Source organism: Bacillus sp. BF2-3 (assembly GCF_008368795.1).
In the GTDB taxonomy this organism is placed as follows: Bacteria; Bacillota; Bacilli; order Bacillales; family Bacillaceae_G; genus Bacillus_A; species Bacillus_A cereus.
Window position 1 is genome coordinate 94,355 of the sequence record NZ_QOSA01000049.1, and the last position, 57,671, is coordinate 152,025.

Sequence of the window (57,671 nt, forward strand, 5' to 3'; positions counted from 1 at the left end):
GAACAAAAAGGGTGAAAATCCTGGGAAAGAAGTACCAAATGGGGATCAACTTACGAAAGAAGCATCTGATTTTTTAAAGAAAGTGAAAGATGCGAAAGCAGACACGAAAGAAAAATTAGATAACCCTGCAACAGGAACACCTGCAGCGACAGGCCCAGTTAAAGGCGGTCTAAATGGTAAAGTACCAACTTCTCCAGCGAAACAAAAAGACTATAACGGTGATGTACGTAAAGATAAAGTACTCGTTTTACTTGTAGAGTACGCTGACTTTAAACATAATAATATCGACAAAGAGCCTGGATATATGTATTCTAACGATTTTAATAAAGAACATTATGAAAAAATGTTATTCGGCAACGAGCCGTTTACATTAGATGATGGAAGTAAAATTGAAACGTTTAAACAATATTACGAAGAGCAATCTGGTGGTAGTTACACAGTGGACGGAACAGTTACAAAATGGTTAACAGTTCCTGGTAAAGCTGCTGATTACGGTGCAGATGCTGCTAGCGGCGGTCATGATAATAAAGGACCAAAAGGCCCACGTGATTTAGTAAAAGATGCATTAAAAGCAGCTGTAGATAGCGGTCTTGATCTATCAGAGTTTGATCAATTTGATCAATATGATGTAAATGGTGATGGAAATAAAAATCAACCGGATGGTTTAATTGATCACTTAATGATTATTCATGCAGGTGTTGGACAAGAAGCAGGTGGTGGTAAATTAGGTGATGATGCAATTTGGTCACATCGCTGGACAGTTGGACCAAAACCATTCGCAATTGAAGGTACACAAGCGAAAGTTCCATATTGGGGTGGAAAGATGGCAGCGTTCGACTACACAATTGAACCAGAAGATGGAGCAGTTGGTGTATTCGCGCATGAATATGGTCATGATTTAGGTTTACCAGATGAGTATGATACACAATATAGCGGTGCTGGTGAGCCAATTCAAGCTTGGTCTATCATGAGTGGCGGAAGCTGGGCTGGTAAAATTGCAGGTACAACACCAACGAGCTTATCACCACAAAATAAAGAGTTTTTCCAAAAAACAATCGGTGGTAACTGGGCAAATATCGTAGAAGTAGATTACGAGAAATTAAATAAAGGTATCGGCCTAGCAACATATTTAGACCAAAGTGTTACGAAATCTAACCGTCCAGGTATGATTCGTGTTAACTTACCAGACAAAGATATAAAAACAATTGAGCCGGCATTCGGAAAACAGTATTACTACAGCACAAAAGGTGATGATCTTCATACGAAGATGGAAACACCACTGTTCGATTTAACAAATGCAACGACTGCAAAATTTGACTTCAAATCATTATATGAAATTGAAGCAGAGTATGATTTCCTTGAAGTACACGCTGTAACGGAAGATGGTCAACAAACGTTAATTGAAAGACTTGGTGAGAAAGCAAATAGTGGAAATGCAGATTCGACAAATGGAAAATGGATTGACAAATCATATGATTTAAGCCAGTTCAAAGGTAAGAAAGTAAAATTAACATTTGATTACATTACTGATGGTGGTTTAGCATTAAATGGTTTCTTACTTGATAATGCTTCATTAACAGTAGATGATAAAGTAGTATTCTCTGATGACGCAGAAGGTACGCCACAATTCAAATTAGATGGTTTTGCTGTTTCTAACGGAACAGAGAAGAAAAGCCATAACTACTATGTTGAGTGGAGAAACTATGCTGGTTCAGATAACGCGTTAAAATTTGCACGTGGTCCAGTATATAACGCTGGTATGGTTGTATGGTATGCAGATTCAGCTTACACAGATAACTGGGTAGGTGTACATCCAGGACACGGTTTCCTAGGTGTAGTTGATTCTCATCCAGAAGCAATTGTAGGAACTTTAAATGGTAAACCGACAGTGGAAAGTAGTACGCGATTCCAAATCGCAGATGCGGCGTTCTCATTCGATAAAACGCCAGCTTGGAAAGTTGTATCTCCAACGCGTGGAACGTATACGTATGATGGTTTAGCAGGTGTACCGAAGTTTGATGATTCTAAAACGTATATTAATCAACAGATTCCAGATGCAGGACGTATTTTACCGAAGCTTGGTCTGAAGTTTGAAGTAGTAGGACAAGCTGATGATAATTCTGCAGGTGCTGTTCGTTTATATCGTTAATACTGTAAAACTACCGAGAGATTTTCTTTCGGTAGTTTTTTTGTGAGCAATGAATTTTATATAGCTGAAAAAGTCATATATAATGTAACCTTAAGAATAGAAATTTGTTATATATGAAGTCTATATAAATAATGAAAGAATTGGATAAAAATAGTGGGAGAAGGTGAGTGAATGAGTATTTCCTCTATTGTAAGTAGGCAAAAGGAATATTTTTTAAAAGGGCATACGAGAAGCATCGAAATGCGAAAGAATAATTTGAAGAAGCTTTATGAAGGCATTCAGCATTTTGAAGAAGAAATATTTCAGGCATTGAAATTAGATTTAAATAAGTCAGTTCACGAGTCGTTTACAACGGAAGTTGGATATGTATTAAAAGAAATTTCCTTTCAATTGAAACATATGTCATCGTGGAGTAAACCGAAACGAGTTCGAACAGCACTTACTCATTTTGGATCAAAAGGAAAAGTAGTGCCAGAACCGTATGGTGTGACACTTATTATTGCACCGTGGAACTATCCTTTTCAATTAGCAATTGCACCACTTGTAGGAGCACTGGCAGCTGGAAATACAATCGTTTTAAAGCCGTCAGAGTTAACACCAAGCGTTTCAAAAGTGCTTAAGAGAATGTTAGATGAATTATTCCCAGAAGAGCTTGTAGCGGTAGTAGAAGGTGGCGTTGAAGAGAGTACATCTTTGCTGAGGGAACCATTTGATTATATTTTCTTTACTGGTAGTGTTGGCGTTGGAAAAGTTGTAATGGAAGCAGCAGCGAAACAGTTGACGCCGCTCACTTTAGAACTTGGCGGGAAAAGTCCTTGTATTGTACATAAAGATGCAAAGATAGAGATGACAGCAAGAAGAATTGTTTGGGGTAAGTTTTTAAATGCAGGGCAGACGTGTGTAGCGCCTGATTATATGTATGTGCATTCTTCCGTGAAAGAAAAGCTAATTGAGGCACTGCGACATGAAATTATAGAGCAGTATAGTAAAGAACCTTTGCAAAATGAAAATTATGTGCGTATTGTAAGTGAGCGTCATTTTGAAAGATTATGTGGATTTTTACAAGATGGTCAAGTCGTAATTGGTGGAAACTATAAGAAAGATACATTACATATTGAACCGACAGTACTAGCGGATATTACATGGAAAGATACTGTTATGGAAGACGAAATTTTTGGTCCGATTTTACCAATCATAGAGTACGACAACATAGAAGATGTAATTGGCACAATCCAGCAACATCCGAAGCCGTTAGCGTTATATGTATTTTCTGAAGATAAAGAAGTACAAAAGAAAGTGACGAGTAATATTTCATATGGTGGAGGCTGTATTAATGATGTTGTCTATCATCTTGCCACGCCATATTTACCTTTTGGGGGTGTTGGAAGTAGTGGATTAGGGGGTTATCATGGGAAAGAAAGTTTTCGGACTTTTTCACATTATAAAAGCATTTTAGCCCAATCTACAGCATTCGACATGAAAATTCGTTACTCTTCTACAAAAAGTGCTTTAAAATTCATACGAAAGTTGTTAAAATGATGATGGTGTTTATCAGTAGGCGTAGCCGTATGATAATAGCCCCTTCGCAATGGAAGGGGTTTTTCTGTTCGACGTTATGTATCATGCGAAAATGAATCAAACATACTACATAAAGAATAGAAACGAACGCTTGTTAAATAACCATTTTTGTTTGGATCGAAACAAAAAATAGTCTATAGAACATAAATATTTATTCATGAATATAAAAATTTAAAATTTAAGGTAGATAGGACGGGAAAATGAAAAAGATTATTAAAGTTGAAGCAGTTGAAAAACATTTTGGAAATCAAGTGATTATCCCACCTCTTTCTTTAGATATTAAAGAGGGAGAGTTTTTAACAATTTTAGGGCCGAGTGGCTGCGGGAAAACGACTTTACTTCGTATGATCGCAGGATTTGAAACTCCAACTAAAGGGAATCTTTTATTAGATGATGAAAGAATTAACGATTTGCCGCCATATAAGCGTCATATGAACCTAGTGTTCCAACATTACGCACTATTCCCACATATGACAGTAGAGAAGAATATTTGTTTTGGTATGAAAATGCAGAAAGTATCAGCAGCAGAGCAGAAAGAGCGTGCTGAAGAGGCAATGCGTTTAACGCAGTTACTTGAGTTCCGTAATCGTAAACCTGCGAAGCTTTCTGGTGGACAACAGCAGCGTGTTGCAATTGCAAGAGCGATTGTAAATAATCCGCGTGTATTACTATTAGATGAGCCACTTGGAGCGCTTGACTTTAAGTTACGAAAAGACTTGCAACGTGAATTGAAAAACTTACAACGTAATTTAGGAATTACGTTCATATACGTAACGCACGATCAAGAAGAAGCAATGAGCATGAGCGATCGTATTGTCGTTATGAATAAAGGACATATCGAACAAATCGGAACGCCGAAAGAAATTTATAATAAGCCGAAAACATTGTTCGTTGCGACATTCATCGGTGAAAATAATATTGTGAAGAACGGGGAAGGCTATGTAGCAATTCGCCCTGAAAATGTAAAAGTACGTTCGGTTGAAGAACCAATTTTAAAAGAATACCATCTTGGACATATTGAAGATATTGAGTTTGTCGGAAATATGGAGAAGCTTTATGTACGTGATGAGAAAACATCAGAATTACTAATGGCATATCAAACTGCTGAAGAGGCAGCGCAGTGGAGCATTGGAGATAATGTATATGTAGGCTGGGAGCAAGAGGACGAGGTGACCTTAAATTGAAAAAAGGGAAATTACTCGCACTACCTACAGTCGCGTGGCTGCTAATTTTCTTCCTAATCCCGCTCGTATTCGTATTAGGATTCGCCTTCATGCAGCGCGGAGCTTACGGGACAGTAGAAATGCAATTTACGCTGGAGAATATATCCCGTGTATTTGATCCATTGTACTTAGGAACGTTATGGGAAACTGTTAAGATCGCAGTTATTACAACAGTAATATGTTTATTAATTGGTTATCCGTTTGCGTATACAATTACAATTGTTGACCGCAAATACCGCTCTATTCTTTTATTATTGGCAACGATCCCGTTTTGGATTAACTTTCTTGTTCGTTCATACGCATGGATTGTTATTTTACGTTCACAAGGTCTTGTGAATACGTTGTTATTAAAGCTTGGCATTATTAGTGAACCGTTAAATTTATTATATAATACTCCTTCTGTAATACTCGGAATGGTCTATTCTTTATTACCATTTATGATTTTACCAGTGTATGCAGCAATTGAGCAGCTGGATAAGCGTAAGCTAGAAGCGGCTTATGATTTAGGAGCAACACCAATAAAGGCATTTTGGAATATAACAGTGCCGATGACGATGTCAGGAATTGCGACTGGTTCTATTTTAGTATTCGTTTCTTCTATCGGAATGTTTGTTGTATCAGACGTGATGGGCGGATCGAAAGTAGCATTAATCGGAAACGTTATTCAAAATCAATTCTTAGGTGCACGTGACTGGCCGTTTGGATCTGCGTTATCGATTATCGTTGTTCTATTCTCTGTTCTGTTAATTTACTTATATTATCGTGCAACGAAAGTATATAAATATAATGAGAACGGAGGGGAATAGGCAAAGATGAAGAAGTTTTTAGTTTCTTATTCTTGGTTAATTTTGTTATTCTTGTATTTTCCAATGATGGTTTTAATGGTCTATTCTTTCAACGACTCTCGCATTAATGCGGAGTGGGAAGGTTTTACATTCCATTGGTATACAGATTTATTTCAAAAACAAGATGTTATTGATGCATTTGTAAATAGTATTACGATTGCAGTTATAACAACGATTGTGACAACGGTACTTGGTGTATTCTTTGCAATTGCTTTACATCGTTATAAATATCGTTTCGAAGGGGCTATTAATGGCCTTGTATATTTACCAATTTTAATTCCTGATATTTTAATGGGATTATCTTTACTAATTCTTTTCAGTCAGTTAGGAATGGAACTTGGACAAACAACGATTATTATTGCACATATTACATTTAGCATTTCGTTTGTTGTTGTTATTTTAGCTGCGCGTCTTTCAAGTATGGGACGTGACTTAGAAGAAGCTGCAAATGATCTAGGAGCAACGCCTTGGCAAACGTTTCGTTATGTAACGTTCCCAGCAATTGCACCGGGAGTTATTTCGGCAGCATTATTAACATTCACATTATCAATTGATGATTTTGTAATTAGTTTCTTCGTATCAGGACCAGGATCAACAACATTGCCACTATACATTTACAGTATGGTTAAGCGCGGAGTATCACCAGAAATTAATGCTCTTTCTACAATTTTAATTGTTGCTATCGTAGGATTAATGGTTCTATCTGAAATCTTCCGGAACAAAGGTGCAGATGGTGAAGAAAACTCTGGAGGACACCTTCCTTTATAATACGAACGATATAGAAAGTACAAGGGGGTAATAAACCGATGAAATTAATGAAAAGAATAGCTGGCGCAGCAATTAGCTTTAGCCTTGTTGCTGGTGTGCTTGCTGGTTGTGGTGAAAAGAAAGAAGAATTAAATATTTATAGTTGGGCTGACAATTTTGATGAGCAAGTGCTAAAAGATTTTGAAAAGAAGTATAATGTGAAAATTAACTATGACAAGTACGCAAGTAATGAAGAAATGCTTGCGAAATTACAAGCTGGTGGCGCAAAGTATGACTTAATTCAGCCGTCGGATTACATGGTTAAAACAATGGCGAAAATGGACTTATTAGCGCCGTTAGATAAAAAGAATATCCCGAATATCGAAAATATGGTTTCTAATTTTAAAACACCTGCGTTTGATCCAGAGAATAAATATTCTTTAGTGTACACTTGGGGTGTAACAGGGATTGCATACAATAAAAAGTATGTGAAAGAAGCACCTACAAGCTGGGCGGACTTATGGAATGAGAAATATAAAGGACATGTAACGTTACTGAACGATTCTCGTGAAGTATTAGGAGTGGGTCTTAAGAAGCACGGGTTCTCAAACAGTACGAAAGACGATGCACAATTAAAGACAGCAGCAGATGATTTAAAGAAGCTGCTTCCAAACTTATTAGCATTTGATACAGATAACATTAAACAAAAATTCATTACAGAAGATGCTTGGATCGGAACAGTTTGGTCTGGAGATGCAGCATTTATCGCAAAAGATAATAAAGATGTAGAATATGTTGTACCAAAAGAAGGCGGCACAATTTGGGCTGATACGTTAGCAATTCCAAAAGGTGCAAAACATAAAGAGCTTGCTGAGAAATTTATGAACTACTTACTAGATGAAAAAGTAAGTGTGAAAAACTACGAGTCAATTGGTTACAGTAATCCAAATGAAAAAGCTCATCCTCTTCATAGTAAAGAATACCGTGATAATCACATGATTTTCTTAACGAAAGAAGAGTTAGATCGTACAGAATGGCTTGTTGATGTAGACGATAAGTTAAAAGACTATGATCGTTACTGGACAGAGCTAAAAACAAAAGGTAAATAAGCAAGGAAATGCGGTTTCTAAAGTAGAAATCGCATTTTTTCATAGTAGGAGGAAATCGTTTGAAGAAGAAGTTACATCAGTATGAGGTAATGTGTATCGGTTTGTTATTTGCTGTATTTGGTATTGTTGCTTGGCGCGTACATGCAGGTGGCGTTACAGTGATGGATACATATGTCCGTGGATTAGTAAGAGGGCTACAAACGGAAAGTTCTCTTACATTTTTCTCGTACTTTACAAAATTGGGATCAGCAATTGGGATAGTCGCTACGCTCGTTATAAGTTTGCTTGTTTTTTGGAAGAAGCGTTATTATGCTGCGATGATTGTATATCCAATGGGAATTTTAGTAACACATCTTGTGAATAAAGGGATAAAAGAGATTGTAAAGAGAGAACGTCCGTCATTAAATGAAGCGCTAGATGCACTTGGATATAGTTTTCCTAGTGGACATGCAATGCTATCAATTATGACATTTGGATTTCTTACTTATATCATTGCTGCTAATTTGAAAAGCGTAGCTGGGAAATGTGTCACAACGATTTTGATGGGTATAGTAATTCTATCGATTGGATTAAGTAGAGTCATTTTAAATGTACATTACCCAACTGATATTTTAGCTGGTTACTGCGTAGGTGGTATTTTGTTAATTATCGCGATTTACTACCATCGTTTACTTACTGAGAGATTAGGGCTTAATAAAGAGAGATAGAAAAACGTCTGGAAAAACTATTATTATAGTTTTTCCAGACGTTTTTTGTTTATATCAAGATGTGATACAGTATAAGTGACAATTGAATTATGTAAAGTAGGTGAAAATGTGTGAAGACAAATGTACATAAAGTTGATAAGTGGGGGAAGTTAGGAGCCTTTTTGTATCAGTTTCGTTATACAGTAATTGTAGCGTTACTGTTGCTCGCAATCGCACTTGGGATTTTTGCTCCAAAGCTACCGGGAGTATTAGGTGGTGACGGTTTCCAAACGGAAGGCGACTATCAAAAAACGAAAGAAATTTTAGATAAAGATTTTAAGAAGTCTCAAGATACGCTGCTGCTCGTTTTTGAGAAAAATAAAGATGCTTCGCATGAGGAATTTAAAAAGCGAATAAATGAAATTGTAAAGAATGTTCAAGAGAAAGAGAACTATGAATCTTTCCATCACCCAATCCAAAATAAAGAAATGCTACAAGATGACATCGGCTATGCGACAATTTTATTTTCCGGGAAAACAAATAAGGAACGAATGGAAAAGACATTACAATTTGCTGATGAGATTGAGAAAGAAAGTAATATAGCATTAAAAGTAACACCTACAGGGTTTCCGAAAATTAATAAAGAGATTAATGAAAGAACGCAAAATGATTTAAAAGTAGCAGAGATGATTGGATTACCAATTGCGTTTCTTGTATTACTATTTTCGTTTGGTAGCCTTTTGGCATCAATTTTACCGATTTTGAATGGGGCGCTTAGTGTTATTAGTACGATGGGTATATTGTATTTCATCGGTGTTGATAAAGAACTATCTATTTTCGTGTTAAACGTTGCACCGATGATTGGACTTGCATTATCTATTGATTTTGCGCTATTATTTGTGAACCGTTTTCGAGAGGAAGTTGCTAAACGAACGGTAAAAGAAGCGATAGCAATTACATATCAAACGGCAGGACGTGCGATTGTATTTTCAGGATTATGCGTATTTGTTGGGTTATCCGGTTTGTTTTTCTTTAAGATAGATTATATTCAATCTGTCGCGATTAGCGGAATGATTGTTGTCATTATGAGTATTTTATTCTCACTCACACTTCTTCCAGCACTATTATCGTTAATCGGTAAAAGAATATTAAAAAAGAATCAAGTAGCACATACGCCGGCAAAAGCATGGCGTAAATTTGCAAAATTTGTGATGAAACATCCAATTGCAATGATTATTGTTGTTACAACATTTATTGTTATTTGCTTATTACCGTTACGTACAGCTAATTTGCAGTTCCCTGGTGTTGAAGCTTTACCTGAAAAGAGTGATACAAGGATTGCATATGAAAAGTATGAAGAAGCATTTAATGAAACTGTCAAAACACACGCTGATGTTACGTTAGTTGTAGAGACGAAAAAAGATATGAAAGAAAAAGAAAGTCTACAAAAGATAGAAGAAGTCGTTCAAAAGTTAAAAGGTGATAAGAAAGTACATGAAGTAAGAAGTTTATACGACGGGTTAACTGGAATGAAAGCAGATCAAGTTGTTGGAATGTTGCAGTCGCCAGAATCAGCGAAACTAGCTCCTGTATTTGAAGCATACACGCAAGGGAATAAGACGACGATAGAAATATTTTTGAAAACAAAACCACGTACAGAGACTGCAAAACAGTGGGTACGTGACTTTAAAAAGAACTATAAAGAAACGGATGTTACGTATTATCTAGGCGGAATGACGACGTTTCAACAAGAATTAGAAGATGAAATTAAAGATAAAGTTGTAATTGGTATGTCTGTTATATTTGGATCGACCTTTGTTATATTATTATTTGCATTCCGATCTATACTCATTCCAATTAAGGCAATTGTTATGAATATACTTAGTTTAAGTGCAACCATTGGAATTGTTGTTTGGTTATTTGAAGGTGGTCATTTCGGTTTAGAAGCAAGTCCGGTTCTGTTTGTCTTACCAATCTTCATTTTTGGCCTCGTATTTGGGCTTAGTATGGATTATGAAGTATTTCTTATTTCACGTATTCATGAGCTCTATGAAGAAACAGGAGATAACGATCAAGCAACGTTAGAAGGGCTCGTTTCAACAAGTAGAATCATTACATCAGCTGCTTTAATAATGATTGTTGTAACTGGTGCATTCGCATTTACTGATATTTTACCAGTAAAGCAGATGGGTCTTGGCGTTGCATTAGCAATATTTCTTGATGCAACAATTATTCGTCTTATGCTCGTACCAAGCTTAATGAAGTTATTTGGAGACTGGAACTGGTGGTTACCATTTCGAAAAAAACGAGAAAAATCATCGTAAAAAATGCTCATCAATATGATGAGCATTTTTTATGAATAGCAAAGCCTACATTTTGCAAATAGTATGTGATAAGAACATTACATAATAAGTAGGTGAAGGCAATGTTTCGTTATTTTAAGTTTAAGTTAAATGATACAGTACAGTTTGCCGAGAACGATGGGCATATGTATCGCATTGTCGGTTATCGGTTAGAAAAAGGATTTTATCCAAAAGATGAATGGACTCATATTATTTATGAACTACTTAGAGAATTTGACGGGTATACGATGGATGCAGAAGAGGAAGAACTTGTAAAGGTCGTTCAAGTAGAGGATGAGTATTACAAAATACAAGAAGTATCAGGTTATCGCTATCCAGTAAAAATGAAACAAAAACAACAAGTGATGAAAATAGAAAAGATGGACGATTTATTAGATGCTTACAATGATTATAAAAGGTTGGCGGATTTCTTTAAGGATTTATCGTATGAACAAAAAGCTGAAGAAGTATTGTTAGAAATGAAAAGACTTAGAGCTTGAGGGGCAGTCTATTATAAGACTGTCCTCTATTTTTGACGGTGCATCAAAGTGTGTTTTCCGTTACAATGAGAGAATCAATAGAAATAAGGTGATAAACAGTATGGAAACAAAGAAAAAGGGTGAATGGTGTGAAATTACCGTTCCAGCTAAATGGAATGGTATAAGTATTGAATCGGTATTAAAAGTAGAATGGGAAATACCGAAAAAGCTATTACATCAGCTTCGTATGGAAAAAGGTGTTACGGTTAACGGGGAACAAAGAAGATGGAATGAGCTTTTAAAAGAGAACGATAAGTTACAAGTCCATATGTTTGCGGAGGAAGAGTACGGTGTAGATCCAGAATATGGTGAATTACATGTAGTATACGAAGATGATCACGTACTTATCGTAAATAAACCAGAGCAAATGGACACACACCCTGCTGAAAAAGGTGGAACCGGGACGCTTGCAAATCTTGTTGCTTTTCATTTTCAAATGCAAGGTTTAGAGACGAAGGTGCGTCATATTCATCGTTTAGATAAAGATACGACAGGTGGTGTCGTGTTTGCTAAGCATAGAATTGCTGGTTCAATTATGGATCGCTTATTAATGGAAAGAAAAATTAAAAGAACGTACGCAGCGCTCGTTGAAGGGAAAGTAAAGAAGAAACAAGGAAAGATTGATGCTGCTATCGGAAGGGATCGCCATCATGCTACAAGGCGTCGTATTTCTCCAAAAGGTGACCAAGCTATCACATATTATAAAGTAGAAAAGTATTTTAAGAAGCAAAACACGACTTTCGTAACGTTACAATTAGAAACGGGTAGAACACATCAAATTCGTGTTCATATGAGTCATAATGGTAATCCATTAGTTGGGGATGTATTATATGGTGGACAAACAAAATATATGTCCAGTCAAGCATTGCATGCGATGAAGATACATTTCTTGCATCCAATTACGAAAGAAGCGATTGAAGTTGATGTGCCGTTTCCTACAAAGTTAAATAATAAAATAAAAGAATTTCAAAAAGAAAATGCGTAAAGTATAAGTTTTAACTTGAAAAAAGTAGATTTTTGCAGGGATTTCTCTAAAAGAAGCGAAGCCGTTAAGAGAAAAGAGAGGTGAGAATCACTTGATTAAATATAAGTATGTACTGGGAATATTTTTCGCTTGTCTTTTACTTACTCTATTTCTCTATCCCTATTTACCAAATCGTATGGCAGTACATTGGAATGTAAATGGTCAGCCAAACGAGTTTATGAGTAAACAAGTCGTTGTAGCATTTATTCCCTGTTTTATTATTTTTTCATATGGATTTTTGTATATTATTTCACATAATATATTTAAGTTTAATGAAAGAGAGCATGGTATTATAGGCGGATTTATAAAGAAAATTACGTTATTTATGTTGTTTATTCATACGCTTATTCTCTTTATTAATTTTGGGGATTTGATATCCTTTCAAACAGGATTAACGATTGGGATTAGTATGTTTCTTTTTATGCTGAGTAAAGAATTTAAGAAAATAAAAGGCAAAGAAAAAGAAAAAGATCCAATTAAATTACAAAAAATTTGTTTAGTGAGTAGACGGATTTTTCAAGTGATGGCATGTGGCATATTGTTTTCATTGTTTTTGAACTTAGAGTGGGGATTTTATGTATTGCTTAGTGTAATAAGCTGTGGATCTATGTTGTTTATGTTATATATTTTCTATTCATACATAATAGAAAGCTATGAAGCTTAAAAAAGAGTCTTCTCATTATGAGAAGACTCTTTTAATCTATTTACTTCGTAATAAATTGTTGTGTCCAGTAGTTGCCGCTTTCTACATAACCAACACCGATGTGAGTGAAGCCGTTATTTAAGATGTTTGCACGGTGTCCAGCGCTGTTCATCCAAGCTTGTACTACTTCTTCAGGTGTACGTTGACCTTGAGCGATGTTTTCACCTGCAGATGTATAAGAAATACCAAATTTCTTCATCATGTCAAACGGAGACCCGTATGTAGGGCTGTTATGATCAAAGTAGTTGTTTTTTTGCATATCTTCAGACTTAATACGTGCTACTTTGCTTAATTCAGTATCGATTTTTAGTGCTGGTAAGCCTTGTTTTGCACGCTCAGCGTTTGTTAATTCAACAACACGTTGTTCAAACTCGCTTAAAGATTTTGCTTCTTCAGCAGGCTTTTGCTCAGCTGGTTTTTGTTCAGCAGGTTTTTGAGTATTGTTGTTTTCAGCAGGCTTTTGAGTTTCTGGTTTTTGAACTTCTTCAGCAGGCTTTTGCTCGGCAGGTTTTTGCTCAACTGGCTTTTGAGTTTCTGGCTTAGCTGTTGGTTGCTCAGTTACAACATTTTCAGTAGGTTGTTGACCAGGAATGAAGCAGTTTGGTTGGAAGTTTCCTTGTTGCCATTGTGCTAATGATTCAACTCCCATAGATTGTAAGAATGCTTGTAATTCTTGTTGGCTCATTTGTTTCATCATTACTTTTGAATGCTGAATATTTTGAACCTTTACGTTAGATGGTTGTACTGTTGCAGCTTGTGCATCTAGAGAAGATACTCCTAAAGTAAGAGCTGTTGCAGCAGCTACAGATAATAAAACACGCTTTTTCATGATGTGTGTCCCCCTATATAAAGTTTTAATTTGTTTTCACACGATTTGTTTTTGACAGCCTGTCTGACTGACAAATTCATCGTAGCATACAATTTGCGAGAAAAAAGATGGAAAAAAATTCATAGACTTTAAAATTACCTAATTTATCCTAAGAGAAGAAGGGAGCAAAAATAAGAGAAATATAGAGTATAAAAGGAATTTATAGTGTTTTTATACTTGGTTTTAAGAGGGGGTTTTTGGATAAAGTTACCTAAATAGAAAATGAAGAATCCTATTGTATCAATGGTTTGAACGTTTTTTTGAGGAATATAATGGATTGATTTTTACAAAACTGTAATGTTTCTGTTGTTCTTTTTTATAATAAAGTAACATATTTTTAATGTTGTAGCAGACAAAAAAGCGGCTATCTCTTTACATAGACGAAGGAGATAGCCGTTTTCCTATTATTACGTATGTTACGAGTTAGTTTCAATTGCTTCTAATAATAAATCCACAATGTGAATTCCTCTCATTTTATGAGAAAGCCCTTCTCGCTCAATACCCAATTTCATTTGTAATAAACAACCTGGATTTGCAGTAACAATGGTTGCTGCTTCTGTTTCATGCACACGGTCCATTTTGTAATCTAGAAATTCCATTGATAACTCTGAATGAACAATATTGTAAATACCAGCAGAGCCACAGCAGCGGTCGGCATCTTTCATTTCTCGATATGTTGCACCTTGGATAGCCTCTAGTAACATACGAGGCTCAGAAGATGTGCGCATAACATTGCGTAAATGACAAGAGTCTTGATACGTAATAACTTGCGGCGTGAGTCGTAAGTCAGTTCGCTTATGGAAGTCTAGTTCTACTAGTATAGCAGTAATATCTTTAATTTTAGAAACAAACTGCTTAGCACGTTCAGCCCAATCCGGATCATCTTTTAAAAGATAATCATAGTCTACGAGATAAGCCCCGCAACCACCTGCATTCGTAATAATATAGTCGATGTTTAAATCTTCGAATGCTTTTATATTTCGCTTTGCTAATTCTTTTGCTCCACTCTTTTCACCAGCATGTCCATGCAATGCACCGCAGCAACTTTGTGTTTTTGGAATAACGATATCACAACCAGCTAATTGAAGAAGTTTCATCGTTGCGTTATTTGTTTCTAAAAACATCGTATCCATTAAGCAGCCTGTGAAGAATGCAACTTGTTTTTTCTTTGTGCTTTCTGCAGGTAAAAATGAAGGACGATCTTTCATGGCTTTCATTTTAGGGACTTTTGGTAAAACGAGATCCATCGTTGCAAGTGTTTCAGGGAATAACTTCATAATCCCTGTTTTATGTGTTAGCGTTTGTAAACCAGAACGTTGATAAAATCCGATTAGTCCAGTTAATGTTCTCATTCGATTTTGATGGGGGAATAGTCCTTCAAAAACGACTTTTCGAACAGCTTTCACTGGCACTGAGAATTTTTTATTTTGATTAATAATATCACGAGCTTCTTCTAATAAATGTCCATAATTTACACCAGATGGACAAACAGGTTCACAAGCACGGCAACCAAGACAAACGTTTAATGTATGTTCAACATCTTCATCTGGCTCGATTAAACCATCAACGACTGCTTTCATTAATGCGATACGTCCGCGTGGTGAATGTGACTCTTTATATCCGGATTGAATGTAGGTAGGACAAGTAGGTAAACAAAAACCGCATCGCATACAGTTTAGTAATTCATCTTCACTTAATCGTTCTTTAAATTCTTTTTGAATATTTTCTTTATTTAATGTGGTCATTGCTCAACCACCACTCTTTTTCGAGTGTCTTTCGCGAACATTTTTCCAGGATTCATAATGTTATTTGGATCGAAAGCTTGCTTTATTCCTTGCATAGCTGCAATACCTTCTTTACCTAATTTCATTTCTAAATATGGAGCTTTCATTGCACCAACACCATGTTCACCAGTAATTGTGCCACCAAGTTCAATTGCTTTCGCAAATATTTCAGCAAAAGCTTGTTCAGCTCGGTGCATTTCTTCTGCATTACGAGCGTCTGTCATACAAGTTGGATGTAAATTACCATCACCAGCGTGTCCAAACGTACAAATAGGAATATTATATTTTTTTGCAATGGCATTAATAGCTTCAACCATCAGAGCGATTTGTGAACGTGGTACAGTCGCATCTTCTAATATTGTAGTAGGTTTTAATCGTGCGAGCGCTGATAGAGCACTACGGCGAGCGGTACGAAGCGCATCTGCTTCTGTTTCGTCTTTTGCAATACGAACATCAACTGCATTCATAGAGCGGCAAACATTAGCCATGTTTTCAATATCTCGATTGACTACTTCGGGAGGGCCGTCTTGTTCAATTAATAAAATTGCTTTTACATCTGTAGGTAAACCGATTTGCGCAAACTCTTCTACTACTTCAATTGTCGGTTGGTCTAAGAACTCCAGTGTTGCTGGAATGATTTTATTTGCAATAATAGAAGAAACAGCACGTGCAGCTTCATTAATATCTTCATATAGTGCAAGCATTGTTTTCTTTGTTTCAGGCATAGGAACAAGTTTTAATATAGCTTCTGTTACCACGCCAAGTGTTCCTTCAGAACCGATAAATAAACGAGTTAAATCGTAACCAGCTACATCTTTTGCTAATTTACCACCAGTGCGAATAATATCGCCATTTGGTAAGACAAGTTCAAGCCCCATTACATAATCACGTGTTACGCCGTATTTCAAACCGCGTAATCCACCTGAGTTTTCATTAATATTACCGCCGATTGTAGAAATTTTCATCGAGCTTGGATCTGGTGGATAAAATAAACCTTTTTCTTCTACCGCTTTAATAATATCAAGTGTAATGACACCAGCTTGTACAGTAATTGTTAAGTTTTCTTCATCAATTTCTAAAATATTGTTCATATGGCGGAAAATAAGGACGATACCGCCTTCAAGTGGACATGTTCCTGCGCAAAGATTTGTTCCAGACCCGCGCACATACACAGGAATTTTGTGAGTGTTACATACTTTTAATACTTCAGCTACTTCATTTGTATTACGAGGAGCAATGACTGCATCAGGCATTGCTTGGAAGTTTGGAGTGGCATCATAACTATAAGTTAAACGCCCCATATTGGATGTATCTACATTATCTTCGCCAACAATAGATACGAATGAATGAATAATTTGTTTTTCTAACATTGGAAATCCCCCTCAAACTGTTAACGTGTTTAGTTATAATAAACAACGTGGTAACAGTGCTTTCATTATAATGATAAAAAAGTCGAGGGATTCTTTCTATGTATAATCATCTAAAGATTAATCTGTTTTATCGTTCTTTTTTGTATGATCATCTAATAGGAGGAGTGCGAAGTATAAAACGTTTAAGTCTTTGAATTGTTTTGGATCAAGTCCTGTATGTTCTTCAATCTTTTTTAGCCTGTAATGTAATGTGTTAATGTGTATATGTAATTGTTTAGCCGTCTGTTTATAAGATTGGTTATAATCGATAAATAAGCGCAAAGTATGTATAAGCTCAGGAAATGATAATAAGTTTTCGATGGTACGCTCTAGAAATTGTTCACGCGTTTCGGCAGAAATATCTTGTAAACACATTTCTAAACGTAAATCTTCATTAAATACAATTTTTTTCGTTTCCAATGATACAGAAAGAGCGCGTAATGCTTGTTCGTAACATATGTTCATATTGTTTGAGGTAACTGTTTGTCCAATCCCGATATATAAAGAAATAGAAAATAAAGTTTCGCAGTCTTGTTTTAACCGTTTTAAAAATTGATAAGTTTGCTCTTTTGAGCTCGTTGCTGTAAATAAAATAAAACGATCATTTCCCCAACGAACAAATAGATGCTCTTTTGTTAAAATATTACGTATGTGTTGCCATATTTTACGCTGGAGCATCGTGTCATTTTTGCCAATAGAAAACAAAATAAGTTGTTTTTTCTTATATAAATCAATGCCAAGTGTTTTGGCGCGATCAAGAAAACTCGGGGACCACTCTGTATTTTGAAGCCAATCAAAGACAAAAGCTTCATAAGAACGGTGCTCAAGTTCTAGTTGCTCTAAAAAGTAGTTTTCATGAATTAATAATTCGGTCATCTTACGCAATATTTCTCCGTAGCGTGAAATATTTTCAGGTTCTCCTGTAATCCCAATGACACCAATTACTTCATCATGAAATAATAAAGGAAGATTCATCCCAGCCTTTACACCTTGCAATCGCCTTTCATCTTCTTTTGTAATGATGACGGTTTTCTTTTGTTTGGCGCAGCGGAGTGCACCTTCATGAAATTGACCAATTCTTTCTGTATCTGTACTTGCGATAATAACGCCTTCTATATTAATGATAATAATATTTTCTGTAATTAGTCTGCGTACTTCTCGTACAATTTTATTCGCTAAATCAGGAAATAGCATAATTGACACACCTCAAATTCTATTTGTTGTACATTATATATGTAAATTGAGTAAGAAAGGGAAATTTCACACTTTCCACACATTTATTTGTTATTTTACAATTATAACGAAATCATCCGAAGATGGAGGGAATCTTTTGAGAAAGTATGTTTTTCTTCTCTGTTTTTTATTTCTACTAGTAGGGTGTCAAGGAAGTTCATATACACCAATTGCTAAAGATAAAAATGTTATTATAACTACGAATATAAAAGAAGGCAGCATTAGTTTTATTGATAAAAAAGATAAAAAGTTAATTACGACATGGGAACTAAATGAGCCAATGGCCGGAATCACACTGCTTCCAAATGGCGATGAAATACTTGTATACGGTAAGCAATTAGAATATATGTATGTATATTCACTAGCGGAAGGAAGGCAAGTGGGAAAATATAAAACTGGAAAGGGCATTGTAAATGTGGTGGTATCAGCAGATAAAAAACAATTATTTGCTGCTGATCAAAATGTTCAAAAGGTAAGGTTCTTTACGATAAATGGGAAAGAGACAGGAAGTGTTTCAACAGGAAAAGGGCCTATAACGATGGTAGAGTATCAGAATCGGTTATCTGTACTAAACTTTTATGATACGAAACTAACGACAATTGATACGAAGAAAAAAGAAGTTATTCAATCCTTTATGATTCCGCCAGCATCAACAGGAGCGACGATTAGTCCTGATGGGAAAGAAATATGGATTGGCGGACATGGTGATGGAAATCAAGTAAATGAGAAAGTGTTAGTGTATTCTTTACAGAGTGGAGAAATGGTGCGTTCTTTACACGCTCCATTTATGCCTGTGAATATAACGAAGGATAGTAAGTACGTATATGCACTCAGTCATGGATCGAATACACTTAGAAAGTTTGATATTAGCACATATAAAGAAATAGCTTCTGTAGAAGTAGGGTCGAATCCATTTGCATTTTTTGAGAGCGGAGCAGAAGGGTATGTAGCCAGTTATGATAGTGATGAAGTGTGCGTTATAGATATGAAGAATTTGAAAATAAAACAAACAATTAAAGTCGGAAAAGGACCGTTTCAACTCATAGAGAGGGAAGGGAAGGACAATGAATAAATATAGAGTGCTAGTTGTAGATGATGAAAGTGATATGAGACAGCTTGTTGGAATGTATTTGGATAACTTTGGATATGAGTGGGGAGAAGCTGAGAATGGAAAAGAGGCTCTTAAAAAACTAGAAACGGATCATTATGATTTCGTTGTATTAGATATAATGATGCCAGAAATGGATGGACTTTCAGTTTGTAAAGAAATTAGAAAAACGTCAGATGTGCCGATTATATTTTTAACGGCAAAAGGTGAAGAGTGGAATAGGGTGAACGGCTTACGTATGGGAGCAGATGACTATATTGTAAAACCGTTTAGTCCTGGTGAATTGGTTGCCCGTATGGAAGCTGTGCTAAGAAGATATACAAAGCAAGAACAGCAAGAAGAGATTCAATTTGGACCAATTCTTATCAATGAAAAAAGTAGACGAATAGAGGCGGGTGGTGAGCCGATTTCTCTTACTGTAAAAGAGTTTGATTTATTATATTTTCTTTGCCAACATACAGGACAAGTATTTAGCCGGGAGCAATTACTTGAAAAGGTATGGGGATATGATTATGCCGGAAGTACAAGAACGGTAGATACGCATGTGAAAACGATGCGCTTGAAGCTTGGAGAAAGTGGAAACTACATTCAAACTGTTTGGGGTGTAGGCTATAAATTTGAGGTGTAACGTATGTTTACGATGGTACAAAAACTTTGGCTTACAGTAGTATGTGCAGTATGTGTAACAGTGTCCTTTCTTTATTTCGTATCTTTATACTCGTATGAAAAATTATACGTTGATAATTTAAAAGCTTCGTTAGTAATGGAAGGAAAAAGTCTTGCTGCTCAATATGATAAGCGTGAAGGAATATCAACTTTTGAAGAGAAAGTAAGATCGTTTGATCAAATATCTAGTTCAGACGTTATTTTCGTGTCTAATCCGCGTGATTTAAGCGCATGTTTGCCTTTTGATGTGCATCATCATTCTCTTATAAGTGAAGGAGATAGGCAAACGCTATTAGACGGGAAAACTGTGACAAAAATAGGATATGAAGAACATTTTGACCGTAATATTATGGGGGTTGTCATCCCTGTATTGGAAAATAAAAAATTAGTCGGAATTGTCTATTCGTATATTCCTTTAAAAAGTATAAAAGATTTAATCTATGATATGGGTCTTATTTTAGCACCGTTAGCAATTGCTATGATTTTAATTACGATATGGGTTGGAAGGAAAATTATAATTGCAATTACGAAGCCACTTTCGCAAATGGAGCGGGTTGCAAATCATTTGGCTACGGGAGATTTTTCGGAGCGGATTACAGTTTCTTCAGAGGATGAAATTGGACGATTAGGAAAAGCATTTAATAAAATGGCAAATTCATTAGAAACAGAAGATGTAAAGCGTAAGGAATTTTTAGCAAATGTTTCGCATGAACTTAGAACACCACTTAGTTATATAAAAGGGTATAGCGAGGCTATTTTAGATGGTGTTGCAAAGGGACCGCAGCAGGAAAAAGTAACGCAGCTAATTCATAAAGAAGCAGGTCGTATGCAGCGTCTCGTTCATGACTTGTTAGACTTAGCACAATTAGAAGGTGAGCACTTTCCGTTAAAGAAGCAACCTATCGTTTTTTCACAGCTGATTGAAGACGTATTAGATACGTATGAGATTAAGTTTATAGAAAAGGAAATTCATATTTCAACCAATTTAAATCCAGAGGTCATTGTCATGATTGATGAGGATCGTATGCAACAAGTGCTTCATAATGTGTTAGATAATGCGATACGGTATACAAATCAAAAAGGAAATATCGTTATAACTTTAGAGCAAATCGATGATTACTGTGAATTAAAAATAAAAGATACAGGAATTGGTATTGATATAGAACATTTGGAGAATCTTGGAGAACGCTTTTACCGAGTTGATAAAGCGAGAAGTCGTCAACACGGTGGAACAGGTTTAGGCCTTGCTATTGTGAAACAAATTGTTCATATACATGGTGGACAGTGGAAAATTGAAAGTGAAAAAGATAAGGGAACAACGGTTATTATTAAACTGAATGTACAGGATGAGGGGAGCATGTTCTAATTTTTAGGACATGTTCTTTTTATTGAAGAAAATATTTATCCCGCTATTCGCCGGGCAGTAAGACACTCACCTCAAAATTCAACGGAAGCAAAGAAGTTAGGTGGAGGCCCTGCTGCCCGTAAAAGCCCGATTGGTGAGAGCTAATAATCAGTGGGCGATGAACAAAACCTCCACTGATTAAAGTTTCACTTTATACGTAAAAATATAAATTAATATGTAATAAATATCGAAAATTTGACTATTTTATGAACAAAACATTTGTACTTCTTATCAATTCGGTCTAAAATAGTTATGATGCAAAGTTCTTATAAATCGTTTCAATTGTTGTTTGGAAGATACTGAGGTGATTTAACTGGAGTACAAATCTATTAAACCGAAAAAAATTTACGAAGAAGTATCTGAAGCTATTTTAACAATGATTAAAAATGGTACGTTAAAACCTGGTGACAAACTACTCCCTGTGCATCAATTAGCTGAGCAGTTTCAAGTTGGCAGATCTGCTGTTCGTGAAGCGCTAAGTGCGCTAAGAGCGATGGGCTTAATTGAGATGAAACAAGGAGAAGGTACATATGTGAAGAACTTCGATTCTTCTTCATTAACGAAATCATTAAACAATAGATTATTAATGAAGAAAGAAGATATTTTGAATTTATTAGAAGTACGAAAGGTGCTTGAAGTGGGGGCAGTTCGAGTAGCGGCGGCAAAACGTACGGAAGATAACTTACAAAATATGAAACATTGGTTAGATGAAATGGCAAAGAGCATTGGAGATGAAAAGGCTGGCGAAAAAGCCGATTTTCAATTTCATATGGGAATTGCAGAGTCTTCGCATAATAACATTTTGCTTGAACTCATGAATCATGTTTCAGAGATGATTGCTGAAACAATTGGTGAATCAAGACGCATTATTTTATATGGTGAACAAACGACATCAGAACGACTTATAGAAGAGCATCAAGTTATATATGATGCGGTGTTAAAACAAGATGTAGAATTAGCGCAGCAAGCAATGCTAGATCATTTAACAAATGTAGAACATATTGTCACAGGTAAAAACGATATAAATTCGTAATTTAATCTTTTAAAAATTTAATTTTCTGATAAAATAGAGAAAGATTAAGTAAGCGTTTTCTTTAGAAGAGGGAGAGGATAGGCCATGGTTGAGCCTATTTCTTCTCTACTAAGTCATCTGATGACCATATGTTTGTTGGTGAAGTTGTAAAAAGGGGGAGTAATAGTTATGAAAGTTACTTTATTTGTTACTTGTTTAGTCGATATGTTTGAAACAAATGTCGGCAAAGCAACAGTTGAAGTGTTGGAGCGTTTAGGTTGTGAAATTGAATTTCCAGAAGCACAAGTTTGTTGTGGGCAGCCTGCTTATAATAGCGGCCATGTAGAAGCAGCAAAAGAAGCGATGAAACATATGATTGAAACTTTTGAAGATGCAGAATATATTGTTACGCCATCTGGTTCTTGTGCGACAATGTTTCATGAGTATCCGCATGTTTTCAAAGATGATCCAAAGTGGGCTAAACGTGCACAAAAAGTTGCTGATAAAACTTATGAATTTACACAGTTTATTGTAGATGTTTTAAAAGTTACAGATGTTGGTGCAAGTTTACCAGGGATAGCTACTATTCATAAATCATGTCATATGACGCGTATGCTTGGAGTAAAAGAAGCACCAGGAATTTTATTATCAAATGTAAAAGGATTAACTGTGAGAGATTTGCCAAACGTGCAAAATTGTTGCGGGTTTGGGGGAACGTTTTCAGTTAAGATGACTCCAATTTCTGAGCAAATGGTAGACGAAAAAGTAGATAGTGTCATGGAAACAGGTGCAGATTATTTAATCGGTGCAGATTGTGGGTGTTTGTTAAACATTGGCGGACGTATTGAGCGTTTAGGAAAAGAAGTAAAAGTAATGCATATTGCTGAGGTACTGAATAGTCGCTCATGAAGGGGGAACATAAGCTATGTCTATGAAAATCAGTGAGAAAAAATTTAATGATCGCGTTGGTGATGGAATTCAAGATTCGTTTATGCGCGGAGCAGTATCTTCTGCACAAACGCGTTTATATACGAATCGCTTAAAAGCTGCAGATGAATTAGGAAACTGGGAAGAGTGGCGTGAACTAGGTGAACAAATTCGTCAACATACGTTAGAAAATCTGGATTATTACTTAATGCAGTTAAGTGAAAATGTATCAAAAAGAGGCGGGCACGTGTACTTTGCGAAGACGAAAGAGGAAGCTGCAAAGTATATTCAAGACGTTGCCAAAAAGAAACAAGCGAAAAAAGTAGTAAAATCAAAGTCGATGGTAACAGAAGAAATTAGTATGAACCATGCGCTTGAAGAGATTGGCTGTGAAGTATTAGAGAGTGACTTAGGAGAGTATATCTTGCAAGTAGATAATGATCCACCTTCACATATTATTGCACCTGCACTTCATAAAAATAGAACGCAAATTCGCGATGTATTTAAAGAAAAGCTAGGCTATGAAAATTCTGATGACCCATATGAAATGACAAAGTTTGTTCGTAAACAACTTCGTGAGAAATTTATGGATGCAGAAATTGGTGTAACTGGTTGTAACTTTGCTGTTGCCAATACTGGATCTCTTTGTTTAGTAACGAATGAAGGTAATGCAGATCTTGTTATGTCAATTCCTAAAACACAAATTGCGGTAATGGGTATGGAACGTATGGTTCCGACAATGGAAGAATTAGATGTTTTAGTTGGTTTACTATGTCGTAGTGCAGTAGGTCAAAAATTAACAAGTTATGTAACAGTAGCAGGACCAATTCAAGAAGAGGAAGTTGATGGACCTGAAGAATTCCATTTAGTGGTTGTTGATAATGGTCGCTCTCAAATTCTTGGATCTGAATTCCGTTCCGTATTACAATGTATTCGTTGCGCTGCTTGTGTTAACGTATGTCCTGTATATCGTCACGTTGGTGGACATTCATATGGATCGATTTACTCAGGACCAATCGGTGCGGTATTAACACCGCTTCTAGGTGGATATGATGATTACAAAGAGCTTCCTTATGCATCTAGTTTATGCGGAGCATGTACAGAAGCTTGTCCAGTAAAAATTCCGTTGCATGATTTATTATTAAAACATCGTCAAGTCATCGTTGAGCAAGAAGGTCGTGCACCACTTGCAGAAAAACTAGCGATGAAAATGTTTAGTATGGGTGCTTCTTCAGCTGCTTTATATAAAATGGGTTCAAAAATGGCACCAGCGGCAATGAGTCCATTTACATCTGGTAATCGTGTATCAAAAGGTGTTGGACCACTTAAAAACTGGACGGATATTCGTGAATTCCCAGCTCCAAGTAAAGAACGATTCCGTGATTGGTATAAAGATCATAAGAAAGGCGGGGATAAATAATGACAGGATTAATTCAAAACCGTGATGCCTTTCTAGATAACATTGCAAAAGAACTTGGGCGCGCACGTAAAACAGAAGGTGTAGAGCGTCCAGTATGGAAAAGTAATGTGAATATAGAAACGTTAAAAGATTATTCACAAGAAGAATTACTAGAAGTGTTTAAAAAGCAATGTACAAACATTCATACAACTGTAGTAGAAACGACAAATGACCGTTTAGGTGAAGACCTTCAAAAAGTAATCATGGAAAACGGCGGGGGACCTATTTTATTATCAGCAGATGATCGTTTTGATGCATATGGTTTAACATCTTTATTTAAAGAAGAACTTCCAAAGCGAGACGTTGAAGTAAACGTATGGGATCCAGAGAGAAAAGACGAAAATATGCGTTTAGCTGAAAAAGCGAATATTGGTATTGCATTTAGTGATTATACATTAGCCGAATCTGGTACAATTGTTGTACAAAGTCATAAAGGGCAGGGACGTTCTTTACACTTTTTACCGACTGTATATTTTGCTATTATTCCACGTGAAACACTTGTGCCTCGTATTACACAAGCAGTTCAGGATATGAACTCACGCGTAGAAAATGGGGAGACAGCGGCATCTTGTATTAACTTTATTACAGGGCCAAGTAACTCGGCTGACATTGAGATGAATCTTGTTGTCGGAGTACATGGACCATTAAAAGCAGTATATTTCATCGTATAAAAGAGGGGAAAGCAGGCCAGAAAATGGCCTGCTTTTTTAGTAGAATAAAGGATAATATGAAGTAGAAGTTCTCTCCTTTTTTTGCTATGTTTTTTGGGAAAGGAGAGGAAGGGATGTTCACTTATTTATATGCACTGTTAGCAGGGATGGTGTTTGGTTCTTTTTTTATGTTAGTTGCGGTGAGGGTTCCATTAGGTGCGTCTATTATTACCCCGCGTTCACATTGTTATTATTGCAAATATGTGCTAAGGCCAAAAGAACTAATCCCCATCATTTCATTTTATATACAAAGAGGCTGTTGTACGAATTGTAAGAGGAAAATTCCAATTATATATGTAGCATTTGAATGTATAACAGGAAGTATATTTCTTCTTACCGTGTATATGATTGGAATAGAACAAGAACTTATTATCATTTTATCCCTTTTTTCGCTACTTCTTATTATTTCAGTTACAGATTACTTATATATGTTAATTCCTGATTGTATTTTAATTTCGTTTGCGGTTTTACTCATTCTCGAAAGTGTTTTTGTACAATTAGTTACTTGGACAGATAGTATAGTTGGTAGTGGTGTTATATTCCTTTTGTTATATTGCATGCAAAAGATATATCCAGAAGGGCTTGGCGGAGGAGATATAAAACTACTTTCGTTACTTGGTTTTATAGTAGGAGTGAAGGGAGTTTTTATCGTTTTATTTTTAGCATCTTGTTTTAGTCTTTGTTTTTTCGGGATTGGTATCGGATTAAAACGTATAGAAGTACGAAAGCCAATTCCATTTGGTCCTTTTATTAGTCTTGGGGCAATGTGCTATGTATTAGCTGTTTATTCAAATTAGAGAGGGAATCGAAAATGAACGTATATATGGATGATCAAAGAAGTTGCCCGTTCGGGTATGTGTCCGCAACTACAGTAGAATGTGCCTTGCAAATGGTTCGGGATTATGATGTGAATATTCTTTCCCTTGATTATAATATGGGCTGGGGAGCAAAAAATGGACTAGATTTTGTAGAAGCTTTTTGTACAGAGGGATTATATGTAAATGAAATTCACCTTCATACGAATGATGTCATCGGTATGCACAAGATGAAACAGAGAATGGATAAGGGAAAGGAAGAAGGAGAAATTAATCCTCACCTTGTTGTTAAATACGTGGGAAGCTAAAAACTCCAAAGTAAAACTTTGGAGTTTTTAATGTTTCATATGTGCTTGTAAAGGAATAATCTCTTCTTGTTGAGCTACTGCGATTTCAGTTTCTTCCTGTTGAACTTCAGGTGTTTTCTTTGTTAAGTAGTGGTATACCATACCGACAAATACTGATCCGCCAATAATGTTACCGATTGTAACAGGAATTAAGTTATGAATAGCACCTGAAAAAGAAATTGTCTCAGGATGCGGTGAAACTAAAGATAAAGCAAAGAGTGATAAGTTTGCAATACTATGTTCGTAACCAGATAAGAAGAATGTGAAAACAAGTAGCATCATGACTATTATTTTTGCTGTGTCACCTTTAACCTGAGAAGGTAAGAAACAAGCAAGACATACGAGCCAGTTACATAAAATGGCTTTAAAGAATAACTGCATTGTAGGTGTGTTCATCTTTCCTTCAACGACTTTATTCATTAAGTGACCGTGATCAATTGCTTCAAAAATTCCAGTTGCGTAAAATAGTAAGGCAAAGAATAACGCGCCGGCTAAGTTACCTGCATAACAAGCAACCCAGTTACGTAGTGTATCAGAAATCGTTGTTTCTTTTCTTAAAGTTGCTACAGTAAAGTACATTGTGTTCCCAGTAAACAATTCAGCACCGCCATATATAATAAGTACGAGAGCAATCCCGAAAAACATAGAAGCAGCTAAATAAGTTGCTGGTGAATCTGCAATGTGAAAAAAGTTACCTAATTTAAAACATAGTACAATAATAAAACCGATATAAATACCCGCAAGTGCAGCACGAATGAAATATTGCATTGGGTTTGTATCTAGTATTTTCTTTTTGCTTTTAGCCAGTTTGACAACATAATCTAGTCCTTGTTCTAGCATGAGTAATACGCTCCTTTAGTAAATCTTCTATAAATACTCCTTATATGAATAAAGTACATGGAATTGTTCTCACTTTCAATAAGTTTGTGCAATGTTTCACAAAAAGGACATACATACATTAAGAAAACGTTTACAAAAGGTAGTATAATGTAATTTTTTCTGGACATTGAGAGGAAGAAAGAAAAAAGAAAAAGCGCTGTAATTACAGCGCTTTTTCGTCTAAATTCTTTTCTACTTTTACTTCTACTTCTTTTGAGAAGAACCAACCACCAACTGCGATTCCGACTAATACAATCCAGAATGTAAGCTTCCACGGAGTGGATTCTGGGAATGAATGTGGAATTACATTTAATGCAGGGTGTGCTAATGTATAAACTGCTAGCTTCACACCAACCCAACCTACAATTAAGAATGCTGCGGTTTCAAGTCCTGGTTTACGTTTTAAGATTTGTACGAAAGCAGTTGCTGCAAATCGCATAATGATTAATCCGATAAGTCCACCTACAAAGATAACAGCGAATTGCCCAGTATCAAGACTACCAATTGTACCTAATCCTGTTTTTGGTAAAGTCATTGCTAGTGCAACAGCAGCTAAAATTGAATCAACTGCGAAGGCGATATCAGCAACCTCAACTTTAAATACAGTCCACCAAAAGTTCTCTTGTTTTTTCTTTGCTTCTTTTTCTTCTGTTTCTTCATCTGTATTCTTTTTAACATATGTTTTAAATAAGTGATTACCAGCGATAAACATAAGGTAGATGGCACCGATTGCTTGCACTTGCCATACATCGACTAAGAACGAAATCATAAATAACGATCCAAATCGGAAAACAAATGCCCCCGCTAATCCATAAAATAGTGCTTTCTTTCGTTTTTCTTCTGGTAAATGTTTTACCATAATTGCAAGAACAAGAGCGTTATCAGCCGCTAAAATCCCTTCAAGTGCAATTAGGATGAGTAATACCCAACCATACTCCAATAATAATGATACATCCATGTACATTCTCCTCTCATTTCTATAAGTTCTAAATAAGTGAAGAATTTCCCCACTATTTAGTTTCCCCATACTCCTGCCTATTAACTTTGGAAAAATCTGGAAGTGAATGCAAAAAAGACCTCTGCCGTTAATAGGCAAAGGTCTTGCTAGACATATGTAATAAAAAATGCCAACAAAGCCGGAAGAACTAAGTTCTACGTAATGACGACTTTGTTTCCAAGAAATATTCTTGGACGCTACTCCCCTTTGGAGATATGTTATTGTATTCTCATTATATGGATAATTTATACGGTTGTCAACCTGTTAAAATATCTTCATTCGGATATTTTATTTTCAGGTTCTTTTTACGAGCAAATGAAAAAGCCAATGTTAAAGGACCCATTTTCCCGAAAAACATCATAAAGATAATAATAGCTTTTCCGATTATAGTTAAGTGGGGTGTTAAATTCATACTGAGGCCAACAGTCCCAAATGCTGAAAATACTTCGAAAGCACTCATCAATAGAGGAACTCGCTCAGTAATACTCAAAATTAAAATAGCAAAAAAGATAAATGAAATGGAAATAATAGTAATGGTTAATGATTTGACAATGAGAGTATCTTTAATGGATTTTTTAAATACGACAATATCCTCTTGTTCTTGTAAAAATTTAAATACGCCAAAAAATATGATTAAAAATGTTGTTAACTTAATCCCACCACCAGTTGAAGCGCTACCAGCACCAATAAACATAAGGAGCATCATTAATAGGAGAGAAGGTTTTGACAATGTAGAAATATCAACAGTATTAAACCCGGCAGTTCGCGTTGAAATTGCTTGAAAATAAGAGGCCAATCCTTCTTCAAATGGGGTAAAACCTCTCATAGAAAGGGAGTTATGGAACTCGAATATAAAAATAAAAAGGGTAGCAATAATGTTGACGATTAGAGTAGAAGAGAGCATAAGTTTTGAATGTAGTGTAAGGTTTTTAAAGTTTTTCTTTCTTTTTATGTCTACGATTACTGTAAAACCAATTCCCCCTAAGATGATGAGAGAGGAAATGACGAGATTGACAAGAATGCTATGAGAATGGGACATTAAATTATCGCTCCACACAGAAAAGCCAGCATTGTTAAAGGCTGAGATTGAATGGAAAAAACTATAATAGATCCCTTTCATAACCCCATATTTTGGTACCCATTCAAAAGAAAGAATTATAGTAGCGATACATTCGACTGTAAAAGAGAATAAAAATAATGCTTTGGCAAGACGGATGATGCCGCCGATATTCGTTTGATTTAATGCTTGTTGCAGTAAAATTCGATTTTGAAGACCGATTTTTCTTCCGAGCATAATCGCAATTAAGACAGCAAAGCTCATAATGCCAAGCCCGCCAACTTGTATAAGCGTTAAAATGACACATTGTCCAAACAAAGTAAATACTTTTCCAGTATCTACAACACCAAGTCCAGTAACAGTACAAGCGGAAACGGTTGTAAATAAGGCATCGAGCCATGAAATGGAAGTTGTCGTAGCAATGGGTAGTTTTAATAAACATGTGCCGACAACTGATAATACAAGAAAAGACAAAGTAAGAACGCGGGGAGGGCTCATGCTAATATTAATCCGTTTCATTTTACAGATCGCTCCTTTCGTTTTGATTAGTATGTGAAAAAGCACCATTATGTATGTTGAAAATAGAAAGAGGCAGAGAATATCTGCCTCTAAGCCATATGTTATATTATTATCCACGTAATTGTTGTTGAGCTAAAGCAACAAGACGTTTTGTTACTTCACCGCCAACTGAACCGTTAGAACGAGATGCTGTATTAGATCCTAAGCTTACACCAAATTCTTGTGCAATTTCATATTTAAATTGTTCAAGTGCTTGTTCTGCACCTGGAACTAATAATTTGTTTGTTTTTACCATGTTGATACACATCCTTATGAGTAGTCCAGTTCAGCTAAGTTCTTATCTAAACTGGTAACGTTATTTTATGTGGAAACGACGTACTCATACGCGGAAGTAATCGGTGCGATTAGAAGTTCTTGGATAGAAAAAAGAGTAGCAAATTTGCTACTCTTTTTTTAGTATTGTCGCTGTTCCTTCCACGACAATATCATCTGATTGATTATATATGTTTGTTTGCAGCGTAATGATTTTTTTATCATCACGCTTCTTAATAACCTCTGCCACAACGCGAAGTGTATCACCGATTTTGACAGGGGCACGGAATGAAACATTTTGGGATAAATAAATCGTATTTTTGCCTGGGAGTTTCGTTCCAAGGATGGTAGAAATAAAACTCGAAACGAGCATACCGTGAGCAATACGTTCTTTAAACATTGTCGTTTTTGCAAAAGAATCTAAAATGTGAATAGGATTCACATCCCCAGTCAATTTTGCAAAATTGATAACATCTTCATCTGTAATTGTTTTTGTAAGGGATGCTTGATCACCGACTTGAATCTCATCATAGCGAAGCTCCGGAACAGTTTGTGCTTCTTGAAATGGATTCATTTTGTCCTCCTTCTTTTCCATATCGAAAAATGTTAGCCATCTTGATGTAGTAGGAGGAAGAAAGAGTTTTGTTTGTGCTGCGGTTAGCTCCCACATTTTTCTTACTTGATGGAAGTAAATAGATTTTTTGAGTTTTCCTCGAACTTTTTTGCGAGTTCCAACTGTTTTGACTTGAACTCTTCCAAAAAACCCTCTAACTGTTTTTGAGCCTCTTCACGTTGTAATTGTTGTTGCTCAATAAATTGTTTTGTTGTTTCTTCAAATTGGCCGCTTGTTTGGGTAAGAATTGACAATGATGTTTTTGTAGGAGAAACAGTAAGCTGATGCATATGAGCAGAAAGTTCCTTCCATTTGTCCTGCCACTCGTTAATTTGATCATTTAAGGAGTTTCCAGTTAATTGTTTCACGTAATCTGTATATTGGTTATTGAACTGAGCAGTGAGTTGTTGTAGTTCTTTTTCTAGTTCATCTACTCCTGATGTTAATTTATGCAAAGCGTCTTGTTGTTGTTTTAATGTTTCTAAAGTAAGTTGCTCTAATTGCTTCCCAGCTGAAGAGAAAAGGGAAAGTGATTGAGACCAGTTTTTCCAAAATGCATCGACTAATTCGTATGGTTTAGTTTCCATTGTTTGACCCCCAAATGTTTTTTTGCATATTGTGAACGCAGATTACTCTGCTGTACCACCAGGTGAAGATGAAGAATCCTTTTCATCCTTTTCTGGAGAAGTAGAAAATGGAAAGAATGCATTGGTGTATAACGTGAAAAACGTTCGCAACATATTTTGATAATGTTCAAAAGAAGTCACACATGTTGTTAAATATTGCTCTCCATATTCAGTTAAAGAATAAATTCTTTTTGCCGGCCCTCCATCGCTTGTATCCCAAGTAGAAGAAATAAGGTTTTCTTTTTCTAATTTGCGTAGTGTTCTATAAACATTACCTTGGTCAACAGAAGAAAAGCCGATATCCATTAGCATTTGAATAAGTTTGTAACCATGAAGACTCCAGTCTTTTAGACAGAGAAGTAAGAAGGGAACTAAGAAGTTTTTTGGCATGGAGTTTGGTTGTTTCGCTTGGTTGCTCTCCAAACTTTCGCGTTGTTCTGGTTCATTTTGTAGCATGATTGTGCATCACCTCATGAATCAGTTAGATGGAATTTTTTGCTTATAAGTGCAATTTACACCTATCTGTTTTTAAAGTCAACACATTTGTTAGAAAATAGAAAAAAATAAAATATAGACTTGAAGTTTTATTCAGAATATTAGAAAATAGTGAATAGGTTGAATTGTTTCAAAAACGAAAAAGGGAGTGTAGGTAAAGTGATTGATCAAAAATTCGATCCACTACAAGCATGGAAAAATGCTTATGAACAAACCGAAACATTTTGGGGAAAAGCGCTCAATGAAACAATTAAAACAGAAGAATATTCTGCTTGGATGGGCAGCGTTCTAGATTTGAATTTGTTTTATCAAAAAGCATTAAATGATACGACAAAAAACTATTTAGAACAAGTAAATGTGCCGACGAAAGAGGATATCGCAAGAGTGGCTACGCTTGTTATTAACTTAGAAAATAAAGTAGATAACATTGAGGAGTTTCTAGAGGAGAAAGTAGATTCTTTAGGGCAAGCTCCTACATTAAAGCGTGATGTAACGAAAGTAAAACAAGATATTCGTACGCTTGAAACAAAAGTAGATCAAATTTTAGAATTGCTAGAAAAGCAAAATGCAGTACTAGCTAAACTACAAGTACCTGTAAAAGAAGAGGTAAAGCCTGCGAATAAACCAGAAAATAAAAAATGATAAAAGCGCTTGTTTATAACAGATAAAAGAGAGAGGGAGAATCTCTTTTCACGTATAAACAGCGAAACATAATTATATATGGACTCTATAGTATGAGTACCAAAATGATTCATAACAATCGTTCACAAATTCATTTAAGGGGGAAAAGAAATGGTTCAATTAAATGGAAAAGTAGCAATCGTAACAGGTGGAGCAAAAGGAATTGGAAAAGCAATTACAGTAGCATTAGCACAAGAGGGAGCGAAAGTAGTTATTAACTATAATAGCAGTAAAGAAGCAGCTGAAAATTTAGTAAATGAATTAGGAAAAGAAGGACATGACGTTTATGCAGTGCAAGCGGATGTTTCTAAAGTAGAAGATGCAAACCGACTTGTAGAAGAAACTGTGAATCATTTTGGTAAAGTTGATATTCTTGTTAATAATGCTGGTATTACAAGAGACCGTACATTCAAAAAGTTAAATCGTGAAGATTGGGAGCGCGTAATTGACGTGAATTTAAGCAGCGTATTTAATACGACAAGTGCGGTTCTTCCATACATAACGGAAGCAGAAGAAGGAAGAATTATTAGCATTTCTTCTATTATTGGTCAAGCAGGTGGATTTGGCCAAACAAACTACTCAGCAGCAAAAGCGGGTATGTTAGGATTTACAAAATCATTAGCGTTAGAACTTGCAAAAACAAATGTCACTGTAAATGCTATTTGCCCAGGATTTATTGATACTGAAATGGTAGCAGAAGTACCAGAAGAAGTACGTCAAAAAATCGTTGCAAAAATCCCGAAAAAACGTTTTGGTCAAGCTGATGAAATTGCAAAAGGTGTAGTATACCTATGCCGTGACGGTGCGTATATCACAGGTCAACAATTAAACATTAACGGCGGATTATATATGTAATGAAGTAAGAAAAAAGTGCATATCCATAGCAGGAATGCACTTCTTTTTTTTAAGAAGGAAATCGACCAAAAAGGAGATAGAAAAATGACTACATTCGCAACAGAATGGGAAAAGCAATTAGAGCTATACCCAGAAGAGTACCGAAAAGCATACCGCCGAGTGAAAAGGGCGAGTGAAATTTTATTACGTGAACCAGAGCCGCAAGTCGGATTAACGCCGAAAGAGGTTATTTGGACGAAGAATAAGACGAAGCTTTATCGCTACATTCCAAAACAAGAAAAAACACAAAGAGTTCCAATTCTGTTAATATATGCTCTTATTAATAAACCATATATTATGGATTTAACTCCTGGAAATAGTTTAGTGGAATATCTAGTGGATCGTGGTTTTGATGTATATATGCTTGATTGGGGCACATTTGGTTTAGAAGATAGTCATTTGAAATTTGATGATTTCGTGTTTGATTATATTGCAAAAGCAGTAAAAAAAGTAATGCGAACTGCAAAATCGGACGAGATTTCTTTACTTGGTTATTGCATGGGTGGAACGCTAACTTCTATTTATGCAGCGCTTCATCCGCACATGCCAATTCGTAATTTAATTTTCATGACAAGTCCTTTTGATTTCTCTGAAACAGGATTGTATGGTCCTTTATTAGATGAGAAATACTTCAATTTAGATAAAGCGGTTGATACATTTGGAAATATTCCGCCAGAAATGATTGATTTCGGAAACAAAATGTTAAAGCCAATTACGAACTTTGTTGGTCCATATGTTGCTCTAGTAGATCGTTCAGAGAATGAACGCTTCGTCGAAAGCTGGAGATTGGTTCAAAAGTGGGTTGGTGATGGTATTCCGTTCCCAGGTGAATCATACAGACAGTGGATTCGTGATTTTTATCAAAATAATAAATTGGTTAAGGGTGAACTCGTTATTCGCGGACAAAAGGTAGATCTTGCAAATATTAAGGCGAATGTCTTAAATATTTCCGGGAAACGTGATCATATCGCTTTGCCATGTCAAGTAGAAGCATTACTAGACCATATTTCTAGCACAGATAAACAATATGTATGTTTACCAACAGGGCATATGTCTATCGTTTACGGTGGAACAGCTGTAAAACAAACATATCCGACGATTGGAAATTGGCTTGAAGAGCGTTCTAATTAAAAATAAAAAATCCAACTAGCCTATGTTAGTTGGATTTTTTTATGAAAAATAACAAAACATAGAAAGGAGAAATTTATATTTTAGGAGTATAATTATGAAACTTATGACAGGTAAGTTGTTTTGGAATACAGGAGTTTCAGTACCTTGTTATCCACCGTTAGGAAATGATATGATATGTGATGTGCTTGTAGTCGGAAGTGGCGAAGCAGGTGCCCATATAGCGTATTCTTTAGCGAAAATAGGTATGAGTGTAATGCTTATTGAAAAAAGAGAAATTGCATGTGGTAGTACATTTGCAAATGTAGGTGTATTACAGTTTCTTCATGATAAATCGTTAACCTCACTTATCCATACATTTGGTGAAGAAAAAGGGGTACGAGCATATAAACTGTGTTACGAAGCGTTACGGACAATGGAGAAAGTGGTACCTACTCTCGATATTGATCCCTATTTTATTCCGAGAAGTAGTTTATATTATGCAAGTAAAAGTGAGGATGTCTCATTTTTACAAGAGGAGTACAATACGTTGCAGAATTATGGATTTCCTGTTGAGTATTTTACAGAATCTGATATTAAGAAACGTTATCCTTTCATAAAACAAGCGGCATTATATACACACGGTGATGCCGAGGTGAATCCGTATTTATTAGCGCACAGTCTTTTGCATAAAGCAAATCAAATGGGAGCTAATATATATGAACATACAGAGGCAATACATATAAAAAAACGTAAAAATGATTTAATTTGTTACACGAAAATAGGAAATCAAATTGTAGCAAAGAATATTATTATGGCGACAGGTTATGAAGCGCTTTTTGGAAAGAAAGAAAGAAAGAAAAAATACAACAGTAGACACCTCTTATGCAATTGTAACAAATGAAATAGATCAGTTTGAAGGCTGGCATGAGCGATCGTTAATTTGGGAAACGGCACGGCCCTACTTATATTTTCGAACGTATCGAAGCCGCATTATAGTAGGCGGATTAGATGAAGCGCTGCAAATTCAAACAATTGGTGATACGAAATTATTGCATAAGCGTGATATCCTTATTAATATTGTAAAAGAGATGTTCCCGCAGTATAAAAATATACAGGCAGACTACTATTGGGCAGCCGCATTTGGTGGTACTCATGATGGTCTCCCCATTTTAAAAGAAGACGAAAAGATACATAATTTGTTTTACGCATTGCCGTATGGAGGTAATGGAACTGTATATGGAATGGTCTTTGCCAAATTATTTGAGCAGTTATTTACAAATAAAGAAAGTAAAGATTTTTCTTTATTTAATCGATAGAAAAAAGGTAGCGAAGTGATGGAATGAGAGATATAAAAAAGTTTTTACAAAAATTACGTCCTGTACAACTCATCGTTTTGTTTTATTTGTTAGCAGTAGTTGTATCGGTGATATTGCTTAGTTTACCGTTTGTTACGAAGCCTGGTGTGAAATGGACATTTATAGATGCGCTTTTTACATCGGTTAGTGCGGTAAGCGTTACGGGACTGTCTGTTATTACGATTTCAGATACGTTTACTACAGCAGGAATTATTGTTTTAGCCCTTATTCTACAATTAGGCGGCTTAGGAATTATGGCGCTTGGTACATTTGTTTGGATCATTACGGGGAAAAAGATTGGTTTGCAAAGAAGAAGATTAATTATGGCAGACCATAATCAAGGGAATTTATCGGGTCTTGTAGAATTGATGCGTTCTATTTTGATTGTAATTATTTCAATAGAACTTATTGGAGCAATCCTATTAGGTACAAGATTTTTACTTTACTTTCCGACTTGGAAAGAAGCTTATTTTCACGGTTTCTTTGCAGCTGTTAGTGCGACTACGAACGGCGGATTTGATTTAACAGGACAATCATTAATTCCTTATAAAAAAGATTATATTGTTCAAATGATTCATATGTTACTAATTATTTTAGGAGCGATTGGTTTCCCTGTGCTAATGGAAGTGAAACAATTCCTTAGTAAAAGGAGACAACAATTATTCCGTTTTTCATTATTTACAAAACTGACGACAACAACATTTTTTGCACTCGTTGTTGTTGGTACAATTATGATTTTTTTACTGGAGAGAAATCATTTTTTAGTAGGAAAGTCATGGCATGAAACTGTATTTTATACATTATTCCAATCTGTGACGACGAGAAGTGGTGGACTTGCTACGATGGATATACGTGAATTGTCACAACCGACGCTTTTATTTATGAGTATACTAATGTTTATAGGGGCATCTCCAAGTTCGGTTGGGGGCGGAATACGTACAACAACATTTGCTGTTAGTATATTGTCACTATACACCTTTGCAAGGGGCGGTAGAACAGTTAGAGTCTTCAAACGTCAGCTACATGAAGAGGATGTACTGAAAGCATCTGTCGTTATGACGATGGGGATTTTGTTATGTGCTACTGCGCTATTCATTTTATCTATTACGGAAAATGTACCGCTTATGAGCTTAATTGTTGAAGTTTGTTCGGCTTTCGGAACGACGGGACTATCAACAGGTGTTACGCCTGATTTAACAACTGTTGGGAAACTTGTACTTATTGTGCTTATGTTTATCGGACGCGTTGGCATTTTAACATTTATTTTAGCTAGTGGTGGAAGGGAACAACCACCTCGCTATAAATACCCGAAAGAGCGGATTATTATTGGATAGTATGAAACCATTCTACCTACGTTAGGTAGAATGGTTTTTTAGTCGTTAATGCCAAATTGTGGATGCATAAAAGCTTCATTTTTATTATCCGCTTCGTTTTTTAGCAATTCTTGATTTTCTTCTGAAATCCAGCCAATATCATTTGTAGGATGGATCCACTCATCGCCAGCCATAATGGCAGGATCTACTTCATCACTCCAATTGTTAAGCGGACTGTTCTCGGAATTATATTTACTGTCTCCAATTACAACATCATATTGATTCACAAAAGGTTGTTGCATCGTTTTTCCTGTTCCTTTAAAAGATGGAAAATTCATTTGATGCGGGAGCGTTTCGTCTAAAATCGGTGATTGAATCTTTTCTTTTTTCTTCAAAATCATCGCTCCTTTTTATAATGGTTTCTTCATATGTAGTATTTCCATCTAACGCCTCTTATGTACTTGTTAACACTTGCCAGTAATAATTATTTTAAGTTGTTTCAAAATAGAGTAGAAAGTGATTTCTTGAGAGCAGGTGAATGTATTGGTAAAAAGAAAAGTGAAACAAAATGCGGCAATCAATAATAATAAAACTCCGAAAGAAAGCTTACCAGATGCAGAATTTGCATTAGAGTATGAAGGAGAAAATAGCGCAAAGTATGCTAATCGTAATTCAAAAAAAGGGAAACAAAAATGAGGCGTTTTTTACAAACGCCTCATTTTTTTGTGGGATTATAAAGGTTTTTTTAATTATTTGTAAATTTAGTGTTTTCTATTAGCAGAAAAATGCGAAAAAACATAGAAGTAGCAACGTATTACACAAAAACAAACAACAAACAAAAGATTAATGTTGGTTTAATACTGCTTTTACACTAGTTGTTTATATTTGAGTTGTACATAAGATTTGTAAAAGGAGAGAGAAACAGTGAAAAAAACAATCTTTAAAGCTGTAGCGACTGGAATGGTATTTTCGTTATTAATGGGGTGTGGTGCAAAGAAAGAAGAAAGTGCTGGAGCGAAAGTGAAAGATGACAAATTATCTGGATCATTAACTGTTTACACAGCCATTGAAGAAGAGCTTGTACCAATTTATCTTGATTCCTTTAAAAAGAAATATCCTGATGTGAAATTGAACATTGTACGTGATTCAACAGGAGTTATTACTGCGAAATTACTAGCTGAAGGGAAAAATACACAAGCAGATGTTGTATGGGGAACTGCGGCATCAAGTCTATTAGCTTTAGATAAAAAAGATATGTTAAAAGGATACTCTCCAAAAGGAGCAGATCGTGTTCTTCCACAATTTAAAGATGATAAGCAACCTGAAAAATGGGTAGGAAATACTGCATTTATGACGGGGATTGCTGTAAATAAAGAAGAGTTAAAGAAGAAAAATTTACCGATGCCAGAATCATATGAAGATTTAACGAAACCAGAGTATAAAGGAACACTTGTTATGCCACATCCAGCATCATCTGGAACAGGATTTTTAACAGTTTCTGCATGGCTACAAATTATGGGTGAAGATAAAGGCTGGGATTACATGAAGAAACTTCATGATAATATGGCAAGTTATACGCATTCAGGTTCAAAACCAGCAAAATTAGCAGGAGCAGGTGAATATCCAGTCGGTGTATCAATGGTTTATAGTGCTTTAAAAGAGAAACAAAAAGGTGCACCAGTTGAAGTTGTACTGCCGAAAGAAGGATTAGGATGGGAAGTAGAAGCGAACGCACTTATTAAGAAAGATAATGCGAAAAATGATAAATTAGCGCAAGCATTTTTAGATTGGGCAATTACTGATGATGTAATGAAGTTATACTTTGAGAAAAATGGATTTGCGACAATTAAAAATGACTATAAACTTCCAGAGGGATTCCCGAAAGATGTTACGGAAAAATTATATAAAAAGAATGACTTTAAATGGGCAGCAGAAAATCGTGACGAAATTTTAGAAAAATGGGAAAAAGAGTTTGGCCAAAAAGCAGAACCGAAAAAGTAAGTGAGTGGGAGAGAGAAAAATGAGCGAATATTTATCAATTCAACACATTCAAAAACAGTTTGATGCATTTACAGCGTTAAAAGATATTTCTTTTACTGTGAAAAAAAATGAGTTTGTTTGTTTATTAGGCCCAAGTGGCTGTGGGAAAACGACGTTGCTTCGCATTTTAGCGGGACTAGAGGAACCAACGACTGGCAGTATAGCTGTGAATGGAAAAGATATTACAGCATTGCCTCCTGGAAAGAGAAACTTCGGAATGGTTTTCCAATCGTATGCTTTATTTCCGAATTTAACAGCACTTGAAAATATTGAATACGGCTTAAAGACAAAAAAATATGGGAAAGCAGAAGTGAAAGAGAAAGCGCTAGATGCGTTAAAACTTGTAGATTTGCTGAATGTAAAAGATAAATATCCTGCTCAAATGTCTGGTGGACAACAGCAGCGAGTAGCACTTGCACGTGCGCTCGCTCTGTCTCCAGATATTTTGTTACTCGATGAGCCGTTATCAGCTTTAGATGCAAAAGTGCGTGAAAAATTACGTAGGGAAATGCGTGATTTGCAAGAGAAAATAGGAGTAACGACGATTATGGTAACGCATGATCAAGAAGAGGCATTAACGATGGCTGATAAAATTGTTGTAATGAATCATGCGGAAATTATGCAGATTGGAACACCAGAGGAGATTTATCAAAGACCAGCCAATCCGTTTGTGGCAGATTTTATTGGTTCTATTAATTTCTTTTCGAAAAATAACGAAGAACATGCAATTCGTCCTGAACATGTAACAATTGTACAAAAGGACGGTATTAAATCAGTTGTGGAAAGTATGGAATTTCGCGGATCTGTATATCGGACGGAAGTGCGAGTCTTAGAAGAAAACACACACCTTTATAATGAGAAAATTGTAGTGGATATATTAGCATCAGAAGTAGAAGCAACGGCTATTAGAAAAGGAAAGCCGATTCAAATCTCTTTCTCAGAAAATCATATGTTGTCATATGGAAAGAAGGTCATTGTATAGATGGAGATGTTAGAAAACTATAAGGTAGAAAGTACGAAAAAAAAGATTAAGAGAAGTATAGGGAAAGAGGAATGGATCCAAAGGCTCGTAATTATCGGTATGATTTTTTCTTTCCTTATCATACTTGTATTACCGCTATTACAACTATTTACACAAGCTTTTTATAATAAAGATGGAGTTTTCGTTGGTTTATCGAATTTCAGTAAATATTTCACAACACCAACTTTAGTTCAGTCTTTACAAAATACAGTATGGATTTCGGGCGCAACAACAATTATTTCAGTTGCAATCGCATTCGTTTACGCATATGCAATTGCCCGTACGAATGTTTTTGGAAAGCGCGTATTTCAGTATGTAGCGTTATTACCATTGTTTGCACCAACGATGATGCACGGTATAGCACTTACATATTTATTTGGTAATCAAGGGCTAGTAACGAAAGGAATGTTTGGTTTATTTGAAGGTATACAAATCCCTTTATATGGACCAGTAGGAATTGTAATAGCTGAAGTTATGTATACATTTCCGCAAGCCTTTCTCATATTGCTAATTGCCTTTCAAGGATCTGATTATCGTTTATATGAAGCTTCTAATATGTTAGGAGCCAGTAAAACAAAGCAATTTTTCACGGTTACTTTACCTAGTGTAAAGTACGGATTAATTAGTGCAATGTTTGTTGTGTTTACACTTAGTTTTACTGATTTTGGGGCACCAAAAATTGTTGGTGGGCAATATAATGTGCTTGCTACTGACGTATACAAACAAGTAATTGGACAGCAAAATATGCCGATGGGTGCAACTGTCGGAATGATTTTATTAATCCCAGCTATATTCGCATTTGTAGTTGATCGTATTACGCAAAGAAAGCAGGCGAATTTCTTATCTTCAAAAGCAGTACCGTACAGAATAATAGCTAATAAGAAAAGAGATGTAATCTCATTCATATATTGTAGTGTGATTACCCTTATGATCATTCTATTATTTGTTGCAGTTGGTATTGCTGCAAGTGTGAAAGTATGGCCATATAATATGAGTTTTACATTTGAGCATTTTAATTTTTCAAGTTTAACAGGAGATGGACTTGAAGCATTTAAAAATAGCGTAATTGTTTCAGCAGTTACAGCAGTTATTGGGGCGATTTTAACATTTGCATTCGCATATGCAATTGAGAAAATAGACCAGCTACAATTTTTCAGAAAAACAGGTTACTTTTTCTCTATAGTGCCGTTAGCGATACCAGGTTTAGTACTCGGATTAGGATATGTCTTTTTCTTTAGTCAACCAACGATTCAAATTCTTGGACTATCAGTAACGAATCCGTTTCATTCTTTATACGGAACAATCGCTGTATTAGTACTAGTAAATATCATTCATTTTTATTCTGTAACATTTGTCACGGCAACGACTGCCTTAAAGAAATTAGACCGAGAGTTTGAGCTTGTTTCGCAGTCGATGGGTATTCCGTTTTATAAAACATTCTTCCGAGTAACAGTACCAATGTGTTTACCAGCAATTTTAGAAATGGTAATGTACTACTTCGTAAATTCAATGGTAACTGTATCGGCAGTTGTATTCCTATATGCAGCTGATTTTAAACTAGCTGCCGTATCAATCGTAAATATGGATGATGCAGGAAATGTAGCGCCAGCAGCTGCAATGAGTGTACTTATTGTTGTTACAAATATTGTAGTGAGAGTTGTATATGAATGGGGAACGAAAGCACTTCGTAACCGAACTTCACAATGGCAAAAAAGATAAGTAAGAAGGGTGATGGACAGAATGAAAATTGAAGCAGTTATTTTTGATTGGGCAGGTACGACGGTTGATTACGGATGTTTTGCACCGCTAGAAGTATTCATGAAGATTTTTCAAAAACGTGGCGTTGAAATTACAGCAGAAGAAGCACGTAAGCCAATGGGATTATTAAAAATAGATCATGTAAGGGCACTAACAGAAATGCCTCGTATTGCGGATGAGTGGAAGCGTGTCTTCGGTCAATTACCAACAGAAGCAGACATTCATGAGATGTATGAAGAGTTTGAAGAAATTCTCTTTTCTATTTTACCAAGTTATGCTACGCCGATTGATGAGGTAAAAGAAGTAATCGCTTCTTTACGTGAGAGAGGCATTAAAATCGGTTCAACAACGGGCTATACGAGAGAAATGATGGAAATTGTAGCAAAGGAAGCAGCGTTACAAGGATATAAACCTGATTTTCTTGTTACGCCAGATGATGTTCCAGCAGGCCGCCCATACCCATGGATGTGCTATAAAAATGCAATGGAACTTGGTGTGTATCCGATGAACCATATGATAAAAGTAGGGGACACAGTATCAGATATGAAAGAAGGTAGAAATGCTGGAATGTGGACAGTTGGTGTAATTCTTGGAAGTAGTGAGCTCGGTTTAACGGAAGAGGAAGTGGAGAGTATGGATTCGGTAGAGCTTCGTGAAAAAATAGAAATAGTTCGTAATCGGTTTGTTGAAAATGGGGCTCATTTTACGATTGAAACGATGCAGGAGCTTGAAAACGTAATGGAACATATCGAGAAACAAGAACTTATTATTTCATAAAAGGGGTACGGGATCATGAATGAAAATCACTACTTATTATTAACACCAGGACCATTAACGACAACAAAATCAGTAAAAGAAGTTATGCTATACGATTGGTGTACGTGGGATGTTGAATATAATACGATGGTGCAAGAAGTAAGAGCTAAACTTGTATCGTTAGCGACGAAGGAAGAAGAGAAATATACAACAGTGTTAATGCAAGGAAGCGGTACGTTTTCAGTTGAAGCAGTAATTGGCTCTGTTATTCCGGGAAATGGGAAGCTTCTCGTTTGTACAAATGGTGCGTACGGTAAGCGCATTGTACAAATGGCAGAGATGTTACAGATTGATGTAGTGGTCAGCCAAACAGAAGAGTGGGAACCTACTAATATTGTAGAAGTAGAAAAGTTATTGGAAGAAGATAAAGAGATTACGCATATTGCAGTTGTTCATTGTGAAACAACGACAGGCATTATAAATCCAATTGTAGATGTATGTAAATTAGGAAAGCAGTATGGAAAGGTTACAATTGTTGATGCGATGAGTAGTTTCGGCGGGATTGAAATAGACATTGCTGATTTACAAATTGATTTTTTAATTAGTAGTGCAAATAAGTGTATTCAAGGGGTTCCTGGATTCGGATTTATAATCGCAAAACGTGATGAATTATTGAAGTGTAAAGGGCAAGGACGCTCTTTATCTCTTGATTTATATGATCAGTGGGAAACGATGGAAAAACAAAATGGGAAATGGCGTTTTACTTCACCTACACATGTTGTACATGCTTTTTATCAAGCGCTACTTGAGCTAGAAAAAGAAGGTGGAGTAAGAGCACGTTACAATCGATATTACAACAATCAAAAACTACTAGTGAATAGAATGGGAGAAATCGGATTTAAGCCACTAGTAGATAAGAAATATCAATCTCCTATTATTACATCTTTCATTTATCCAAAAGAGGGGTTTGAGTTTCAACAGTTATATAACGAATTAAAGCGTTATGGATTTGTTATTTACCCTGGGAAAATTTCGAAAGTAGATACGTTCCGCATTGGAAATATCGGTGATGTACATGAAGAAGATATTAATCGCTTAGTTGATAGTATTGCTAAAGGAGTTGTTATTGGGTGAAAGTATTTTGCTTAGGTGGAGCAGGTAAAATTTGTCGTGAAGCTATTTTGGATTTAGTTCAATTTTCATCTTTTGAGACGATTACTGTAGCCGATTTTAACGAGGAAGAGGGCCGTAAAGTAGTAGAATGGCTCAACGATCCTCGTGTTGATTTTGTAAAAGTAGATGTAACAAATCACGAGGATACGGTTGCAAAAATGAAAGGTTATGACATTGTAATGGACGGTACGACGATAAAGCTAAATGGATTGTCGACTCGCTGTATTGCAGAAGCAGGCTGTCATGGTGTGAACTTAAATGGATTTGGTGAAGAAAATGAATCGCATGCTATATTTGTTCAAAATGAAAAAACATGTTTGCCTGGGTTTGGTATGACGCCAGGTGTAACGCAAATGATGGCAATGCATGCAGCAAATCAACTGGATACTGTAGAGTCTGTCCGCGTAAGTCACGGTTCGTATCGTCCGATTGCTTTTTCTGCTTCAATTACAGAGACAACGACATATGAATATGATCCACATTTACCATCGCGTACAGTGTATGAAGATGGTGAATTTAAACAAGTACTTCCGTTTGCGCGTCCGAGAGAAATAGAATTGCCAGCGCCTTATGGTAAGGAAACGCAGTATATCATTCCGCATTCTGAAACGATTACGTTAGCAAAGGCACTAGAAAATAAAGGTGTCAAACTGATAGAGACGAGAGGAACTTGGCCGAAGCAAAATATGCAACTTGTACGTGCTTTATATGATTACGGCATATTGCGTAATGATCAGATTGAAATAAACGGGAAAGAAATAGGCATTATGGATTGTATTTCGCAGTATTTATTGCAATCGAAAGAAGGACAAGAAACAGAGCTTTATGGTTATGCACTTCATGTAGAAGTAATAGGTATGAAAAATAATGAGAAGCAAAGACATGTGTTATATCATACACATCCGTTATCTGATGGTTCTGTTGTAGGATGGGAAAAATTAAGGGCGTATACGAGAAACGTCGGTATTCCATTTGGGATTGCTGCAGAGTTAATTGCAACTGGAAATGTAAGTAGGGTGGGTGTTGTTACGCCTGAAGAAGCTTTTGAAAATCCACAATTAATTTTTGATGAACTAGCAAAGCGCGGTATTCATATTCATGAAGAAGTTTCTACTTACAAAGAAAATTATAACTTTGTATAAGTAAGGAAGCTTATGAGGGAGATATAAATGAGGTGAATCTATGTCTGTAGTAGGAGAAGAAAGAAAGCGAACCATTCTTGAAAAGGTAGAATTTAAAGGAAAAGTAAAGGTTTCAGAATTAGCGAGAGAATTTGCTGTATCAACAGAAACGATTCGTCGATATTTAGAAGAATTAGATCGTGAAAAGAAGCTGAAAAAAGTGTATGGTGGAGCTGTTCAACTTCCAGGCGCTGGGGTAGAGGCGCCAATGTTAGAAAGAGAAATGCTACATATAGAAGAGAAGAAAAGAATTGGTTATAAAGCAGCGACATTTGTAGAAGATGGTGATGTCATTGCAATTGATGATGGAAGTACACCGCTTCAAATGGTTCCATACCTTGTTCATCGTAAAAACTTAACGATTGTAACAAGTTCATTTCCAGTCGCAACACAATTAATTTCTTCTATTAATAAAAAGATGTTTCACGGTGAAGTTTTATTTATAGGTGGAAAAGTATCTCCAAAGCATTCGCGTGTATCAGGGTCTTTTTCTCAGCAAGTAATACAGCAATTCCATTTTCATAAAGCGTTCGTTTCGATTGATGGGTTATTACCTAGTTTTGGAGTTTCCAGCTTTGAATTAGAGAAAGCGAAATTGTCAGAGGCGATGATGAAATTAGCTGAGAAGACATATATTTTATGTGATCATACGAAGGTAGGCGTGAAAGGGAATTATCGTATAGCAGCATTTTCACGTATTCAACATGTAATTTGTGATAAAAAAATGCCATATAGTTTTGAAGAAGAACTTATGAAGCATAATATTCAGTGGACAGTTTGTTAAATAAAGTGAAAGTACCTAAACTCCCGCCTAATTTTTAGGAGGGAGTTTTATTGTCTGCAAATCGTAAAATAAAAGATTTGCATTTATGCAAAAAGTGGACACATTTTCTCATCTCTTTCATATAATTTACCAATACAAAAAAAGTTGGTCGAAGGAAAGAAGGGAGAACATGTCAGAACGAATATATAATAAACTTGTATTGTACGCGAATATTTTGCAAAAAATTGGTGTCATCAATGAGAAGGAAAAAAGTGAAATTCTTCATACGATAGGTAAAAAAGCCCTTTGAATAAAGGGCTTTTTATTTTTTATCTTTAAAAATATAAATTTAATGTAATATTCTCATTGACAATGATAATGATATTCATTATCATTTATTTGTGGGTAATTGATAAGGGTTATCAATTATAAAAATTGTATATGATAGGGGATATTATTTTGAAAAAAAATTATATGAAGGCGCTAGTAGTAGCGACAACATTAGCAATTCCATTTGCTACGTATTCTACTCCAGCATTAGCGGCATTAAAAGTTGAAGCAAATCAATCGGTAGCAGCAGCGAGTGATCGCACGTATGATACTGAGATTAAAATATATAAGGACCAAAAAGATGAGCCATCTATGGTTTCTCAATATATAAAAGATCCTAAAGTAACGATTGCAGCTGGCAAAAAAATTGTCACTGTAACAATGCAAGATAGCGATTATTTTCAATATCTTAGAATAGAAGATAAAAACCAGCCTGGTGTATTTCATGATGTGAAGGTTTTGTCAGAAGATAAGAGGAAGAATGGAACGAAGGTAGTTCAATTTGAAATTGGCGAGTTTGAGAAGAAGCACAATATGCAAATGCATATACTTATTCCAGCTATTGGATATGATCACAAATATCAAGTTCAATTTGAAATTAAAGATCCAACTGTAGGTAACAAAGAAACAGAGAAACCAGATGATAACTCTAATTCAGGAAATACGGAAACGGATAATCCAGTTGATAATCAAAATATGATAACAGATAACAAATTAAGAGAACTTGTGAATAAAAAAGTATTTAATAGAAAAGATTTAAATACACCAATTACGAAAGAAGAGTTATTACAAGTAAAGGATTTATTTTTAAATACAAATGAGATACTTGATTATAGTGCATTAAAATATATGCCAAATTTAAAATCTTTAACAGTTGCGAATGCGAAGATAAAAGACCCGTCGTTCTTTGCGAACTTAAAGCAATTAAATCATTTAGCTTTGCGTGGTAATGAATTTGCAGATGTAACGCCACTTGTTAAGATGGATAATTTAGAATCTCTTGATTTAAGTAATAATAAAATTACAAACGTTGCACCACTAACTGAAATGAAAAATGTAAAAAGTTTATATCTATCAGGCAACCAAATAGAAGATGTAACAGCATTAGCGAAAATGGAACAACTAGATTACTTGAATTTAGCAAATAATAAAATTACGAACGTTGCTCCATTAAGCGCTTTGAAAAATGTAACATACTTAACTTTAGCAGGTAATCAAATTGAAGATATTAAAGCGTTATATTCATTACCTTTAACAGACTTAGTATTAACACGTAATAAAGTTAAAGATTTATCCGGCATTGAGCAAATGAAGCAATTAGAAGAATTGTGGATCGGGAAAAATGAAATAAAAGATGTTACTCCTCTAAGTAAGATGACACAGTTAAAACAATTACACTTACCTAACAATGAGTTAAAGGATATTACTCCATTATCAAGTTTAGTAAACTTACAAAAGCTTGATTTAGAAGCGAATTATATTTCAGACTTATCACCAGTTAGTAATTTAAAAAAATTAGTATTTCTAAGTTTTGTTGCAAATGAAATCCGTGATGTCCGACCAGTTATAGAACTAAGTAAGACGGCTTATATTAATGTCCAAAATCAAAAAGTATTTTTAGAGGAAACAGAAGTAAATAAAGAAGTAAAAGTACCTATATATGAAAAAGATGGTGAGATTTCTACGAAAATCCGTCTGAAGAGCGATAATGGTACGTATAGTAATGGTGTAGTGAAATGGAGTACACCAGGTGAGAAAGTATATGAATTTGGTGTGAAAGATCCATTCGCGGATACAGGAATCTTCTTTACAGGATCTGTTATTCAAAATGTAGTAGAAAGTAAAGACGGTAATACATCTAAAGAAGATGAGAAAACAGAAGTGGTAGAATTTAAAGATGTACCAAAGGGACATTGGTCAGAAGAAGCAATTAATTACTTAGCGAAAGAAAAATTATTTATAGGCTATGGAAATGGTGAATTTGGATTTGGTGATAACATTACTCGTGGACAAGTAGCACTTCTAATACAAAGGTATTTAAAATTAGAAAATAATCTAGAACAAAAAACGGCATTTATAGATACGAAAGGAAATATGTATGAAACGGCTATTGATGCAGTGGTTCAAGCTGGAATTATGACAGGCTATGGAAATGGTATGTTCCGTCCGGATGGAGTATTAACTCGATATGAAATGTCAGTAGTACTACAAAGAGTATTTCAGTTAAAAGAAAATGAAAATAGTGCAGAGAATTTTAAAGATGTACCAAATGGCCATTGGGCGAAAGGATATGTGAAAGCTTTAGTGGATAATAAAATATCAAAAGGCGACGGGGAAGGGAATTTTTTAGGAGATAATTTCGTAACACGTGAACAATACGCGCAGTTTTTGTATAATGCAATAAAGAAATAAAGTGAAACTTTATTCAGTGGGGGTTTTGTTCATTCCCCACTGATTAGTAGCCCTCACCAATCGGGCTGCCCGTTAATGCGGAATAAAAAATGAGGAAAATACGCTATTCTTTAATTAAAGAATAGCGTATTTTTTATGTGCAAAATGAAATAGATAGGAGTATAGACATATGAATAGCCTATTTTAAAGAAGAACCACGAAACTATATTGACAAAAAAGCGTTCTCATGTGATAATTCAATTAAATTTTTAGAATAATCAAAAAATATTCCTTTTACATAGAAAGGATTCGAACCTTATATGAATATTATGCCGGGGGTGACGAAATGTTATTTTTTCTGAAGAAATGGAATGAATTAAAAGATGTGAAATCTGAATTGGCACTTCGTGATTGGTTTTATGGTACCAAAATTAGCTTATCGCTATGTACGTCAAAAGAGCCGTTAACATTTTTAGTAAATGTTGAGGGAAGAGATAAAGGGCTATTTTCGGAAGAAGATTTTATTGTCGTAAATTGCATGTGCGAGTCAGTATTTGAAAATGAAGAAAAACCAGCTGCAGAGTCATTTATGCATGCGGATATTTATAAAAAAAGTAGTGCAGGATGTATTTTACAAGTGCAGACTGTAGATAGTCATTTAATATCAGAGTTATATGGGGAAGAAGGAGAAGTAACGTTCGATAAACGCAGTGTGGAGCGTGTTTTCGGAAAAGAAGGTATAACAGAAATGACAATTCCAATTGTAGAAGATGAAAAAAAATTCGCTGATTTATTAGAAAGCAATGTTCCGAATTTCATTGAAGGTGGAGGAGTAGTTCTTGTTCATAATTACGGCATGATTGTGTGGGGAAAAACGCCAGAAGAAGCGAAAAAATGGCTAGAGGGTATAGAATATTTAATGAACTATCATGTAAAGTTATTAATGATTAAGGGTGCAAGGAGCTCTGTTATATAAAAATGGATGTGATATGGATACAAGTTAATAAACAAATGAAAGCGTTTTAAAAATAATTTCACTCATAAAATATAGGTCTCCTTATTATATATAGATTACATGTTGACATGTAAGGAGGAACATATTTTGCGAGTTAAATATCATTTTCTGCCAAAGCAGCAAGTAACATTTTGCAAGATAAATGATTCTGGTGAAGAGGCACTGCAAATGATGAACGAAACGGGATTTCGAGCCATCCCGGTATTAGCAGAAGATGAGAAGAAATTCACGGGGATTATTTATAAAGTAGATTTATTAGAAAAAAAATGCAATAGCGGATTAGAGCATGTAAGTGCAGGGGATATGCTTGATGATTCCAATGCATTTATTTTTGAAAAGGATTCATTCTTCAGAGCTTTTTATGTAATTCGTCGGCTTCCGTTTTTAGCCGTGCTAAATGATTATAATGAATTTGTCGGTATGTTAACGCATTCGAATATATTTGATGTTATTGAAGATTCATTTGGTATGCGAACAGGTGGTTATATATTAACAATTGCAACACAAGATTGTAAGGGAACGATTAAAGAGCTTGGGACATTGTTAAAAGCATATAATATCGGTGGCCTATTTACGTTAGATAACGGTGATCAATATATCCGCCGCGTTATTGTAAATATATCAGATGAGTTAGATGAAACAAGATTAAAGCAATTAATCGGAAAAATAGAGAAAAAAGGATTCAGAGTGAGTCATGTAGATTATATTTAAGTTAAAAAAAGTACCTATCTGTTATATATAGATAGGTACTTTTTTGTCCCGCCATTTGTGGGCAGTAAAATCCGAGCCTCAAAATTCAGCGCAAGTAAAGAAGTTAAGTGGGGGGACGGATTGCCCATAAAAGCCCAATTGGTGAGGGCTGATTAAAGTTTCACTTTATGTGAGTAATGAACTTTATTTTGAAACAGGAGGCGGGGATAATGCTAGATCAGATAAGAAAATAAAGTCTGCATGCTCACGAATTTTAGGGATAGAAGTTTCAATAACGCGTGATGTAATTTCACCTGGAGGGCCCACATGCCCGATAGCTACCATAATAGGTTTTTCTTGAATTTTTTTGATGAGTAATTGGGCTTGTTTTGAAATATGTCCTGCTGTATACACATCATCAAAAAATAGTTGGTTTTCAATAATAGGAACTCCTAATTCTTTTCCGATTTTTGGGACGACACTATTAGGATTCGTTTTACTATCTAAGTAAAATAAACCGTGTTTTTTACAAGCAGCAAGTATAAGGCGAACAATTCTTTCATCCGCTGTTATTTTTGACCCCATATGATTGTTCATTCCAATTGCATGCGGTACTTCTTGAATCGCTTGTTCAAGTCGGTTGTTTATTTCTTCATCGCTTAAATCAGTTGTAATTGCTTTCGGCCCAAGCCATTCTTTTTTACCTTTTATAGGTTCCATTGGCATATGTATAATAACTTCATGGCCTTTCTTATGGGCAGCTATTGCATCTTCTTTTGTGGAAGGAAGAAAAGGCATAACAGCAACAGTGAGTGGAATGGGAAGTGATAACATTTGATTAGTCCCCTTCATATTATTTCCGAAATCATCAATGACAATAGCAACTTTATTCGTATGAGCATTTGCTTGAATAGGAAATAAGAAGGACGGTAAAAACAAAACAATGATGAATAATGCAATCGTATATTTTCGCATATAAATATTTCCTTTCTATTGTTATCCCGCTATTTGTGGGGAGTAAGACTCCCACCTCAACATTGGGCTGGATAGGTGGGAGATTCACTGCCTACCCGATTGGTGAATGCTAATAATCAGTGGGGGCTGAACAAAAAACACTGATTAAAGTTTCACTTTATCAATCATCATTATGTTTTGCTTTTTTATATAAATTAAACAAAAAATGTCGAAGAAAAGTAGGTGGAAAATTAAGAATCCCCGGTTTACGTAGCATTTATAAAAAAACAAGATGAAAAAAATGTCTATTATTGCGAATGTATTTACAAAGATAGAATAATTTGTAATAATTCTCAAAGTGAGGGTAAAGATTTGTAAATTACAGGGAGAAAATGTTAAAATTTCTGATTCTTCAAATTTGCATATGATTAAGTAGTTAAAAAAGTCAATGGAGAAGTGAAGTTAAGAGCATGGAAGTATAATAAGGGGGATATGGATGTTTACTGTAAAAAGGAAGTACACATTAGAAAAGCTTTCACGTGATATTCATATGAAACGTGAAGAAATGATTCAACTAGGATTAACAAGTGGGCTAAATAGTAGGGAGACAATTCAAGTTAGTCAAGAATTGGACAAGCTTATTTTACAATATCAATGTTATAAAGAAAAACAAACACCGAAATGGTTTTCAATTATAAAAATACCTATTTTCCAAATCGGGTATGAAGGAAAATCAAATAATTTTTGGCGAATGCTTGTGGCTGGTTTTATGAAATAAGTATAATTACCCTTATAGGATAAGGATAATTATACTATGTGTAACGGAATTTCGATATGAACTGCTGTTCCTTCGTTTTCTGTACTGTCAATAAAAATATGCCCATTATACATCTCTACAATTCGTTTACATATGACAAGTCCAAGACCTGTTCCAGTATCTTTATTAGTAAAGAACGGATGAAAGAGGTGTTTTTGAATATGTTGCGGAATCCCTTTTCCAGTATCTATAATCTGCAATTGTGCGTGTGTTTCATTGTTTTTTACTACAATGGTTAGTGTATCACTAGAAGTCATGGCCTCAATTGCATTTTTTGTAATGTTTAAAACCACTTGTTTCATATGGTCTTTCGAACAACGGATATGAACAGGATGGTCTGGCAAATGTAAATGGAATACAATGTTATGTAAATTCGCCTCAGATTGAATAATTAATGCTACCTCATTTAGAATTTTTCTTACATCATACGTTTGTTCGATGATGGCGGTTGGCTTTCCGAGAATAAGAAATTCACTTACAATTTCATTGATTCGCTCTATTTCTTGTTCAATTACGGAAAAGTAGAACTGATCTTGCTCACCTTTATATTTCTCTTTTAATAGAGCGACGAGTCCTTTAATTCCAGTAAGAGGATTACGGATTTCGTGTGCTGTACTCGCTGCAAAAGTTCCAACTAATTCAATTTTTTGTAGTTCATTTTGTTGCCTTTCAATTTTTGTTTGACGTTTTAACAACATATATTGAGCAAGTAAAAATAAAATAGACATTAAAAATAAAGTAGCTATACACTCTATTGCAACCCACTGGTATAAGGTTTTTTGATGAATAGGTAATGGAGAAACAGAGACCTTCCAATTTAATCTTTGGAGTGGGGTAGTAAGCATATTAGAATGCGTATCACTTGTGTCGTTATTATCATCGGTTAGAAAAACTACATCATGTTTATCAGTTACCTCAAAATGGTATTGTGGTTTAATGGCATTTAAAGAAGATGAAATGTAATCAAAGCGTAAACTAGCTAATAATAATCCTGAGAGCTCCTTCTGTTTATTAAATATGGGGGCAGCAATCATAATAGCTTTATGTCCAAGAACGCGATCAGTAATGACTGATGATACAGTGGTTTTTTTAGTTTGGAGTGCGTCTTGAATATATTTACGGTCTGAAACATCTATAGGCTTTGATTCATCTTCAGATGCGATTGTAATGACTCCTTCTGGTGTAGCGTAATATAGACCAGAAAAGCGTGCATCGTTTCCATCTGTATCATGTACAATTTGTTTAATACCATTTATATTACCAGTCTCGGTGCCTACAACTTTTGCAAGCATGTCTAAAGCGGAAATTGCTTCACCAAGATGATGATCCAAATAATCTCTATATAAAAAGAGAACTGTATGAGCAGATAATTTGTTTTCCTGTTTCATTTTATATGTATGATACGAATAAAATGTAGCACCAATCCCTATTGTCGGTAGGATAACAAGCAATATATATACAATTATGCTTTGGAATTTGACTTTCAAATGTGGTACTCCTTCTTTTTTTATTATCATTATATATAAACTATGTTAAAATTGTCATGTTTTTATTCAAGAATGATTCTTAATATATTAGGGGAGAGGAAATGGATGAGTGAATGCTCATTCGGAATTCACAGGAAGTATGAACTGGCATTTTCTTTTTATTGCTGAGAATTTAAGTGAAGGGTTGAAATTTGTATGACATCAAATAATGAACGAGAAGATATTTCTCAATCTTTAAAAGTATTTATTGCATTATCTCGTGTACATCGTTCTGTTATGGATACTACAAATAAATCTATACAAAGTAACGGGTTAAATCCAACTGAATTTGCTGTATTAGAACTGCTATATCATAAAGGCGGTCAACCACTTCAGCAAATTGGTGAGCGTATTTTAATAGCTAGTGGCAGCATTACATATGTTGTAGATAAGCTGGAGAAAAAGGGATTAGTAAAGAGAATTCCATGTCCGAATGACAGACGTGTTATTTACGCGCAATTAACTGAGTCTGGCGAGAACTTTATTGCTTCTATTTTTCCGGGGCATGAGAAAGTTATACATCAGTCTTTTGAAATGTTAACGAAAGATGAAAAAGATGAATTACTTGATTTATTAAAAAAAATTGGGAAGTATGAAAAATAATATGTTCCAAAGGAGCTTTGGATAAATAAATCCAAGGCTTTTTTATTTGTAATGAGCTCAGGGCAATCACTGCCGAAATTTGTTGAAAATTAAGAGGGAATTCAAGAATACGTATTGAATTATAATAAAGGTATGTAATGGAGAGGAGGCTCGTTCATGTCATTTAAAGACTATGAATATAAACGCCCAAATATTGAAGAGTTAAAAGAGAAATTTACTGTTGCTTTAGAGAAGTTTGATAACGCAAAAACTGTAGAAGAACAAAAACAAGTCATTCATTCAATTAATGAGATTCGCAACGATTTTGGTACAATGGGAAACCTTTGTTACATTCGCCATTCTGTTGATACGACGGATACTTTTTATAAGGAGGAGCAGGATTTCTTTGATGAATTCTCTCCAGTTGTACAAGGATATGGTACAAAATATTATAAGGCACTCATTAATTCTCCATTTCGTGAAGAATTAGAGGCGTATTATGGAAAACAATTATTTGCTCTAGCAGAATGTGATTTAAAAACATATTCAGATGAAGTCGTGAAAGATTTACAATTAGAAAATAAATTATCATCGCAATATACACAGTTATTAGCATCTGCAAAAATTGACTTTGCTGGAGAAGAAAGAACGTTATCGCAACTGATTCCGTTTATGCAAGGAAAAGAAAGAAGCGAACGTAAAGCAGCAAGTGAAGCATACTACGGATTTTTAGCTGGAAATGAGGAAGAACTAGATCGTATTTATGATGAGCTTGTTAAAGTGAGAACGAAAATCGCAAAATCTTTAGGTTTCAAAAACTTTGTTGAACTTGGATATGCAAGAATGTACCGTACAGATTATAATGCGGAGATGGTGGCTAATTACCGTCAGCAAGTGCTAGATTATATCGTTCCCGTTACAACGGAATTAAGAAAGCGACAACAAGCACGTATCGGTGTAGAGAAGTTAGCTTATTACGACGAAAACTTTGAGTTTGCTACAGGTAACCCAACTCCAAAAGGAGATGCGGATTGGATTGTTGATCATGGAAAGACAATGTATAAAGAGTTATCGGCTGAAACAGATGAATTTTTCAATTTCATGCTAGATAATGATTTATTAGATTTAGTTGCGAAAAAAGGAAAAGCTGGTGGCGGATATTGTACATATATTGAGAATTATAAAGCGCCATTTATTTTCTCAAACTTCAATGGAACATCTGGTGACATTGACGTATTAACACATGAAGCAGGTCATGCTTTCCAAGTATATGAAAGTCGTAAATTTGAAATTCCAGAATATAATTGGCCAACATATGAGGCGTGTGAAATCCACTCTATGAGTATGGAATTCTTTACATGGCCATGGATGAAGCTATTCTTTGAAGAAGATGCAGATAAATATTACTTCTCTCACTTAAGTTCAGCACTTCTGTTTTTACCTTATGGTGTATCTGTTGATGAATATCAACATTATGTATATGAAAATCCTGAAGCATCACCTGAAGAGCGTAAGACAGCATGGCGTAACATAGAGAAGAAATATTTACCACATCGTGATTATGAGGAGAATGATTATTTAGAGCGCGGTGGTTTTTGGCAACGTCAAGGGCATATTTATAGCTCACCGTTCTATTATATTGATTACACGCTTGCTCAAATTTGTGCGCTACAATTTTGGAAACGTGCAAGAGATAATAGACAAGAGGCGTGGGAAGATTATGTGAATCTGTGCCAACAAGGTGGAAGTAAATCGTTCTTAGAATTAGTAGAGGTTGCAAATTTAACATCACCATTTGCTGAAGGCTGTGTGAAAAGTGTTATTACAGAAATTGAAGCATGGTTACATGCGATTGACGACACAAAATTGTAAAAAACATGCGCTTTTTTTCACATGTTTAACATCGACATAATGGGAAAATGATGAGATAATAAAAGAAAATTCAGAATGCTAAAGGGGTGTTTCTAATAAGGAGCACCTCTTTTCACCAACAAAAGGGGGGAACAAGTATGCTTCAATCTAATATGGATGTAAGTTTAGAAAGTTTAGTAAACTTATTACAGGCTACTCGAAGCACGCTATTATCAGAAATTGAAATGTTAAATGACACAGAAGTGAATGTAAAGCCACGCCGTGATAAATGGAGTATTATTCAAATTTTACACCACTTGCATTTAGTTGAACAATCTGTCACGTCTGCCCTTGTATATGCTTTACAAAAAAATGAAAGAAACATGACTCCATTTCAAGACCTCCAACTTACGCTTGATCGCACACATAAACGAGAAGCTCCTCAGCAAATGCAACCAACAGAAACTTTAATGAAAAAACAGCAAGGAATTCAATTGCTAGAACATTCACGCCAAGAACTATTACACGCGCTTCATAGTGTTATAGATGAAAAAGATCTATTTGAAAATGGATTAAAGCATCCTGTTTTTAATGATCTGAATTTGTATCAATGGGTTCAATTTCTTGATTTGCATGAACAAAGACATCTTACGCAGTTAAAAGAGGCGAAACATGCAATTTTGCAACGCTAAAGTGGAAGAAGTGGGAAACCACTTCTTTTTTGATACGTGCATAGTTTTCTTTCTTATTTTGGAATACTACATGGAGAAATAAGAAAGAAAAGAAGGAGTTGAAAAAACATGTCTAAGAAGAAGCGAGAAGAAGAGCGCGCCTGGAAAGCACGTAAAGAAAATCAACAACCGCACGGAAAAGTGAAAGCTTTTGCTGAATTAGTTGAAGGAACAGAAAAAACGTGATGAGTATTTCATCACGTTTTTTGTATGAGTGGAAAAGTTAATAAAAAGGTTGTACCGATTCCTTTTTCACTTATAATATCAATTTTCCCATTCATAGCTTGAACAACACTGAATACGACCATCATTCCAAGTCCAGTACCTTTTTCTTTCGTTGAATAAAAGGGCGAACCAAGACGTTTTACTTGTTCTGAATCCATACCGACTCCTGTATCTTTTATATATAACTGAATATGCTTATGATCAGGAACTAATGTGAAATAAAGATCACCGCCTTTTGGCATAGCCTCAATGCAATTTTTTAAAATATTTAATAAACATTGATTTAGTTTTTGCTTTTCTCCAGCGATAAAAAAAGAAGTGCTTTGCT

At 35.3% G+C, this 57,671-nt stretch carries 55 protein-coding genes and 1 pseudogene (2 of these 56 running past the window's edge); 41 read left to right on the forward strand and 15 right to left on the reverse strand.

Annotated elements, in window-relative coordinates; genetic code table 11:
* The 11 genes from inhA1 to DN401_RS26965 all read left to right on the forward strand — a co-directional run.
* On the forward strand, positions 1 to 2,149 hold the 3' portion of the coding sequence (gene inhA1 / locus DN401_RS26915; protein WP_001035936.1) for a M6 family metalloprotease immune inhibitor InhA1. The gene continues 242 nt to the left of window position 1, outside the view; the window shows 2,149 of its 2,391 coding nt (coding positions 243-2,391); the start codon falls outside the window, past its left edge; its stop codon occupies positions 2,147 to 2,149.
* Between the two features lie 171 nt (positions 2,150 to 2,320).
* A complete protein-coding gene (locus DN401_RS26920; RefSeq protein ID WP_000028375.1) occupies positions 2,321 to 3,688 on the forward strand; it encodes an aldehyde dehydrogenase in 1,368 nt (455 codons plus the stop codon).
* Positions 3,689 to 3,927: 239 nt separating this feature from the next.
* Positions 3,928 to 4,911 carry a spermidine/putrescine ABC transporter ATP-binding protein PotA gene (gene potA, locus DN401_RS26925; RefSeq protein ID WP_000720333.1) on the forward strand — a complete coding sequence of 328 codons (984 nt, stop codon included), beginning with the start codon at positions 3,928 to 3,930 and terminating at the stop codon, positions 4,909 to 4,911.
* Complete coding sequence (potB, locus tag DN401_RS26930; protein WP_000715500.1) at positions 4,908 to 5,756, forward strand: spermidine/putrescine ABC transporter permease PotB; 849 nt, start codon at positions 4,908 to 4,910, stop codon at positions 5,754 to 5,756. Before potA ends, potB begins: the two co-directional genes overlap by 4 nt.
* Before the next feature lie 6 nt (positions 5,757 to 5,762).
* Positions 5,763 to 6,563 (forward strand): spermidine/putrescine ABC transporter permease PotC, encoded by an 801-nt coding sequence (gene potC / locus DN401_RS26935; RefSeq protein WP_000714192.1) that lies wholly within the window; start codon positions 5,763 to 5,765, stop codon positions 6,561 to 6,563.
* A 38-nt stretch (positions 6,564 to 6,601) separates the two neighbouring features.
* Positions 6,602 to 7,651 carry a spermidine/putrescine ABC transporter substrate-binding protein PotD gene (gene potD / locus DN401_RS26940; RefSeq protein WP_000772485.1) on the forward strand — a complete coding sequence of 350 codons (1,050 nt, stop codon included), beginning with the start codon at positions 6,602 to 6,604 and terminating at the stop codon, positions 7,649 to 7,651.
* 59 nt (positions 7,652 to 7,710) lie between these two features.
* Positions 7,711 to 8,358, forward strand: a complete 648-nt coding sequence (locus tag DN401_RS26945; RefSeq protein WP_000727797.1) for a phosphatase PAP2 family protein — start codon at positions 7,711 to 7,713, stop codon at positions 8,356 to 8,358.
* Between the two features lie 110 nt (positions 8,359 to 8,468).
* Positions 8,469 to 10,661, forward strand: coding sequence for an MMPL family transporter (locus DN401_RS26950; protein WP_000856405.1), 2,193 nt, complete (start codon positions 8,469 to 8,471; stop codon positions 10,659 to 10,661).
* A gap of 101 nt (positions 10,662 to 10,762) precedes the next feature.
* On the forward strand, positions 10,763 to 11,179 hold the full coding sequence (locus tag DN401_RS26955) for a hypothetical protein (protein WP_000490301.1): 417 nt from the start codon (positions 10,763 to 10,765) through the stop codon (positions 11,177 to 11,179).
* 100 nt (positions 11,180 to 11,279) lie between these two features.
* The gene (locus DN401_RS26960; protein ID WP_000448350.1) at positions 11,280 to 12,203 is read left to right on the forward strand and encodes an RluA family pseudouridine synthase; all 924 of its coding nucleotides are present in this window, start codon (positions 11,280 to 11,282) and stop codon (positions 12,201 to 12,203) included.
* Between the two features lie 91 nt (positions 12,204 to 12,294).
* On the forward strand, positions 12,295 to 12,906 hold the full coding sequence (locus tag DN401_RS26965; protein WP_000599002.1) for a DUF1648 domain-containing protein: 612 nt from the start codon (positions 12,295 to 12,297) through the stop codon (positions 12,904 to 12,906).
* Between the two features lie 40 nt (positions 12,907 to 12,946).
* On the opposite strand, the gene DN401_RS26970 is transcribed toward DN401_RS26965, so the two are convergent.
* The 4 genes from DN401_RS26970 to DN401_RS26985 form a co-directional block, all read right to left on the reverse strand.
* The gene (locus DN401_RS26970) at positions 12,947 to 13,774 is read right to left on the reverse strand and encodes a CAP domain-containing protein (protein WP_000747598.1); all 828 of its coding nucleotides are present in this window, start codon (positions 13,772 to 13,774) and stop codon (positions 12,947 to 12,949) included.
* A 455-nt stretch (positions 13,775 to 14,229) separates the two neighbouring features.
* Positions 14,230 to 15,558: a (Fe-S)-binding protein gene (locus DN401_RS26975; protein WP_000209620.1), complete on the reverse strand. Its 1,329-nt coding sequence runs from the start codon at positions 15,556 to 15,558 to the stop codon at positions 14,230 to 14,232.
* A complete protein-coding gene (gene glcD / locus DN401_RS26980) occupies positions 15,555 to 16,967 on the reverse strand; it encodes a glycolate oxidase subunit GlcD (protein WP_100654921.1) in 1,413 nt (470 codons plus the stop codon). Before glcD ends, DN401_RS26975 begins: the two co-directional genes overlap by 4 nt.
* Before the next feature lie 117 nt (positions 16,968 to 17,084).
* Positions 17,085 to 18,200, reverse strand: coding sequence for a CdaR family transcriptional regulator (locus DN401_RS26985; protein WP_000898641.1), 1,116 nt, complete (start codon positions 18,198 to 18,200; stop codon positions 17,085 to 17,087).
* 136 nt (positions 18,201 to 18,336) lie between these two features.
* Between DN401_RS26985 and DN401_RS26990 the strand changes: the two genes are divergently transcribed.
* From DN401_RS26990 to DN401_RS27030, 9 genes are all read left to right on the forward strand, one after another.
* Positions 18,337 to 19,311, forward strand: coding sequence for a YncE family protein (locus DN401_RS26990; RefSeq protein WP_001234154.1), 975 nt, complete (start codon positions 18,337 to 18,339; stop codon positions 19,309 to 19,311).
* Positions 19,304 to 19,975: a response regulator transcription factor gene (locus tag DN401_RS26995; protein ID WP_001046398.1), complete on the forward strand. Its 672-nt coding sequence runs from the start codon at positions 19,304 to 19,306 to the stop codon at positions 19,973 to 19,975. Before DN401_RS26990 ends, DN401_RS26995 begins: the two co-directional genes overlap by 8 nt.
* 3 nt (positions 19,976 to 19,978) lie before the next feature.
* The gene (locus DN401_RS27000; protein WP_000494796.1) at positions 19,979 to 21,379 is read left to right on the forward strand and encodes a sensor histidine kinase; all 1,401 of its coding nucleotides are present in this window, start codon (positions 19,979 to 19,981) and stop codon (positions 21,377 to 21,379) included.
* A 382-nt stretch (positions 21,380 to 21,761) separates the two neighbouring features.
* On the forward strand, positions 21,762 to 22,451 hold the full coding sequence (locus DN401_RS27005) for a FadR/GntR family transcriptional regulator (RefSeq protein WP_254904515.1): 690 nt from the start codon (positions 21,762 to 21,764) through the stop codon (positions 22,449 to 22,451).
* Between the two features lie 168 nt (positions 22,452 to 22,619).
* On the forward strand, positions 22,620 to 23,339 hold the full coding sequence (locus tag DN401_RS27010; RefSeq protein ID WP_000869148.1) for a (Fe-S)-binding protein: 720 nt from the start codon (positions 22,620 to 22,622) through the stop codon (positions 23,337 to 23,339).
* A 16-nt stretch (positions 23,340 to 23,355) separates the two neighbouring features.
* Positions 23,356 to 24,777 (forward strand): LutB/LldF family L-lactate oxidation iron-sulfur protein, encoded by a 1,422-nt coding sequence (locus DN401_RS27015; RefSeq protein ID WP_000061930.1) that lies wholly within the window; start codon positions 23,356 to 23,358, stop codon positions 24,775 to 24,777.
* A complete protein-coding gene (locus DN401_RS27020) occupies positions 24,777 to 25,487 on the forward strand; it encodes a LutC/YkgG family protein (protein ID WP_000147187.1) in 711 nt (236 codons plus the stop codon). The genes DN401_RS27015 and DN401_RS27020 overlap by 1 nt, the downstream gene beginning before the upstream one ends.
* Before the next feature lie 113 nt (positions 25,488 to 25,600).
* On the forward strand, positions 25,601 to 26,323 hold the full coding sequence (locus DN401_RS27025) for a prepilin peptidase (RefSeq protein ID WP_000495723.1): 723 nt from the start codon (positions 25,601 to 25,603) through the stop codon (positions 26,321 to 26,323).
* Between the two features lie 14 nt (positions 26,324 to 26,337).
* Entirely contained in the window at positions 26,338 to 26,649 is a 312-nt protein-coding gene (locus tag DN401_RS27030; protein WP_001103770.1) for a cyclic-phosphate processing receiver domain-containing protein, read from the forward strand.
* Positions 26,650 to 26,676: 27 nt separating this feature from the next.
* On the opposite strand, the gene DN401_RS27035 is transcribed toward DN401_RS27030, so the two are convergent.
* From DN401_RS27035 to phaQ, 7 genes are all read right to left on the reverse strand, one after another.
* Positions 26,677 to 27,528 (reverse strand): formate/nitrite transporter family protein, encoded by an 852-nt coding sequence (locus tag DN401_RS27035; protein WP_000893025.1) that lies wholly within the window; start codon positions 27,526 to 27,528, stop codon positions 26,677 to 26,679.
* 202 nt (positions 27,529 to 27,730) lie between these two features.
* On the reverse strand, positions 27,731 to 28,525 hold the full coding sequence (locus tag DN401_RS27040; RefSeq protein WP_000383314.1) for a TerC family protein: 795 nt from the start codon (positions 28,523 to 28,525) through the stop codon (positions 27,731 to 27,733).
* Positions 28,526 to 28,820: 295 nt separating this feature from the next.
* Positions 28,821 to 30,140: a TrkH family potassium uptake protein gene (locus DN401_RS27045; protein ID WP_000822360.1), complete on the reverse strand. Its 1,320-nt coding sequence runs from the start codon at positions 30,138 to 30,140 to the stop codon at positions 28,821 to 28,823.
* A gap of 109 nt (positions 30,141 to 30,249) precedes the next feature.
* Positions 30,250 to 30,435, reverse strand: coding sequence for an alpha/beta-type small acid-soluble spore protein (locus DN401_RS27050; RefSeq protein WP_000241212.1), 186 nt, complete (start codon positions 30,433 to 30,435; stop codon positions 30,250 to 30,252).
* 147 nt (positions 30,436 to 30,582) lie between these two features.
* Positions 30,583 to 31,026, reverse strand: a complete 444-nt coding sequence (locus DN401_RS27055) for a MaoC family dehydratase (protein WP_001067916.1) — start codon at positions 31,024 to 31,026, stop codon at positions 30,583 to 30,585.
* Between the two features lie 101 nt (positions 31,027 to 31,127).
* Positions 31,128 to 31,652: a polyhydroxyalkanoic acid inclusion protein PhaP gene (phaP, locus tag DN401_RS27060; RefSeq protein WP_000448594.1), complete on the reverse strand. Its 525-nt coding sequence runs from the start codon at positions 31,650 to 31,652 to the stop codon at positions 31,128 to 31,130.
* A gap of 42 nt (positions 31,653 to 31,694) precedes the next feature.
* Positions 31,695 to 32,147, reverse strand: coding sequence for a poly-beta-hydroxybutyrate-responsive repressor (phaQ, locus tag DN401_RS27065; protein ID WP_000939957.1), 453 nt, complete (start codon positions 32,145 to 32,147; stop codon positions 31,695 to 31,697).
* A 198-nt stretch (positions 32,148 to 32,345) separates the two neighbouring features.
* Between phaQ and phaR the strand changes: the two genes are divergently transcribed.
* The 5 genes and pseudogenes from phaR (at position 32,346) to DN401_RS27090 (ending at position 37,560) form a co-directional block, all read left to right on the forward strand.
* Entirely contained in the window at positions 32,346 to 32,828 is a 483-nt protein-coding gene (gene phaR / locus DN401_RS27070; protein WP_000566942.1) for a polyhydroxyalkanoic acid synthase subunit PhaR, read from the forward strand.
* A gap of 150 nt (positions 32,829 to 32,978) precedes the next feature.
* A complete protein-coding gene (locus tag DN401_RS27075; protein ID WP_000250414.1) occupies positions 32,979 to 33,722 on the forward strand; it encodes an acetoacetyl-CoA reductase in 744 nt (247 codons plus the stop codon).
* An 84-nt stretch (positions 33,723 to 33,806) separates the two neighbouring features.
* Positions 33,807 to 34,892: a class III poly(R)-hydroxyalkanoic acid synthase subunit PhaC gene (gene phaC, locus DN401_RS27080; RefSeq protein ID WP_000206336.1), complete on the forward strand. Its 1,086-nt coding sequence runs from the start codon at positions 33,807 to 33,809 to the stop codon at positions 34,890 to 34,892.
* Positions 34,893 to 34,986: 94 nt separating this feature from the next.
* Positions 34,987 to 36,187: pseudogene (locus DN401_RS27085) on the forward strand (NAD(P)/FAD-dependent oxidoreductase).
* A 23-nt stretch (positions 36,188 to 36,210) separates the two neighbouring features.
* On the forward strand, positions 36,211 to 37,560 hold the full coding sequence (locus DN401_RS27090) for a TrkH family potassium uptake protein (RefSeq protein WP_001204705.1): 1,350 nt from the start codon (positions 36,211 to 36,213) through the stop codon (positions 37,558 to 37,560).
* Positions 37,561 to 37,598: 38 nt separating this feature from the next.
* Here the strand turns inward: DN401_RS27090 and DN401_RS27095 are convergent, their stop codons facing one another.
* Positions 37,599 to 37,934, reverse strand: a complete 336-nt coding sequence (locus tag DN401_RS27095; protein ID WP_000726024.1) for a DUF3905 domain-containing protein — start codon at positions 37,932 to 37,934, stop codon at positions 37,599 to 37,601.
* A gap of 148 nt (positions 37,935 to 38,082) precedes the next feature.
* Between DN401_RS27095 and DN401_RS29990 the strand changes: the two genes are divergently transcribed.
* The 11 genes from DN401_RS29990 to cbpA all read left to right on the forward strand — a co-directional run bounded on the left by DN401_RS29990 (position 38,083) and on the right by cbpA (position 50,678).
* Positions 38,083 to 38,235 (forward strand): hypothetical protein, encoded by a 153-nt coding sequence (locus DN401_RS29990; protein WP_000240799.1) that lies wholly within the window; start codon positions 38,083 to 38,085, stop codon positions 38,233 to 38,235.
* Positions 38,236 to 38,463: 228 nt separating this feature from the next.
* Complete coding sequence (locus DN401_RS27105) at positions 38,464 to 39,540, forward strand: putative 2-aminoethylphosphonate ABC transporter substrate-binding protein (RefSeq protein WP_149288058.1); 1,077 nt, start codon at positions 38,464 to 38,466, stop codon at positions 39,538 to 39,540.
* Positions 39,541 to 39,559: 19 nt separating this feature from the next.
* Positions 39,560 to 40,561, forward strand: coding sequence for a putative 2-aminoethylphosphonate ABC transporter ATP-binding protein (locus tag DN401_RS27110; protein WP_000006189.1), 1,002 nt, complete (start codon positions 39,560 to 39,562; stop codon positions 40,559 to 40,561).
* Positions 40,562 to 42,319: a putative 2-aminoethylphosphonate ABC transporter permease subunit gene (locus tag DN401_RS27115; protein ID WP_000425523.1), complete on the forward strand. Its 1,758-nt coding sequence runs from the start codon at positions 40,562 to 40,564 to the stop codon at positions 42,317 to 42,319.
* 21 nt (positions 42,320 to 42,340) lie between these two features.
* Positions 42,341 to 43,135: a phosphonoacetaldehyde hydrolase gene (phnX, locus tag DN401_RS27120; protein ID WP_000687399.1), complete on the forward strand. Its 795-nt coding sequence runs from the start codon at positions 42,341 to 42,343 to the stop codon at positions 43,133 to 43,135.
* 15 nt (positions 43,136 to 43,150) lie between these two features.
* Entirely contained in the window at positions 43,151 to 44,248 is a 1,098-nt protein-coding gene (phnW, locus tag DN401_RS27125; protein ID WP_001004783.1) for a 2-aminoethylphosphonate--pyruvate transaminase, read from the forward strand.
* On the forward strand, positions 44,245 to 45,429 hold the full coding sequence (locus DN401_RS27130; RefSeq protein WP_000862163.1) for a saccharopine dehydrogenase family protein: 1,185 nt from the start codon (positions 44,245 to 44,247) through the stop codon (positions 45,427 to 45,429). The genes phnW and DN401_RS27130 overlap by 4 nt, the downstream gene beginning before the upstream one ends.
* Before the next feature lie 40 nt (positions 45,430 to 45,469).
* Positions 45,470 to 46,252: a DeoR/GlpR family DNA-binding transcription regulator gene (locus DN401_RS27135; protein WP_149288059.1), complete on the forward strand. Its 783-nt coding sequence runs from the start codon at positions 45,470 to 45,472 to the stop codon at positions 46,250 to 46,252.
* Positions 46,253 to 46,672: 420 nt separating this feature from the next.
* On the forward strand, positions 46,673 to 48,973 hold the full coding sequence (locus tag DN401_RS27140) for an NEAT domain-containing leucine-rich repeat protein (protein ID WP_078386599.1): 2,301 nt from the start codon (positions 46,673 to 46,675) through the stop codon (positions 48,971 to 48,973).
* Positions 48,974 to 49,298: 325 nt separating this feature from the next.
* Positions 49,299 to 49,928, forward strand: coding sequence for a class II aldolase/adducin family protein (locus DN401_RS27145; RefSeq protein ID WP_000896006.1), 630 nt, complete (start codon positions 49,299 to 49,301; stop codon positions 49,926 to 49,928).
* 126 nt (positions 49,929 to 50,054) lie between these two features.
* Positions 50,055 to 50,678 (forward strand): cyclic di-AMP binding protein CbpA, encoded by a 624-nt coding sequence (gene cbpA / locus DN401_RS27150; RefSeq protein ID WP_001264208.1) that lies wholly within the window; start codon positions 50,055 to 50,057, stop codon positions 50,676 to 50,678.
* Positions 50,679 to 50,861: 183 nt separating this feature from the next.
* Here the strand turns inward: cbpA and DN401_RS27155 are convergent, their stop codons facing one another.
* On the reverse strand, positions 50,862 to 51,632 hold the full coding sequence (locus DN401_RS27155) for a divergent polysaccharide deacetylase family protein (protein WP_001234106.1): 771 nt from the start codon (positions 51,630 to 51,632) through the stop codon (positions 50,862 to 50,864).
* Positions 51,633 to 52,107: 475 nt separating this feature from the next.
* Between DN401_RS27155 and DN401_RS27160 the strand changes: the two genes are divergently transcribed.
* Positions 52,108 to 52,389: an aspartyl-phosphate phosphatase Spo0E family protein gene (locus DN401_RS27160; RefSeq protein WP_000495536.1), complete on the forward strand. Its 282-nt coding sequence runs from the start codon at positions 52,108 to 52,110 to the stop codon at positions 52,387 to 52,389.
* A 29-nt stretch (positions 52,390 to 52,418) separates the two neighbouring features.
* On the opposite strand, the gene DN401_RS27165 is transcribed toward DN401_RS27160, so the two are convergent.
* On the reverse strand, positions 52,419 to 53,915 hold the full coding sequence (locus DN401_RS27165; RefSeq protein WP_149288060.1) for a DUF3149 domain-containing protein: 1,497 nt from the start codon (positions 53,913 to 53,915) through the stop codon (positions 52,419 to 52,421).
* Between the two features lie 195 nt (positions 53,916 to 54,110).
* Here DN401_RS27165 and DN401_RS27170 point away from each other — a divergent pair, with 195 nt between their 5' ends.
* The 4 genes from DN401_RS27170 (at position 54,111) to DN401_RS30375 (ending at position 57,304) form a co-directional block, all read left to right on the forward strand.
* The gene (locus tag DN401_RS27170; RefSeq protein ID WP_000203336.1) at positions 54,111 to 54,557 is read left to right on the forward strand and encodes a MarR family winged helix-turn-helix transcriptional regulator; all 447 of its coding nucleotides are present in this window, start codon (positions 54,111 to 54,113) and stop codon (positions 54,555 to 54,557) included.
* A 156-nt stretch (positions 54,558 to 54,713) separates the two neighbouring features.
* Complete coding sequence (locus DN401_RS27175; RefSeq protein ID WP_000008577.1) at positions 54,714 to 56,408, forward strand: M3 family oligoendopeptidase; 1,695 nt, start codon at positions 54,714 to 54,716, stop codon at positions 56,406 to 56,408.
* Between the two features lie 137 nt (positions 56,409 to 56,545).
* Positions 56,546 to 57,079, forward strand: a complete 534-nt coding sequence (locus DN401_RS27180; RefSeq protein WP_149288061.1) for a DinB family protein — start codon at positions 56,546 to 56,548, stop codon at positions 57,077 to 57,079.
* 108 nt (positions 57,080 to 57,187) lie between these two features.
* Complete coding sequence (locus tag DN401_RS30375; RefSeq protein WP_000038355.1) at positions 57,188 to 57,304, forward strand: DUF6254 family protein; 117 nt, start codon at positions 57,188 to 57,190, stop codon at positions 57,302 to 57,304.
* A gap of 11 nt (positions 57,305 to 57,315) precedes the next feature.
* On the opposite strand, the gene kinB is transcribed toward DN401_RS30375, so the two are convergent.
* On the reverse strand, positions 57,316 to 57,671 hold the 3' end of the coding sequence (gene kinB / locus DN401_RS27185) for a sporulation sensor histidine kinase KinB (RefSeq protein ID WP_000964151.1). 853 nt of this gene lie beyond the right edge of the window; the window shows 356 of its 1,209 coding nt (coding positions 854-1,209); its start codon lies beyond the right edge, outside the window; the stop codon is at positions 57,316 to 57,318.

Bases quoted from the DNA above. Each gene is read 5' to 3' on its own strand.
- DN401_RS27160 (WP_000495536.1), top strand. From the start codon at position 52,108: ATGTTTACTGTAAAAAGGAAGTACACATTAGAAAAGCTTTCACGTGAT.
- DN401_RS26960 (WP_000448350.1), top strand. From the start codon at position 11,280: ATGGAAACAAAGAAAAAGGGTGAATGGTGTGAAATTACCGTTCCAGCT.
- potC (WP_000714192.1), top strand. From the start codon at position 5,763: ATGAAGAAGTTTTTAGTTTCTTATTCTTGGTTAATTTTGTTATTCTTG.
- DN401_RS27115 (WP_000425523.1), top strand. From the start codon at position 40,562: ATGGAGATGTTAGAAAACTATAAGGTAGAAAGTACGAAAAAAAAGATT.
- DN401_RS27020 (WP_000147187.1), top strand. From the start codon at position 24,777: ATGACAGGATTAATTCAAAACCGTGATGCCTTTCTAGATAACATTGCA.
- DN401_RS27180 (WP_149288061.1), top strand. From the start codon at position 56,546: ATGCTTCAATCTAATATGGATGTAAGTTTAGAAAGTTTAGTAAACTTA.
- potD (WP_000772485.1), top strand. From the start codon at position 6,602: ATGAAATTAATGAAAAGAATAGCTGGCGCAGCAATTAGCTTTAGCCTT.
- DN401_RS26970 (WP_000747598.1), bottom strand. From the start codon at position 13,774: ATGAAAAAGCGTGTTTTATTATCTGTAGCTGCTGCAACAGCTCTTACT.
- DN401_RS27050 (WP_000241212.1), bottom strand. From the start codon at position 30,435: ATGGTAAAAACAAACAAATTATTAGTTCCAGGTGCAGAACAAGCACTT.
- glcD (WP_100654921.1), bottom strand. From the start codon at position 16,967: ATGTTAGAAAAACAAATTATTCATTCATTCGTATCTATTGTTGGCGAA.
- phaP (WP_000448594.1), bottom strand. From the start codon at position 31,652: ATGGAAACTAAACCATACGAATTAGTCGATGCATTTTGGAAAAACTGG.
- DN401_RS27010 (WP_000869148.1), top strand. From the start codon at position 22,620: ATGAAAGTTACTTTATTTGTTACTTGTTTAGTCGATATGTTTGAAACA.
- DN401_RS27035 (WP_000893025.1), bottom strand. From the start codon at position 27,528: ATGCTAGAACAAGGACTAGATTATGTTGTCAAACTGGCTAAAAGCAAA.
- DN401_RS30375 (WP_000038355.1), top strand. From the start codon at position 57,188: ATGTCTAAGAAGAAGCGAGAAGAAGAGCGCGCCTGGAAAGCACGTAAA.
- DN401_RS27170 (WP_000203336.1), top strand. From the start codon at position 54,111: ATGACATCAAATAATGAACGAGAAGATATTTCTCAATCTTTAAAAGTA.
- phnX (WP_000687399.1), top strand. From the start codon at position 42,341: ATGAAAATTGAAGCAGTTATTTTTGATTGGGCAGGTACGACGGTTGAT.
- DN401_RS27110 (WP_000006189.1), top strand. From the start codon at position 39,560: ATGAGCGAATATTTATCAATTCAACACATTCAAAAACAGTTTGATGCA.
- DN401_RS27140 (WP_078386599.1), top strand. From the start codon at position 46,673: ATGATAGGGGATATTATTTTGAAAAAAAATTATATGAAGGCGCTAGTA.
- DN401_RS26955 (WP_000490301.1), top strand. From the start codon at position 10,763: ATGTTTCGTTATTTTAAGTTTAAGTTAAATGATACAGTACAGTTTGCC.
- DN401_RS27075 (WP_000250414.1), top strand. From the start codon at position 32,979: ATGGTTCAATTAAATGGAAAAGTAGCAATCGTAACAGGTGGAGCAAAA.
- DN401_RS27135 (WP_149288059.1), top strand. From the start codon at position 45,470: ATGTCTGTAGTAGGAGAAGAAAGAAAGCGAACCATTCTTGAAAAGGTA.
- DN401_RS27045 (WP_000822360.1), bottom strand. From the start codon at position 30,140: ATGAAACGGATTAATATTAGCATGAGCCCTCCCCGCGTTCTTACTTTG.
- phaQ (WP_000939957.1), bottom strand. From the start codon at position 32,147: ATGCTACAAAATGAACCAGAACAACGCGAAAGTTTGGAGAGCAACCAA.
- DN401_RS26985 (WP_000898641.1), bottom strand. From the start codon at position 18,200: ATGCTATTTCCTGATTTAGCGAATAAAATTGTACGAGAAGTACGCAGA.
- DN401_RS27145 (WP_000896006.1), top strand. From the start codon at position 49,299: ATGTTATTTTTTCTGAAGAAATGGAATGAATTAAAAGATGTGAAATCT.
- DN401_RS27175 (WP_000008577.1), top strand. From the start codon at position 54,714: ATGTCATTTAAAGACTATGAATATAAACGCCCAAATATTGAAGAGTTA.
- DN401_RS27090 (WP_001204705.1), top strand. From the start codon at position 36,211: ATGAGAGATATAAAAAAGTTTTTACAAAAATTACGTCCTGTACAACTC.
- phaC (WP_000206336.1), top strand. From the start codon at position 33,807: ATGACTACATTCGCAACAGAATGGGAAAAGCAATTAGAGCTATACCCA.
- potA (WP_000720333.1), top strand. From the start codon at position 3,928: ATGAAAAAGATTATTAAAGTTGAAGCAGTTGAAAAACATTTTGGAAAT.
- DN401_RS27030 (WP_001103770.1), top strand. From the start codon at position 26,338: ATGAACGTATATATGGATGATCAAAGAAGTTGCCCGTTCGGGTATGTG.
- phnW (WP_001004783.1), top strand. From the start codon at position 43,151: ATGAATGAAAATCACTACTTATTATTAACACCAGGACCATTAACGACA.
- DN401_RS27040 (WP_000383314.1), bottom strand. From the start codon at position 28,525: ATGGATGTATCATTATTATTGGAGTATGGTTGGGTATTACTCATCCTA.
- DN401_RS26920 (WP_000028375.1), top strand. From the start codon at position 2,321: ATGAGTATTTCCTCTATTGTAAGTAGGCAAAAGGAATATTTTTTAAAA.
- DN401_RS27055 (WP_001067916.1), bottom strand. From the start codon at position 31,026: ATGAATCCATTTCAAGAAGCACAAACTGTTCCGGAGCTTCGCTATGAT.
- DN401_RS27155 (WP_001234106.1), bottom strand. From the start codon at position 51,632: ATGCGAAAATATACGATTGCATTATTCATCATTGTTTTGTTTTTACCG.
- DN401_RS27000 (WP_000494796.1), top strand. From the start codon at position 19,979: ATGTTTACGATGGTACAAAAACTTTGGCTTACAGTAGTATGTGCAGTA.
- DN401_RS26995 (WP_001046398.1), top strand. From the start codon at position 19,304: ATGAATAAATATAGAGTGCTAGTTGTAGATGATGAAAGTGATATGAGA.
- DN401_RS27015 (WP_000061930.1), top strand. From the start codon at position 23,356: ATGTCTATGAAAATCAGTGAGAAAAAATTTAATGATCGCGTTGGTGAT.
- DN401_RS26975 (WP_000209620.1), bottom strand. From the start codon at position 15,558: ATGACCACATTAAATAAAGAAAATATTCAAAAAGAATTTAAAGAACGA.
- DN401_RS27025 (WP_000495723.1), top strand. From the start codon at position 25,601: ATGTTCACTTATTTATATGCACTGTTAGCAGGGATGGTGTTTGGTTCT.